Raw genomic sequence first — 55,646 nt, 5'->3', positions numbered from 1 at the left:
TGAACTGGCGAAGCTTCAGGAACGTTTTGCGACATCAGCCAAGGGAGTGACGGAGCAGGAGTATCAGGGGATCATAAAGAAAATTTCAGTCACCAATGGAATCCTCAAGAAAAGAGGGTTTAATTGGCTCCTTCTGCTAGATCAGTTGGAGTCTGTAGTGCCCGATGGCGTTACTCTTTCATCCATAGAGCCGAAACTCAAAGAGGGGACCCTGACGCTCGCTGGAACCGCGAAGGAGTTTCGCAATTTGAGGACCTTTGTGGAAAATCTCGAAGGAGTCCCCCGGTTTACCGACGTGTTTCTCCAGAGCCAGACGGAAGTCAAGGAGGGAACTGATCAGAGGGGTGTGGGATTCACCGTTACGTGCAAGGTGGATTTCCAATGACCAGAAACCAGCTTTTGGAGGTCCTTAAGGCCAAACGGATGCCAATTGCCGTGATCCTCGTTCTCATTCTGACGAATATGGGGATCGTGATTTACTCCCAGTTGGTTCAGGAGCCGAAACTCGTCAAGCTCCAGGATGAATGGACTGAGAAGCGTCGTCTCGTGACGGGTGGCGGCGGGGACCTGGCGGCGATTTATCGCCAAGGGACAGCCGACCTTGCAGCATTTCAGGAGCGCATACCTCTGAAGCGGGATTTTACCCGGCAGATGATGGAAGTTTTTGAAATAGCTGCCAACAATGGGTTGAAGGTCAAGGGAATCACCTATAAACCCGAGGCCCAGAAGGAGGCGAATCTGGTCGTCTATGGCGTGACAATGAGTCTCGATGGTCAATACGCCGGCATAAAGAGTTTCATTTCCGATCTTCAGTGTCACGGAGGGCTTTTGACGATAGACTCGATTTCCCTCTCAAACACCAGCATGACCGAGGAGGCGGTTTCCCTCAAGATGCAACTTTCAGCCTATCTGCGTCCGGAGGGGAAATGAACCGTCAGAGGCTCATTCTTTCCATTCTCCTGGTGGTGTTCGTGGTCGCCGCCATCGTGAGCTACATCAGAATGCCGCGCCAGCAGACGGTATCGAAGGTGCCCCCCCCCCCGGCGAAGGTCAGCCGTTCCCCAAAGCCTACCGGAGCGGTTGCAACCGACGATAGGAAGCTCAGGCTTGATCTTCTTGAATGTACTTCGAACCGGTTTGCCGGTTTTCGACGAAATATATTCCGTCCCATTTTCCGTGGCGAAACGAAGCAATCGCGTCCGTTGCCAATGATGTTACCGAAGGCCGTTCCGCCGCCTCCGCCTGCAGCTCCGGTGGCGCTGCCGCCTCCGATGCCGGTCGCTCCGCAACCGCCGCAGGTGGTGCGGGACATGGCAAAATTCACCTTCCTGGGGTTTCTCAAGAAGGACAACCACAAAACCATCTTTCTTGCCCGTGACAAGGAGATTATCCTTGTACGTCAGGGCGACAAAATTGCCGGGAACTACGAAGCGACAACCATCACCGATGAGGCGCTGTCAATCCGCTCTCTTACCGACGGAAGCGAGATGGTGATTCCTCTTGTCGAGAACCGGCCTCTCGCCGGCCAGATACGATGAACGTCCGATGGTTTAAGGAGCCGCATACATGAGGATCATTTTCAAGATAATAGCGTTCTTGTCCTTTTTTGCTTTCCTGTCAGGGTGCGGGGCCGGACTGACTGCATTCAGTAAGGGAGAGCGCCTTGAGCGGGAAGGAAAGCTAGACGAGGCTGTCATCAAGTATTCCGAGGCGGTCGCATCCAATCCGGAGATGAACGAATACCGCATGAGGCTCCTCAAGACCAGCGAGGAAGCTGCGCTTCGACATCTGAGCAAGGGAGATGAGTTCATTGCCCTTAAGAATTACGATGCGGCGCTCGTCGAGTATCAGGCAGCAGTTGCCCTCGATCCGTCGCTTCAACGGGCGAAACAGGAGAGCGATAAGCTCGTTCGCCAGAAAAATTCGAGAACCTATTTCAAAGAAGGACAGGATTTTGAGCGGGGTAATAAGCCAAGGGAAGCGCTCCAGGCCTATCGCAAGGCCCTTGACCTCGACGGGCAAAACAAAGAGGCAAAGGAAGCCCTTGAGCGTCTGCTGAGCACAAAAAAAACCCGACTGGAAGGGTATGAGTTGAATCTGAAGTCCACAAAGCCAATTACCCTGAAATTCAAAGACGCGAACCTGAAAGACGTCTTCTACATAGTTACCCAACTTTCCGGAATCAACTTTATCTTTGACGACACTATAAAGGATCAAAAAGTAACTATTTATCTGGAGAATGCAAATTTCCAGCAAGCCCTCGACCTGTTGACCAACATGAACAAGCTCGGTAAGAAAGTGCTGAACGAGAGCACCATTCTCATCTTTCCAAAAACTCCCGAGAAATCAAAGCAATATGAAGATCTGGTCGTCAAGACGTTTTTCCTGAACACCCTCGATGCCAAGAAGGCGGTGAACCTTCTCCGGACGATGCTTCAGGTTCGCAAGGTTTACGTCAATGAAGAGTTGAACGCTATTGTTGTGCGTGATACGTCTGAACTGGTTGATGTGGCGGGCAAGATCCTCGAAGCCAATGATGTTCCCGATGCCGAGGTGCTTCTGGACGTTGAGGTCATCGAGGTGTCGAAACGGAACATTGAGAACTTTGGCCTCGCCCTGAGTAAATATGCCGTGTCCCTGAATACCCAGACGCCGGGCGGGGGATTCTTGAATGATACGTTCTCAAGGTCATCGGTGAGTTCAAGCACAGGGACAACGATACAGGGAACGGCTGGGAGTGAGTTGTTGCAGACGTTCTCGTGGAACGGTTACAGCGGATTTTTGACGGTCCCCAGTGCCTCGTACAGTTTTGGCAAGAGCATTACCAACGCGGAGGTGCTTGCCAACCCGAAAATCAGAGTCAAGAATCGGGAAAAGTCCAAGTTCACCGTTGGTACCCGAGTGCCGATTACGACCACGTCAACAACCGGTACAACCGGCGGCTTCAGCGTAAACGTCCAATACGTGGATGTCGGCGTCAAGTTGAACGCTGAACCGACCATCATGCTCAATAACGAGGTCTCTATCAAGCTTGGACTTGAGGTCAGTTCGATTGTCGATAAGCAGACAGTGGGCGGAACGGATTCTGCGACAACGGTCGTAACCATCGGAACCCGTAACCTTGATACGGTCTTGAATCTCAAGGATGGGGAAACGAGTGTCATTGGTGGGCTGATTGAAGACAACAAGCAGAAGGGAAAACAGAAAATCTTTTTACTGGGCGACATCCCCATCATTGGTCCGCTTCTATCCAGTAACTCTAATGATAACCAGAAGCGTGAGCTGATTCTCGCGATTACACCGCGTCTGGTTCGCTCTGTCACCGTTCCCGAACCGGATCTTGTTTCCTTCTGGTCCGGCAAAGAGGACGATCCTTCGGTTGTCAAGCCATTCGCTTCATTTGAGCTTGAGCCGGAGTTTGCCATCGGCCAACCCAAAACCGTCAAGCAGCCGGCAGCATCGCCTGCACCTGTTCCTGCTTCTGGTCCTGCACCTAGCCGAGGAGTTGCACCTCAACAACCCATTCCCGGTAGTCTGGCACCCACGCCAGCCCCCCAGGCAACGGCTTCCCCGGAAATCAAAGAATCGGCGCCGCCGGCTCCGGGTCAGCAGTCTGCCCCGCCGTCCGCAGTGCAATCTCAGGCGGTTGCGCCCCTTCCCGTAGTACCGGTTTCTCCTGCGGCGCCTGCTGCGGCAGTGGCAGCAGCGTCAGCTGTTCCTGTTGCTGCAGCACCTGCGCCAGCCGCGCGCGGAAGCCTTAATATATCCGCACCGGCAGCTGTGAATCTTGGCTCCCAGTTCAAGGTCGAAATCAGGGTTTCCGATGTCAAGGGTCTCCTTAAGGCGCCCTTTATACTTCTCTACGACCCAATTTTCATAGATTATGTGGGAGCAGTCGAAGGGACGTTCCTGAATCGGGATGGCAAGCCGACCAGCTTCAGCGCCCAGGCTGACAAGGCGAAGGGAAGGGTGACAATTACATTGGCACGAACCGGTGCCGAAGGCATCGATGGTGCCGGTTCGCTCCTCACGGCGACCTTTACTGCCAAGAACAAGGGGCCGGCCAGCCTTGGGCTACAGAGCGTGAACTTCACCGACCAGGCAAACAAGCCGATTGAAGTCGTACCCTACAATACCGTTGTTGAAGTTAAGTGAGCGTGAAGTTTATCGGTGTTTCGACAGTGAGGTATATACGAAACCGTAAGGGCCTGAGCTTTATTGAGCTCATAATGACCGTTACCATTCTCGGTATACTGGCGACGGTGGTGGTTCCCTTTACCCAGATGACCGTCAAGCGGAACAAGGAGCTTGAACTGCGCAGATCGCTCAGGGAGATCCGCACTGCCATAGACGAGTACAAAAAAGCCTATGACGACGCCCACAAGGGGAAACAGATCCTGAATGAAACAGGATATCCCGAAACCCTGGAGGTCCTGGTTACGGGTACCGATTTCGGCGGCGAAGCGAAGTCGACCAAAAAAAAGTTTCTCCGGAGGATTCCCGTAGATCCCTTCAACCGTCCCGCGTCGGGTGAAAAGCCCGAATGGGGTCTGCGTTCCTACAAGGACGAGCCCGATAGCACGACGTGGGACAATTCAGACGTGTATGACGTCTATTCCCTGAGCGAGGGTACGGCCATCGACGGGACAAAATACAAGGACTGGTAACGTGCCGAGCTTCCGAAAATTGCTAACAAAATGCAAAGGCTTTACGCTTGTGGAGCTGATGATTGTTGTGACCATCATCGGCATCCTGGCCACCATTGCTGTGCCGAGCTACAAGTGGAGTCTCATCAAGGCGAGAGAGGCAGTATTGCGGGAGAACCTTTACAGCATCCGAAGCAGCATAGACCAATTTTACGCCGACCAGGGGAAGTATCCTGATTCGCTCCAGGATCTAGTCGACAAGAAGTATATCCACGGCTTACCAACGGATCCCTTTACCAGGAAAGCTGACAGCTGGGAAACTATCGCTCCCCCGGAACCGACTGCCGAAGCGGCGTCCGGAAAAGTGGACACCGGCAACGTCTACGATGTACATAGTGGTTCTGATCTGGTGGGAACTGACGGAAAACCGTACAAAGAATGGTAGCGTGTTGCGGGGTAATGCCGCCACGGAGCAGTGACGAGGAAAGAGGATACAATGATTCAGTTTCACAATGTTTTCCTGTCGTATCAGAGCGACGCGGCAGCATTGAACGACGTTTCCCTCAAGGTCCCCAAAGGGGACTTTGTTTTTGTTACAGGACCTTCCGGGGCAGGAAAATCGACCCTGCTGAAACTGGTCTATGGGGCGCTTATCCCCTCGCGTGGGCAGGTCCTCATCGATGGGCAGAACATCACCCGACTCACTAGGGCACAGATTCCGCTCCTGCGTCGAACCATCGGCGTTGTATTCCAGGATTTCAAGCTCCTCCCCAACCGGACGGTTCTTGAAAACGTGGCCATCACCCTTGAGGTGCTCGGCTGGAGTAAGCGCGATATCGGCAAAAAAGTCTACCATGTTCTGAAACAAATGGGGATAGAGCACAAGATCAACGCCACCCCCCTAAGGCTTTCCGGAGGAGAGCAGCAACGGGTCGCATTGGCCCGGGCACTGGTGAATGAGCCGAAGATTCTCCTTGCAGACGAACCGACCGGCAATCTGGACGACGAGAACAAGGAACAGATTCTGTCCATATTCCGGGAAGCGAACATCAAGGGTACCACGGTGGTGGTGGCGACCCATGATCGCCGAGTGATCGAGAACAGCCATAGGCGCGTTATCGTGCTGGATAGGGGCCGCGTTGCGGAGGATACCGATGTCCCGAAATAAGCCGTCTATTCGTCCCACCATGTCCGGAGACGGGGTAGGGGGGAGGATCCGCTACTTCTTTGCCCGGGCACTCCTCAATATTCGTCAGAACGTTCTGGTGAACGTCCTCGCCATCGGTACCATAACCCTGGCGCTTCTTATCGTTTCGCTTTTCCTCCTCATTTTCGTGAATCTGGAGTCTACGGCCGATGAGTGGAGTGGGAAGATTCAGGTGACTGCGTATTTCAACACTGAGCCAACTCCCCAGGAACTTTCTACTATCATGACGAGGGTGAAGGCCATCGACGGGACTGATAAGGTCGGGTACGTCAGCAAACAGGAAGCCATGAAGCGTTTTCGCGGACGTCTGAAGGGCCAGGAAACCCTCCTTGAAGGGGTTCCGGCGGACGTGCTTCCTTCTTCCATCGAGATAACTCTGAAGCGTAATAGTCGCGAAGATACAGCCATGGAGGCTTATGTTGGCCGGCTCAAAAAGGTTCCCGGCATAGCGGAGGTCCAGTATGGCGAAGAATGGGTCAGGCGCTTCAATACGTTCATGAACTTCCTTCGCTTTGTGGGAGCGCTCCTTGGAGGATTTCTCCTGATGGCAGTGCTCTTTATTGTGTCAAACACCATAAAATTGACAATCTACGCCAGAAAAGAGGAGATCGAGGTGATGGAGCTTGTGGGGGCCTCCCGATTTTTCATAAAGGCCCCTTTCCTCATTGAGGGAATCATCCAGGGCGCTGCCGGAGCAGTCCTGTCACTTCTCATCCTTGTGGCTGCTTTTTTCGGTTTTCTCCACAGCGCCACGAATTTCGTTAACTTCTCCTCGTCGGTATCGGGGCTTTCATTCCTTCCGCCATTGTACATTGCCGGAATTCTTGCCGGAGGAGTGGTCCTCGGTTTCCTTGGCAGCCTCACTTCTCTGAAACGATTCATCAATAACCCGCAATGAGATGGCTACATCCCATAACCGCTTTGCTGGTGGTGCTCCTTGCGGCGGCTGCAGCCGATGCCGATGTGCGTGACCAGCTGCAGGGGGTCAAGAAAGAAATCAAGGAGAAGAAGCAACTTCTGAAAAAGACCACAAAGGTGGAGCAGCAGGTGTCAGGCGAATTGCAAGCCATTGACCGGAACCTCAAGCAAAAGGAAGCTCAGTTTGCTTCCCTTGCCAGGGAACTCCAGGGCGTGGAGCGAACCATCTCGAAGACCGAGACGGAAATTAATACCGTAAGGAATGAAGTTGAGCAAAAAAAACATGAGATTGAGCGCCGACTTGTTGCCGTCTATAAAGCCGGGGAGATCGGTAATGTAAGGGTTTTCTACTCCTCTGAGTCGTTCCCCCAGATGGTAGAAAACCTGCGGTATATGAGATCGGTCATTGAAAACGACCGAAAACTCTTTGCCGACTACAACAAGAAAATTGAGGAGCTTTCAAAGCTTAAAGTGGTACTCGAAAACGATGCCAACCGTAAGGAACGTCTCAAGGTCGGCATCGAGCAGAAAAAGCAGGAGATCACGGGCGAAAAAAACAAGAAGGCGGCCTATCTCGTTAAGGTACGGCAAGACAAGCAGGCCCATCTGGCGTCCTTGCGTGAGCTCCAGGTCAACGCCGGAAGGCTTCAGGCAATGGTGCGAAAGCTTGAAGCCATGAGTAGAAAAAGCTATACTTCAGCTGCTCGTAAACCATCGGCAAAGGGGATGTCACCGGTAATGCCTCCCATTGCTGACAAGGGTTTCGGCGCTCAGCGGGGGAGATTGTCACTGCCTGTTAGTGGCAAAATTGTGAGCGGATTCGGGCGCCATAAACATCCGGAATTCAATTCCTACACCGTAAGTAACGGTGTTTCCATAGCAGCCCCCTCTGGTGCCGATATCAAGGCTGTCTACGAAGGCAAAGTCATTTTTGCAAACTACTTTAAAGGTTACGGTAATATGGTGATTGTTGATCATGGCGGAGGATTTTTCAGTCTTTACGCCCATGCTTCGCGAATCGCCAAACGGGTGGGAGCTGAGGTGGCGAGAAACGAGACAATCGCCAGTGTCGGGGATGTCGATTCCCCGCGGGGTGATATGCTCTATTTCGAGATCCGTTATCAGGGACGGCCGGTCGATCCGGCGTCATGGTGCAGGTAGACTGAACTAATCATCGCGGGAGGCATGATGTTTGGAACCAGGAAAGGTAGAAAAATTGTGCTGTTGGCGGTAGTGCTCTTTGCGATGCTTGCGGGAGGAGCCTTTGTCGCCCAGAAACACTGTGCGGCAGAGGGCGGAAACGATTATGAATCCATCGAATTATTTACCGATGTCCTCGCCATCGTAAAAAAGAGTTACGTTGAAGAGGTCGATACCAAGAAACTCATCTATGGGGCCATCAACGGCATGCTGTCATCTTTAGATCCCCATAGCTCCTTTATGCCTCCTGATATGTACAAGGAAATGAAGATAGACACCAAGGGATCCTTTGGGGGGCTCGGCATAGAGATAACCATCAAGGATGGTATCCTGACGGTTATCTCGCCAATTGAGGACACCCCAGCTTTCCGCGCCGGAATCAAGGCTGGTGATCAGATTCTCAAGATTGATGACCGCTTCACCAAGGACATGACCATTATGGATGCCGTAAAGCGGATGCGCGGCGCAAAGGGGACCAAGGTCATCCTGACCATTGTGCGGGAAGGATTTGACAAGCCGAAGGACTTCACCCTTGTACGTGACATCATCCAGGTTAAGAGTGTCCGTTTCTCGAGTCTCGAGAATGGGTATGGTTACGTCAGAATAGCCCAGTTTCAGGAGAAGACGGATGATGATCTGGTGAAGGCTCTCGCGACGCTGAAGGAGGAAAATGGCGGGTCCTTGAAGGGGCTTGTCCTTGACCTTCGCAACGATCCCGGCGGGCTTCTGGACCAGGCGGTCAAGGTCGCAGACCATTTTGTCGAGCAAGGACTTATTGTCTATACAGAAGGTCGAGAGAAGGATTCACGGATGCAGTTCAACGCCCACAAGGGAGGAACGGAACCGGCCTATCCGATGGTTGTGCTAATCAACGGTGGCAGTGCGAGTGCTTCCGAGATTGTTGCCGGTGCCTTGCAGGACCACAAGCGGGCAGTCGTTATGGGGACGCAGAGTTTTGGCAAGGGTTCGGTGCAGACAATCATTCCGCTTTCTGATGATTCGGGACTGCGTCTTACTACAGCACGTTACTACACGCCGAATGGGCGATCGATCCAGGCAAAGGGAATAACCCCTGACATCATTGTGGAACGTGCCGAAATTCAACCAACTGAGAAAAAGGATGGCCATATCCGGGAAAAGGATCTGGAAAACCACTTTGAATCCGGAGAGAAGGTGGAGGGGGAAGACAAGAAAACGGATAAAGGCAAGTCTCCCGCCGCCAGGAGTGATGATCAGTTGAAAGGGGATTACCAAGTGTTGCGCGCGCTTGATCTCCTGAAAGGATGGGAAATCCTTAAGACGATGAATAGGGCCAATTAGGTCAATTGGCGGGGCAGAAGTAAAAAAAAGAGGGGAGCCTATCCCCTCTTTTTTTATGCATCTGTTTTTGAAGGGAGCATTTCTTGACTCATTTCTCCTTTTGTAGTACAAAACGAGAAATCGTTTGTAATTTAATTATGGTTAATAAAAATGAACCCACGGCCTTCATGTGCAATAGTTGATAAAGGATTTGCCAACCCTGAGCAAATTTCCATTAAAACCTTTGGTGGACTGGGACTTTCTTATCTCAATTTCCCTATGACCATTTTATGGGAAAGCCAGAAGGCGAGAATACTCTTCTGCTATTTGCTCATTTCCTACGACCAGTGGCTTCACAGAGACAAACTCATTGACATGTTGTGGCCAGGCTGCGATCCGGTCTCCGGCGCAAAGAATTTCAAAACCACCTTGAGCAGACTCCGCAAGTCATTTATGGGCCCGCGCAGCATTAATCCCATTATGACTCTTGGTGAAGCCATCCGTCTCGATTTCAATATCTTCTCCCTTGATTCGAGCCAGTTCAAAGGATACGCTCAGACCGGAATCAAGATGCTGGCTCGTGGCGATATCTCCGGAGCCAGGAGATATCTCGAAGCTGCTCAGGATGAATATTCCGGGGAGTTCCTTCCCGAAGAGCCCTTCGATCATCATATCTGTGCGGAGCGAGCGGAACTTGAAAGGCTCCACGAATCAGTCCTTACTTCCCTTCAAAAGGTTTACCAACTCGAAGGCAACAACGACGCCGTTGAAGCAATTTCCTTCCTCAAAGCCGTTCACACAACCAGCTGATCTGTAGTGTTACCACTTGCTGCCAGGCTAAACCTTCATGTGCATAAATGCATCTTCTGAGGGACCATATTCTTTTGGCATTGTATGTGCTAAACCCTCAATCGTGAGATTGTTTTTCGTGGTGAATCTCGGCCCAGAAGGCTCTGCCACTCAGGTCATTCCTAGTTGCGTCGCTGCAATTGCGTCAATTAGCGGGATTGTTTTCTGAAACGGCCATTTTTGAGGCAATAAACGTAGTAATCAGCAGACAGCAAGCAAGGTGATGAATGCCATCGTAATCACACCTCTGGCATGGTATCCCGGATTTCTGCTGAAAGATTCTGTTTTACGGAGGAAAGTGAATGAAAGTCAAAAGCCTTTCCCTTTTACTGTTGGGTGCACAACTAATCATTTCTCCAATGACTTATGAGGCCGCCGCATCCTGCACTGGTCTCAGCCTGGTGGATATGGGCAACGGAGGATACAAGGTTGTTGCTCTCGGTCTCATCAATGTTGGCGCTATTGATTTTACTCTCACTTACGACAAGGCATCATTGTCGAGCCCCAAGGTGGTCAGTGGTGATTTAGCCACCTGGCTGGTTTTCGTGCCGAACATTGTAGAAACGTCTGGAACGGTACAGGTAGCCATGGTCAATGAGCCGCCTGTCTCCGGTTCAGGCACGGTGGCAACCGTTACATTTTCCCCCCTCGGCAAGTCGTGGGGAAAGCCGGCGCTCACCTGCCAGTTAACCGGTCTTGACGCATCGAATCAACCGATCGATAGTCCCTTGACGAGTGAAACCAGAGAAGATAATTCCTCAGGCACAGGAGATTCCACAAACACAGGCTCCACAAACACAGGCTCCACAAGCACAGGATCCTCAAGCACAGGATCCTCAAGCACAGGCTCCACAAGCACAGGCTCCACAAGCACAGGCTCCACAAGCACAGGATCCACAAGCACAGGATCCTCAAGCACAGGATCCTCAAGCACAGGATCCTCAAGCACAGGATCCTCAAGCACAGGATCCTCAAGCACAGGACCCACGAACACAGACTCCACAGGCACAAAAAATTATCCGGATAAAGGAGATTCCTCTGACAAGGGAGGTTCCTCGGATAAGGGAGGTTCCTCGGATAAGCAAGAATCCAAGATACCGTTTATAGCACAAGGTACTATCATTTTGGGTTCACCTGAGGGGGCACAGTCACCCTTGGAACCGACAGCGCCCAGCGCACAAGAGTCGACGTTAGGCGAGCAACCCACGCAGTGGCAATCATCCCCCGATGCCGATGAACGGGAAATCAAAGAGTATCAACATCCGGCAGCACCAGTTTCTCCCCCTTCAGCGTCTGTTCCGTCGTCACAGGGACAAAAATACGTGGTTTTCAGAGGAGTACTTGAACGGTTTAAAGCTTATTCGGGTGTTAAAGCACCAAAATCTCTTCTAGCGTTGTTTGATGAACCCGTGGCCACATCAATCAAGCAGGATCCTCCGATTTGTATTGCCGACGGAAAAACGATGATAAAAGTCCAAATTGAACTACCGGATAGCGGCAATGATGCACCAAACTTTGCCTTAAGAGGAGCCGGTCTCAAGTCGTTGAAGAAGTTGGGAGATAATCGTTGGCTGATAGAAGCCATCCCTGAAGCCGGAAGGTTTGAGGCTACGCTTACCATCGTTATGGGGGAAAAGATAGTAGACTATCCTTTTACCGTCGCACCCAAGGCGGATATCAATCTCGACAGAAACGGTGTGACAGATGAAGCAGATTTTTTACTTTTTCTCTCCAAGGTAGGAACCGATAAGGCACCGGCATATGACTTCAATGGCGATGGGAAGCGTGATTACGTGGATGACTACATATATACCGCCAATTATCTAGTAGAACGCGAAGGCAATAAAAATAAGAAGAAGTAAGAAGTTTTCCGTATCACTATGCAGACAAAGCCCGCCCATTCCACGGCGGGCTTTGTCTTTTGTACAGTTCAAAGTCCGTTGCCCATAACTATTGTGCTGTGTTATACACGTTATAGTTAGCATATAACCTTCAGGATTATCTGTGGCAAAATCTCGAAATGATAAAATACGGGTAAATAGAAAAAAGGGTGGCCGAAGTTTGCGTCCGATCCTTATTTTCATTGTTCTCGCCACTCTTGCCGTGGCGTCTGTGTTCCTTATTGACGGCCTGATTAAAGACAAGCGGCCCGCGACAAAACCGGATCTCCCGAAAGTCATGGAACGGCATAAGCTCCCGCCACGTGACTACAAGGAAAAGGCCCCGGTTATTCATGAGGACTATACGGCAACAGTTGTGCCACCACCGTCAGAGCGACATGCGCGCCCACGTCCTGCTGCTTCCGGGAGTCTCGCAATCATTATTGATGACATGGGAAAGGGAACGCAGGAGGCCCGTTCACTTATTGATATCGGCGTTCCTGTGACGTTTTCCATTATTCCGGGGCTTCCAAAGGCGCGCCAGGTGGCTCAAGAGGCGCAACGGCGGGGAATAGAGGTGATGATCCATCTGCCCATGGAGCCAAAGGGGTATCCTGAACGCCGTCTTGAGGAGAACGGACTTCTTCTCAGCCAGGGAAACGAAGAGATTTCCGCCCGTATGAATGGTTATTTCCGAGAAGTCCCCCAGGCGGTTGGCGCCAACAACCACATGGGCTCGGCATTCACCGAAAACAGGGAGAAGATGGCGGTGGTACTGGGGATTCTGAAGGAGAAGGGGCTGTTTTTTGTGGACAGCAAAACCTCGGCAATATCGGCGGGAGAGTCGATGGCGCGTGAACTGGGCGTAAGAACCGCCTCCAGGGCCGTCTTCCTCGACAATATCCAGGATGTTGGATATATCTCGAAGCAACTCAGGCAGGCAGCGGCCATAGCCCGCAAGAGGGGAAGTGCCATTGCCATTTGCCACCCCCATCCTGCCACTATCCAAGCCTTATCCTTAGGATTGCCAAAACTGCGGGATGAGGGTATCACCTTTGTCCTCGCCTCATCGCTCGTACACTGACACATTTCCGTCAGTTAGGATGCAGGACCTGCTGGGCAATCCTCTGTCTGAGGCGCGTGAATCCCCGGTAGCTTTCTTCCTGGAGGATCGCTTCCGGCTTTTCCTGGTGAACAGGGTGAACGAGCAGAAAAGCGTCGGGTGAGGCCTCCAGACGGTTGCCAAAGGTTTCCGAAAGCAATGAAAACAGCCTGCTTTTCTCCCTGCTCAGCATCCCCCCCTCAAATTCCCGCAGAGGATAGGCCTTTCTCAGAAGATGCACCCCATCGAGGCCGAAACGGTGGAAATCGACTGTTGTGCCGCTGCCATTGGTCACCGGTCTGAAGACGAACGCCGATTCCCGGGCTGCATCACGCATGATCTGAAGGGTGGGATCGTCATCCGCCAGATTAATGTCCAGGTTGTAGACGTTCGTCATGAGAAGACGGAAGAAACACTCTTCTTCGAAAAAACCGGCGGCACTGCCGTCGGAGACCTCAAAGTAAAAAGACACCCTGTCGCTATCTTTGCCGGAGACGGAGCGTCCGCAAAGAAGACACTCCGACTTGATCCCCGAGAGTCTGGCAAAGAAGGACTCTTTCTTTCTCTCTTCCTCGCTCTGGAGCCACTGGTGGAAGAGAAAGGCGCGCGGTTCGGCGGTGGCCCTGAATTCCTTGATAATTGTTTGGGCAAGCTGGGCGAACTGGCCGTGGACTTCCGTCCACTTGGCATGGGTGAGGATCGGGTAGATCTTTCCGTCCGGGTTTGTATTGAGGCTCTCCACCTTGGGGCTCTTGGAGATGTAGGTTTCGAAACAACGATAGCCTCGGTTGATGGCATAGGCCTTCAGGAGGGTCTTTTGGTCGGCGAAGGGGCCATCGAACTTGATTCGCTCGTCGACGAGGCAGGGGATGAGCGAAAGGCTCTTGCGATCGAGGCCACGCTGCTCGAACAGTGCGAAAATGTTGCGACAGTTCTCAAGGCTTGGCATGTCCTTGACGGGTATAATGGCCCGGTCGGCGGCAAAGAGAGCATTCTGTGTCAGGATGTCCAGATCGGGCCGGGTATCGATGACAACTATGCCGGGGATTCTTGAGAGAGCCAGAAGCCGCGCCAGCATCATCGGCGTTTTGACGGTCCCCTTGAGGTCTGAAAGGTTCGACGATGAGGGGATGTAGCCGACGCCGTATTGACCGGTGTGAATCAGATCCCTCCCCGACGTTTCAAGGAGGAAGTCGGCCACGGTGCCGGTCGTGCGTTGTCCCCTGATTTCGAACATCCGGTCGACGGTAAAATGGTTGTCGAAGGAGAAGATGGAAACCGGCAGGTTTTCATCGAGAGCTTTCAGGTAGATGGCTAGATTGGTTGCGAGGGTGGTCTTGCCGACGCCCCCCTTTTCCGAGGAGACGGTAATGACGTATGGATAACTCTGCATGGTGACCATACTACACTGAGGGGACAGCGACGGTCAACCGCTTTGACTCGCCGCGAACCCTATGCTAGAACCTCTGCAACTGGCAGTATTTACGAGGAGATTTTGTGGAGCTCTTTCCTGAAAAACGGATTTTAACCGTATCCCAACTCACCTCCCTCATCAGGGGAGTACTTGAAGAGAATTTCGAGCACGTTTGGGTGGAGGGTGAGGTTTCAAACCTTGCAATGCCTGCTTCCGGGCACCTGTATTTTACGCTCAAGGATGCCGGCGCCCAGATTCGCTGCGTCATGTTCCGTGCGTCAGCCCGAGCCCTGAAATTTCGCCCCAGGGACGGGATGGGATTGATCGTCAGGGGGCGGATTACGGTTTACGAACAACGGGGCGACTATCAGTTTCTCGTTGAATATCTGGAGCCGCGGGGGGTCGGAGCGCTGCAGCTTGCGTTCATTCAGCTAAAGGGAAAATTGGCCAAGGAGGGACTCTTCGCCGAGGAACACAAGAGGCCGATCCCGTCCCTGCCGCAGCGGATCGGAGTGGTGACTTCGGCAACCGGGGCGGCGATTCACGATATTCTCAACGTCCTGAACCGACGATTTGCCAACGTGGAGGTTCTCATCAGACCCGTCAAAGTCCAGGGTGAAGGAGCGGCTGACGAGATTGCCCAAGCGATCACCGACTTCAACCGTTACGGTGCCGTTGATGTCATGATCGTGGGGAGGGGAGGGGGATCGTTGGAGGATCTGTGGGCCTTCAACGAGGAGAAGGTCGCTCGGGCGATCCACCGCTCCCGGATACCAATCATAACTGCCGTAGGCCACGAAATCGATTTTACCATTGCAGACTTTGTTGCTGACCTTCGGGCACCGACTCCATCGGCAGCGGCAGAACTGGTCGTCAAGAGCAAGGAGGAGTTGGCGTCGAAAGTCGAGTTCCTCCGTCACCGGCTTATACAGACAATGCGGCGCCTCTTGGCTGAGACTGGGGGGGAATTGGAAGGATTGGGCCGTGCCCTCCGCGACCCTACCGTGCTGTTAGGGCACCTGTCACAACGCCTGGATGACCTTTCCATACGACTTGAACGCGCCATCGTGGTAACCGTCAAAGATCATGTGAGGACGCTGGAAACGCTTGGGAATCATTTGAGGCTCAGAAATCCGTCCCTTGGTGTGGAGCGCGCACGGGAACGGGTTATTGCCTTGGGCGACAAAAGTGAAATAGCCCTGCTGCGTCATCTCGACCGCTTCCGTGAGGCTGCGGCTGTGCATTCGGCACGGCTCGAAGCACTTTCACCCCTTGGCACCCTGGCGCGCGGGTATAGTGTGGCCCTCAAACTGCCAGAACGGACTACGGTCAAGACGTTCAGGCAACTAGCCCCAAATGACAGACTCGAACTCCTTTTCCATCAAGGACGAGTCTGGTGCCGTGTGGATGCACTAGAAGAGGATGTGCCCTGAAAAACTGAATGAAATCGTGCGCGCCATCAGGACAAATCTGGGGAAAATGGTCCAAATCTGCTATACTTTCTCTTAGAAAAACCGCTCAGATTCGGGAGGTGCTTGCTATGAAAAACATCTGGAAGGAACGCGAAAAGGCCCTCGAAAATCAGTACATCTACAAGCAGGAACAAGAAAAAATCGAGAAAATGCAGAAGGAAGAGCGCGAACGACTGGTACGTGAACTGTGCCGGAACCGTTGTCCCAAGTGCGGAGACGAGATTGAAGCAATGACCTTCCGAGGGGTTCCGCTTGATCGTTGTCCAGGTTGCGGTGGGGTCTGGCTTGGGCCAAACGATCTCAGGATTCTTGCTTCGAAAGATCACCGTAGCTGGTTCGAGAAATGGTTCAAGGAAGAGAATGAGGCATCCGAGAAGGTGGCATAAGACAGTCCACTTTATCCAGTGGTCATTAAAGCAAAAAAAGGCCGGACCATTATCAGGTCCGGCCTTTTGCTTACCGCGCCACCGAATAATGACGCTTATTTCCTGTGGCAGAGGGCGCACCGCGTTGGCCCCGTTCCCCTGACTTCATGGCATCCCTTGCAGGTTTTGTGGGCATAGTCTTTGCCGAAATTAGCTATTTTACCAGGTGTTTTGTCGTGACAGTTCTTGCACTCCCTGAGAAGTTCGATATGGCGTCTGTGGTTAAAGGTAATGTTTCCGTTTTTGGAAGGGAATATCATCGTGTCCGCAGCCTTGACGACTGGAACATTAATCAACAAAACAATCAGCAGGGGAGCGATCCTTTTCATGACGAAAGTCCTTTAGCTGGGTATCATGAATTCCTGCGTTACGCCGGATACTGCGGATGAACGTTCAAATCACGTTCACGGAGCCGGTGCGACGATTACCTTCCTGCCCTCCACGGTGAGGCGGTCTTTGGCAAAAAGATGGATTGCGTCGGGATAGATGCGGTGCTCTTCTTTCTGGATGCGGGCCGAGAGAGTTTCCTCCGTGTCATTGTCGAGAACCGGTACAACAGCTTGAATGATTATCGGTCCTGTATCGGTTCCCTCGTCAACGAAATGCACCGTGCACCCTGATACTTTGACGCCATACTGCAAGGCCTGCTGTTGGGCATGGAGCCCGGGGAATGCCGGAAGCAGTGCCGGATGGATATTCAAGACTGCATGGGGAAATGCTCCGAGCAGTATCGGAGTCACGATTCGCATGAAACCGGCCAACACTACGAGGCGTACACCGTGGGAGCGGAGCAGTTCTGCCAGGGCAGCATCATACGATTCACGGCCAGCGTGGGCACGATGGTCAAGGAAATGGGTGGGGATACCGTGGCGTTTCGCACGTTCCAAGGCATTGGCATCGGCCTTGTTGCTGATGACACAGGCAATTCGGGCTGGGAGGGTTCCGTCCTCGATCCGGTCAATGATGGCCTGGAGGTTGGAGCCGTTTCCTGAAACAAGAACGCCGATAGTAAGGAGATCAGTCATGGGAATAACCGTTTAGATCAACTCCACCGACTCGTTGCCGGCCTCGCACTTGGCCACCTCTCCGATGACGAAAGCCTTCTCCTGAAGGCCGGAAAGACGTATGAGGATTTCGTCCACATCGTTCTCTGGAACCGCAAGCACCATGCCGATGCCGCAGTTGAAGGTCCGATACATTTCGGACCACTCCATGTTTCCGCCGTTCTGCAAAATACGGAAAATTTCGGGCATGGTCCAACTGTCGCGTCTGATGACCGCTTTGCATCCCTTGGGAAGGATGCGGGGAATGTTTTCCAGGAGTCCCCCACCCGTGATATGGGCGATGCCATTTACCCGGAAGTCCCGGAGAAGATTGAGGACAGACTTTACATAAATCCGGGTCGGGGTGAGCAATTCGTCGGCAACGCTCCGGTCGTATCCGGGAAGCGTGTCGTTGATACCGAGACCTAGGGTGTCAAAAATGATCTTGCGGGCGAGGGAATAGCCGTTGCTGTGGAGACCGCTCGAGGCGAGGCCGATGAGGGTATTACCGACAGTAATGGACGATCCGTCAATGATCTTGTCCCGCTCCACAACGCCAACGGTGAAGCCTGCCAGATCATACTCGCCTTCCTGGTAGAAACCGGGCATCTCGGCCGTCTCGCCACCAATGAGAGCGCATCCCGCCTGGATGCACCCTTCGGAAATTCCTTTGACGACCGCAGCGCCGCGCTCGGGCGAGAGGCTGCCGGTGGCAAAGTAGTCGAGGAAGAAGAGCGGTTCGGCACCCTGGACGACAATGTCGTTAACGCACATGGCCACGAGGTCGATCCCGACGGTGTCGTGGCGGTCCGCCATCATGGCTATCTTAAGCTTCGTTCCGACTCCGTCGGTGCCGGAAACCAGCACGGGGTTCTTGTATTTGTTGGTGTTGAGCGAGAAGAGGCCCCCGAAGCCGCCGATATCGGAGATGACCTCCGGTCTCGACGTGGCCCGAACAAAAGGTTTGATCATTTTAACAAACGTATTGCCGGCATCGATGTCGACGCCGGCATCTTTATAGGTAATTCCTTTGGCGCTCAAGATGTTTCCTCCCGTGAAATGACGAAGAAATTTACCCCATGAACCACCAAAAGTCAAACCCTATCTGGCGGGCGTCAATGCCCAAAAAATCAGTTTACAAGGGTGGTGACGTTCGCTTAAGATGCGGTCGAAAATGGGCGTTACGGATGAACTTACAATCCATCAGATGACCTCCGGTGACCTCGACGAGGTGACGGCGATCGAGTCAGTGTCTTTTCCGCGACCCTGGTCAAGGGAGCACTTCATCGACGAGCTCAATTCACCCCGTTCATATCCCCTTGTGGCACGTACCGCTGATGGTGTCGTGGCGGGTTATATTTGCCCCATGCTCGTTCTCGACGAGGGGGAAATCCTCGATGTGGCAGTACGATTTGATTGCCGTGGAAAGGGGGTCGGCGGAGTACTTGTCCGCCGGGCCATCGGAGAGCTCGGGGCGCTGGGGGCCAGGGTTGTCTGCCTTGAAGTGCGCGTTTCGAATCTCTCGGCGTTGACCCTCTACAAGCGGTTGGGCTTCAGTGAAACCGGCAGGCGCAAGGGGTACTACGAGAACGGCGAAGATGCCATTCTGATGGAATACACGATCGACGACAGCGAGGGCCGTACCGATGCAGTTTAAAGCGACTATCATTGCCAACCAGGAAGTTTCTCCGGGCTACTTCCGGATGCGGATTACCGCTCCCCCGGAACTGGCCGGGGCACAGCCCGGGCAGTTCGTCATGGTCCGGGTTCGCGATGCCATCGATCCGCTGCTGCGGCGTCCCTTCGGCATTTTCGACGTGGGAACCGTCCCCTCCGAATATCCAGGCTGCAGTTCCGCCACGTACCTTGAAATGCTCTACAAGGTGGTGGGGAAGGGGACCGAAGCGCTTTCCACCTACCATCACGGCGACCATGTTGACATTATCGCACCTCTGGGTACCGGTTTCGACCTTGGTGATCCGGAGGAGGAGAAGATCCTCGTGGGCGGAGGCATCGGGATCGCCCCCCTCTACTATTTGGCAAAGGCGCTGGTTGGGCGTTCACGGGTTCGATTTTTCCTTGGCGGACGCACCAGGGATGACATTCTGTGTGTGACCGAATTCGAGAGGCTTGGGGTCGAAACCTACGTCTCCACCGACGACGGGACCCTTGGAGACCGTGGACTCGTGACCGAGGTCATGGAGCGGCATATCCGCGAGGAGGGACGAAAAAAGACCATTTACGCCTGTGGCCCCATGCCGATGCTGAAAGCGGTCGCCGGGATTGCCCGCCAGACCGGAACCCCCTGCCAGGTGTCGCTGGAAGCCTACATGGCCTGCGGCATGGGAGCGTGCCTCGGGTGCGTGGTGAAGGGCAGGGACCATGGCGACGAGACCCCGGATTACCGGTGCGTCTGCAAGGACGGACCGGTGTTCGCCTTCGATCAACTGATGTGGGTATAGTGGAGTGCCAATGAACAGACCAGACCTCTCTGTCGAGATAGCGGGAATCAAACTCAGGAACCCGGTCATGACCGCTTCGGGGACTTTCGGCTACGGTGAAGAATTTGCCGCGTACGTGAATCTCGAAAAGATCGGCGCCATCATCACCAAGGGACTCTCGCTGAAGCCCAAGGCCGGCAACCCGACGCCCCGCATCCAGGAAACCACCGGCGGGATGCTGAACGCCATCGGTCTCCAAAATGTGGGGATAGATGCCTTTATCGAGAAAAAGGTGCCGTTTCTCCGCACCGTGAACACGCCTGCCATCGTCAACTTTTTCGGCAATACCGTCGAGGAATACGCTGAGCTTGCCGAGCGGCTCGACAAGATTCCCGAAGTGGCCGGGATGGAGATCAACATCTCCTGTCCCAATGTGAAGCACGGCGGGATCGTTTTCGGCACCGAGCCCAAGGCGGCATATTCGGTGGTGAAGGCGGTACGGGAGGCCACCATCAAGCCGGTGATCGTTAAGCTCTCTCCCAATGTCACCGACATCGTGGAGATGGCCTGGGCCTGTGCAGACGCTGAGGCGGATGCCTTATCCCTCATCAACACTCTGACCGGCATGGCCATCGACCTCAAGTCTCGGCGGCCCATCCTTGCCAACGTGACCGGAGGCCTTTCAGGACCGGCGGTGAAACCGGTGGCCCTCAGGATGGTCTGGCAGGTCGCTAAGGCGGTGAAAATTCCGGTGATCGGCATCGGCGGCATCATGTCCGGCACCGACGCCTTGGAGTTCATGCTGGCCGGCGCCACGGCCGTTCAGGTCGGTACCGCCAACTTTCTCGACCCGGCCGCTTCCGAGCGGATTGCGGCGGAAATGGAGCGGTATCTGGTTAGCAACGAAATTGCTGACGTGAAGGAGCTGATCGGCGCGCTGCAGGTCTGAAAACCAGCAGACGAGTTGTATCTGTGAGCGAAGGCGGGGTTCCTCCCCGCCTTTGTCCGTTTGTGGAAGGAGAGCGTAAAGATGGAAACGTGGCGGAAGGCCATCGCCGACAGCATAACCACCCCCGAGGAGCTTGCGGAGTTTCTGGTTATTGATCCCGAACCCCTTGTGCCGCTTATCCGGCGCTATCCAATGCGGATTACGAGGCGCTATCTGAGGCTCATCGGAAAGCCGGGCGATGCGATCTGGCGCCAATGCGTCCCTGACCCCCGTGAGTTCGATGACGATCAGCTTCCCGATCCCCTTGACGAGGAGCGGCTTTCGCCTGTCCCAGGACTTATTCACCGTTATCCCGACCGGGTTGTCTGGCTCGTTTCCAATGAGTGTGCGGTCTACTGCCGTTTTTGCATGCGGAAGCGCCGGGTGGGATGTCCGCTGGCGGGGAGCAACGAGCGTTCTTGGGACGATGCTGTCCGGTACATTGCTGCGACACCGGCCATCCGGGACGTGATCCTGTCGGGCGGAGATCCTCTCCTTCTGGATGATGAGCGCCTGGAGACGATTTTGGCACGTTTGCGCACCATTCCCCACGTGGAGATGATCCGGATCGGCACCCGCACCCCGGTAACCTTGCCGGAAAGGATCACGGCACGGCTCTGCCGAATGCTCAAACGTTACCACCCTCTCTACGTCAATACCCATTTCAACCATCCGCGGGAGATCACTCCCGAGGCGACCAAGGCCTGTGCCCGTCTGGCCGACGCCGGCATTCCCCTGGGCAACCAGACAGTGCTCCTCGCCGGCGTCAATGACGAGCCGGCAGTGATGACGCTTCTCATGCAGCGTCTCCTCGCCATCAGGGTAAGGCCGTACTACATCCACCAGATGGACCTGGTGCGGGGAACCGGCCACTTCCGTACCACGGTGGCAACGGGTCTTGATATCATGGGGGCGTTGCGGGGGCATACTTCGGGGATGGCGACACCCTACTTTGTCATTGATGCGGCGGGGGGGAAGGGGAAGATACCGCTCATCCCCGATGCCGTGGAGCGGCGGGGTGATACGTGGCTGTTACGGAACTACCGGGGGGAGATTGTCGAATACCAGGATCGGTGAGGGGGAGTTACAGTTCCTCAGGGGTGAACGCCACCACCTCGTCAATGGAGTCCGCATCGAGCAACACCATTACGAGTCGGTCGATGCCGAGGGCGATCCCGGCCGCTTGGGGCATGGCAGCCAGTTCGGCAAGAAACTTCTCGGGGAGTGGAATTGGCGTCTGCTCTCGGGAGGTGCGGAAGGCGGCTTCGCTTTCAAAGCGGGCGCGTTGCTCCACCGGATCGGTCAGCTCAGAAAAGGCATTGGCTATCTCTACACCACCAAGATAAAGCTCGAATCGCTCCGCAACCGTCAGGTCGTCTCCTTTAAGCCGCGCCAGGGCGCTGCGGCAGGCAGGGTAATCATGAATGAATGTGGGGCGGCTGATGCCGAGACGCGGTTCGATTTGTTCGACCATCACCTCGTCGAAGATATCCCTATCAAGGGCCTTGTCCATGGTCATTCCACCATATCTGACAAACGCGTCACGCACGGTGATCCGCTCCCACGGAGCGGTAATGTCGATCTCCTTGCCGCGGAACGAAAGTGGTCCGCCGAATCCCGCCCCTTCAGCAACAAACCTTATCAGTCGCTCGGTTTCTTCCATCACCCCCCGATAGTCTGAAGCTGCACGATACCACTCAAGCATGGTGAACTCCGGGACATGCATGCTTCCCCGCTCACCGGCGCGCCAGCAGTGGGAGATCTGGAATAGCCGTTCGTAGCCCGCCGCCAACATCCGTTTCATACAGATTTCGGGAGATGTCTGGAGGAACCAACCGTCTGCCGGCACCGGGTCGATGTGGGACTCGGGCGCAGGTGCAGGAATGCGAAGGGGGGTCTCAACTTCGAGATACCCCCCTTCGATAAAAAAGCGTCTGACTTCCTGGATGATGCGGGCCCGTGCCCGAAGCGCCCCATGGCGGCGGGCAAGGCGCCAGTTCGCCGTCATCGGCTTACCCCTTGACCCTCGTGGAGTAATCACCGGTGCGGGTGTCGACCACGATCATCTCGCCTTCCTCTATGAAGGGGGGTACGCGCAGAACGTAGCCGGTTTCCAGGGTAGCTGGCTTGGAGTCACTGCCGGAGGTGTCGCCCTTGACCCACGGGTCGGTCTGGACAACGCGGAGGTTGACGAAATTGGGAAGGGATACGCCTATGGCCTTTTCCCCGAACATCAGAACATCAACTTGGATGTTGTCGATCATGAAGTTCTTTGCATCACCTACGGCTTCTTCGCTCATCTGGACCTGTTCGAAGGTCTGGTTGTCCATAAATGTGTAGTGGTTGTCTTCCTTGTAGAGGTACTGCATCTGGCGCTCTTCAAGGCGGGCCGGTTCGAAGGTCTCGCCGGAACGGTAGGTCCGGTCGAGGGTAATGCCGGTAATCATGTTGCGCATCTTGGTGCGGTACAGGGCCTGGCCCTTGCCCGGCTTGGAGAACTCGAAGGCGGTGACAAGATAGGGATCACCGTCAAGGGTTATCTTCAGTCCTTTTTTTAAATCTGCCACAGTATACATACGCGAGCCCCTTTTGTTGGTGTTATTTATAAAAACGTATTTTTTTACACCATAATTGATTGGATGTTAAGTAAAAAATGGCAAGATGACGTAACACGTTCATGGCTAGCGATCAGAGCAATGCAATGGTCTGCCGGGCATAAAGAGGTGAACATGTTTTCGGGCATATTGATATGTGCTCTTGACCCTCGGCTGCAGGGTCGGGCACGTTTACCCGAATCAGTTACGGCAGGAATATGGATAAGGCGCTTCTGCGGGAAAAAGAGCCTGACTCCCTCCGCAGAAGCGTGGTGAAAGGATTACTTGGCGCGGTATGTAATGCGGCCCCGGGTGAGGTCGTAAGGAGAAAGCTCCACGGTTACCTTGTCTCCCGGAAGAATTTTTATGAAATACTTGCGCATCTTGCCTGAAATGTGGGCCAGTACCACGTGGCCGTTTTCCAGTTCGACCCGGAACATGGCATTAGGGAGGGGTTCGATGACTGTACCTTCGACTTCTATGGCTTCTTCTTTACTCATGGGTTTGTTAGCGCTCCTTGGTGCAGATAAATAGATTGACGAGTAAAACTTCGCTAACTTACCCGCTATCCGTGGAAAATGCAAGCCGTTTTCCTTGTGCTTCGTGAGCCCGACCGCTTCTCCATATCGTATTGGCAGCACGCTGCGGGGCGACAAACGCCTTTACTTCAGAACTGAAGGCGTAGTATGTAATAATTTCACCAATAAATTCGATTACAGGGAAGGTTTAACGAAGCATGGCCAGCTTGATCAGGGAAATGACCCTTGAAAACGGTCTGATTGTCCGTTTTTTTGACCACACCCGCCTCTATTATGGCGATTTTTACCTGGTTAAAGTCGAAATTGTCTGTGTAGTCCCCCTGTGTCCCGACTATTTCGATGAACATGCGGAGATTGAGGAGGTGCGACGTCTTCTCGGGGATCCCGCCATGTACCGACGCACCGTGGAGCAGATGGGTGTCCCCTCGACCGCCATTGCCACCGTGACTGAACAGCTCATCGGTAATTTTCTCTCCCATTCGCTTCCTTATTTTTCCGCGTCTGGCTTTCCGCGCAAATTCCTCATGACGGAGCTCGCGAGGGCTCGAAAAAAGCGCACTCTTCCTGCCCGCATCACGGCGTATCACCATGACTGAAGCCGTTGTCCGGATCGAGTCCCTGGCTTTCGGCGGAGCCGGTTTCGGCCGTGTCGAGGGGAAAGCCTGTTTCGTACCGTTCACCGCGCCGGATGACCTCGTCCGCATACGGCTGAGCCTGGTGAAAAACTCCTATCTTGAAGGGGAAATCGTCGAGCTCCTCGAAGCATCACCACGCAGAGTGGTTCCCCTGTGTCCGGTCTTTGGCATCTGTGGCGGATGCACATGGCAGCATCTTTCCTACGATGACCAGCTTGAGGCGAAGGAACGAATTGTTGGTGACACCCTCTGGCGCTTCGGTCGGATCGAGTCGGAACGGGTCGCCAGGGCTGTCCCCTCCGACTCCCCCTATGGCTACCGCTCACGGGTCCAGTTCAAGGTGCGCTGGACCGCCGGAAAGCTCCAGATGGGCTTCTACCGCCGCGGGTCCCACTATGTCGTGGATATCCCCGAAGGGTGCGCCATCTGCAACCCGGCCCTCAATCAGGTGTTGGCGGAGATTCGTCCTGTTATCAGTTGTTTCGCTGAGCCCGACCGTATTCCCCAGGTGGACGTGGCCGTGGGAGATAACGGCGTAACCTTGGCCGTAGTGCATTATATCGGCGGCAATCGAGATTGTGCGCGGGCGCATTTTACCGCCTGCCGCGGTGATCTCCCCGCAGTGGGTGGACTCCATCTTCAGTGTGGCCGAAAGGAAAGCATTGAGCCGCTCTGGGGGGATGATGCTCTAACCTATTGCTTTCCAGCCGGGTTTCTGCCGGAACTCCCTTCCATGACCCTCGGATTCAGCCGAGGCGGCTTCTCTCAGGTCAATTACCGTCAGAACCGGGAACTGCTGCGCGCGGTTCATCGCATGGCGGGCTTGACTGGGGAAGAACGGTTGCTGGACCTGTTCTGTGGCAACGGCAACTTTGCCATTCCTCTGTCCCGATATGCCATGGCAGTTGTGGGGATTGAAGACTATGGGCCTTCCCTGGAGGATGCAAAGCGCAACGCTGCGGCCAACGGTACAGGAAGGATCGAGTTCATCCGTTCCGATGCCGCCGCTGGAGTGCGCCAGCTTGTCTCCCGCGAGGAGCACTATTCGGTGGTTGTCCTCGACCCACCGCGGACCGGCGCCAAAGAGGCAGTGGCAGAGGTGGCCTCCCTCCGGCCGGAGCGGGTTGTCTATGTTTCCTGCGACCCTGCCACCCTGGGGAGGGACCTCGGGCTCTTTCGCAAGTCCGGCTACAATGTCCGCGAATGCCTCCCCGTCGACATGTTCCCCCAAACGTTCCATATTGAGAGCGTCACCGTGCTGAGCAGAGCCGATTGATCTCCGGCCGTTTCAACAGATTTCCCCCATATTTTCACGACCTAACGAACAATAACAGGAGGATCCATCATGTTATTTTCCAAGTTATTCCGGAAGGATGCAGCGTCATGTCTGGAAAAAGGCGAAAAGCTCCTGGCTGCCGGCCGCTTTGCTGAAGCAAGGCTTGCCCTGGAGGACGCCCTTGAGCGGCTCGATGCTAATTCTCCCGAAGGCGCGACCACGGCTGCCGTCATCAGAGAGAAAATGGTTGTGGCGGGGAACCGTCTCGCCGAAATGAACCTTCAGGAGGCGGAACACTGCCTGATGAGTGGAGAGTTTGCCAAAGCCGAGGAACACCTTAATTTGACTCTCGATCTGGCAGATGACGTAACTATAAGGGACAAGGCAGTAAAGTCTTTCGCGCTACTGGAGAAGCAAATCCCCCATGTGCATCACCATGAGAAAAAGGGAGGGTGTGGCGGCTGTGGCGGATCAACGTCACAACATTCCGAAAACATTGAGATTGGAGACGATGGCTTGAATGACATGGACCGGTTCGAGCTCCTTGTCCGTCCGTTGCCGGGAGATTTGCCCGAACGTTATGCTGATCTGGGAGAGGAATTTGCAGTAGGGTATCTAGCAGCCCACGGCGGTGACCAGATGACGGCTGAAAAGGTGTTCGAGCGGCTGCTGGCCTCGGGAGAGAGCGACATTCTTCTGTATGAATTGGCCATTCTCTCGCATCAGGGAGGGGACGGGCGCCGCTGCGAGACGCTGTTGCGTCGGGCGTTTGCTCTGAATGACGCTAATCCTCTCTGCAACCTCAGCCTGGTGCAGTTGCTGACGGAAAATGGTCGCTTTACCGAAGCGGTGCCTCTTCTGGAACGGATGGTGGAGCGGAACATATTGCCTGATCAGGCAGGGATGTTCCTGGGTGAAATATATCGGGTGCAGGGAGAGAGCGATCGAGCCATTGCCCAGTTTTCACAGCTTCTTTCAACGCCGCTCAAGCGGGAGGCGGCTGAAAGGCTGGTGGGACTTCTGGAGGCTACCGGGCGGTCCCAAGAGGCCGCTTTGGTCGCCAAGCAGTATCTGAAGGGGTGCTGTTAAAGATTCTTGGCGAATTTACTAAAGTTTTCGAGTCCGCATGCCGAAGAGCTTTCATGAGAGACATACGTCTCTGCAATTCTTTCTCGATACCTAACCGGGAGGAGGTTGTGATGAACAAGTCGGAACTTATTGAGGCACTGGCGGCAGAAAAAGGGCTCACTTACAAGAAGGCGGAGGAGATAGTCTCCATAGTCTTCGATGCAATGACTGACGCCATGGTGCGGAACGAACGTATCGAGATTCGCGGCTTCGGGAGTTTTGTCGTCAAGGATTACAAGGCTTACACGGGCAGAAACCCCAAAACGGGTGACCCCATCGAGGTGAAACCGAAAAAGCTTCCGTTTTTCAAGGTCGGCAAGGAGCTCAAGGAGCGGGTCGATAACGGTCAGTAACCCCTTGCGCCGGCGTTCCGGTATCACCAACTCTGTCGGAAGTTCAGCACCCGTTGACAAAAAATTGTCTCTGCCCCGAACCCCGATGGTGTCGCCGGACCCACCAGGCACGCAAGGCGCTAACTCTTCATGACAAGACTTTGTTTTTTTATCATAACGGCCCTTGTTTTCGCCGCATCGGCCTATGCCAACCCCGCCATGAACGGCTCGACGGGTCTCATTACGGTGCCTTCGGCCGAAACGCTCGACGCAGGAAACATCTGCGTGGGGGCTTGGGGAATCAGCACGGCGAAGAACAGCGACAACGCACTGACTGTTCCTGTTGCCCTTACCCTCGGCATTGGTACTTTCTGGGAACTCTATGGCTCATATCCGAACCTTCTCTTTAACGGCGATGAGGAGAAGACGGGGCAAGGGTACGCCGAACTGGGGTCAAAGCTCAGGGTAATTGGGAAACGGAGTTCTCCCTTTAAGCTGGCGCTTGATCTGTTCATTCAGCGTCAGATATCAGAGAATGCGGCTGTAGACGGTACTACAAATGGTGGAGGGAAGGTCATCGCTTCCTACACCACGGACCGGTTCGGGGTCCATGCCTATTCCGGGTACCTGCTGGCTGGCTCTCCCGAGGGCAAAAACTTCGATAATGAGATTCTTTACGGCGTGGGTATAGAGTACTCACCGGCGCTCCGGATGAGGGTCACTGGCGAACTTACCGGTAACACCAGCCGCGATCCAGCCCTTGCGGATTCATTGGAGGGACTGGTTGGCTTCCAGTACTATCTCTCCCCTCATCTAACCCTCAACCTGGCCGGCAGTGTCGGCTTTGCCGACGGCAGCCCCGATTGGCGTGCGATTTTCGGCCTGACTGCCTGTCAGGGGGTCGGCAGCTACGTTAAGCCGGTGCCACGACTTGGACAGGGACTGGATCCTTTCGACGAGCAAAAGAAGAAGGAACCAGTCAAGATCCGCAAGATTATTCCCATCTCATCGCTTCTTGTCAGCTCCCTTGCTCCCCAGGCGCCGGTCAGCAAGCTTGAGGTTACGGTTGAGCCCGGCAAGGAGGAGATCACCATCAAGCCCTACGGCCAAGTGACTATTTCGGCTCAACCTGCTGCAGCCAAGGCTGTTTCTCCCGCCACCCTTGAAGAGGTTTCCCTGACTCAGGGAGGGGAAGAAGTCCGGCTGGCGTCACGGCTCTCGGGGACTCTGGAAAACTCCGCCCTTGAGTATACCCTTGCCCGTCTCGAAGGGATCACCCCTCTCTACAGTGTCGATGTGAAGGGACAGAACGTTCAGGTTGCCTCGGCCCGTGATGGGGATATCGCCGACAGCATGAAGGTCTATCGAAAATTTCGCTTCCCGGACGTCACCTTCGACTTTGACCAGTGGAGTCTCTCGGCTGAGGGGAAGAAGTCCATCTCCGAGGTTGCGGAACTGGTCCGAAAGGACACGAAGTGGGTTTATCTCCGGGTTGACGGCTATACCGACAATATTGGCTCAACCGACTACAACATGGATCTTTCCCTCAAGCGTGCCGTTTCCGTGGCCAGCTACCTCGTGGCACGGGAGGGAATTGATGCGGCCAAGATCTTCATCAAGGGGCTCGGCAAGTCCAAGCCGCTGGCGGACAATGCAACTGCTGACGGGAGAAAGTTGAATCGCCGGTGCGAGATTCTCTTCCTTATCCCTAAGGAAAGCTGATGAAATCGGCTATTCCTCTCCTTCTTATCGCGACATTCCTGATCTCTATTCCTGTCTCTGTCTCTTCCCAGGCATCGTCAATGCGAGAAGAAGAGATCGGTACGGTGCGCCTGAGGGGCAGTGCTCCCTGTCTCGACACGAGGGTACGTCGAGAACTCGATTCTTTCGTTTCCAGACTTGCCGCCCTTGACTCCGGTCGAGTCATCAAGATTGAGGCAAATGCATCCTGGGGGGCCAGTCGGGAGGAACGGGTCAGAAATTCGTTACTGCTTGCCCTTGAAGCACACCGGTATCTCCGGACAAGACTCAGATCCGGACTCAACCTGTACATTGCTGCTGCTTCCAGCCGCGAAGCGGAGAAAATTACCTTCATCAGGGTGGTCTCTTTTCCTGATTCCTTTGCAACAACTCACGTCTCAACGGTGGGGAACCGGCAGCCATAACCGGAAACTGTCAGTGGAGTTGCGTCCGAGAGGCCTTTTCGATTTCCGACGGGATTGGTTCCTGACAGCATGACTGGGACGTGCTACACTGTTTTTCAGGTTCAAGCTTGGCCTGTAACAGGACCGATTTCCTGCAGGGGGTATATGCAATGAGAACTTTGGTGCTTTCGTTCCTCTGTGGTGCTCTTTTTCTTGCGGGGTGCTCTCTCAAGGTTGTCCCACAGCAAGTCCCCCAAGGGGTCATAAATACCGCCGACAATTCTCAGACAATTACGAAGGATGGCATAGCCGTCACGGCGGCGAATTCCGATCGGGAAATGGTTTCCTACAATCTCGACGGAACGGTCACCGCATTCGATGTCACTATCCATAACCGGACCGACCGGGAGGTGGGGTTCGGCGTCGACTCGTTCGTTCTCCTCGATAACCAGAACCGCCAGTATCTCCCTCTCACACCCGAGCGGGTAAAGGAAATAGTTTCCCGCGACTCCTACTACCTGATTCCCTATCCCTATGTGGGGTTTTACTATCTGGAAGATTACGAGAGAACTTCTTCCTACACTGAAACCGGATCTCAACTCCCCTATTACTATGAAGTCTATCCCCAGGACATCTTTACCCGGGCACTCAACGCCACCAGTGTTATTCCCGGAGCCAAGGCGGAGGGACTCGTCTATTTCAGGATCGATCTTACAGCAATAAAGGAAATGACGCTTCTTGTCTTCCGGAAAGGGGCGTCAAAATCCTCACCGCCCGATTTCACCTTCCCCTTTGTCATCTCCAAATAACGCGCAAGGACACGGACGTCCATGACTATCCTCTACGTCCTTGAGGCCCTGGGGGGGCTCGGCCTTTTCATCCTCGGCATGAAGATCATGACCGAAGGACTCCAGAAGCTCGCCGGCGACAGGTTCCGCCGAACTCTGGAGAGGATTGCCGGCAACCGGCTGGCCGCGGCCCTTCTCGGCAGTTCACTTTCGTCACTTCTCCAATCGTCGAGCGCCGCCTGTATCATTACCATCGGTTTTGTCAACGCCGGACTCATTTCCCTCTACCAGGCCCTGGGAATTCTCCTCGGCACCGGCATCGGCACGACACTGGCGGCCCAGTTTATCGCCTTCAAGATTACTTCCTTCGCCCTTCCCGCGATCTTCATCGGGGTGGCACTCAGGTTCTTCGTGCGGCGCCGCCGCTGGGTGAACGCCGGCGAGCTGCTGCTCGGCGCGGGGCTTCTCTTTCTCGGCCTTCGCGTCATGGAGGCAAATCTCCAGCCCCTGCAGCAGAACGCCATCATCTTCGGCCACGACACGTTTTTGATTTCCAAACACCTTACAGCCGTTCTCTTCGGGGCTCTCCTCACTCTCCTCGTGCAGTCGGGGAGTACCACAATCGGCATTGTCATGGCCCTGGCGGGAAGCGGGCTCGTCTCCTTCGAAACGGGCGCCGCCATGGTCATTGGCGAACTTGTCGGCACATCGGTCATTACCGCTGTTGCATCCATAGGGGGTACCCTGGAAGCGAAACGTGCAGTCTTTTTCTACTTTGTAATCAATATATTTGCCGTTACCGTTGTGATGCTCTTTTTCCCTGCATTCATCCAGTTTGTTGTTACCCTGTCGCCTGCGAATCTCTCCTCGTCAGCTTCGGTTTCCCGGGTGCTGGCCAATACCCACACGGTCTTCAGCATCCTCAGCGCCTGCATCTTCCTTCCCCTCATCGGCTTCTTCGCCCGCTCGGCCCCTCGCATCATCCCCGGCAGCGAGCGGGCTTCCAGTGTCGAAGCGCGGACGGTCTTCATTGACAACCGCGTCATCAACACCCCTCCCATCGCACTTCTCCAGGCCCGGAACGAACTGAGAAGAATGGCCGGGATCACCCGCACCATGTACGATGAAATGGTCGAGCAGTTCTTCCGCTATGATGCCAAGAAGTCCACTGCCATTGCCCAGAAAGAAAACACCATCGACATCATCCAGAGGGATCTGTCCGATTTTTTGGTGACCCTTTCACGGCAACCGCTCCCACCCGAAGAGTCAATGGATATTCCGGTCATGCTCCAGCTTATCAGTGAACTTGAGCATGTTGCAGACCAGTCTGAGGCGATCCTCGATTATTTGCGAAAGAAGAAAGAAGAGAAACTCCTCTTCTCAACTACGGCAATGCACGAGATCAGGAATCTGGCGCGCAAGGCAGAGGAAATGGTTGCTCTTGCGGTGGAGACAATCGAAACCCCTGCTGCGGATGCCATCGAAAAGGGTCGGGGGCTGAGGGACGAGGTGGTGCAGATGCGGGAAGCGATGCTCAATGGGCATATCAAGCGCCTCTCCACCGGCAAGTGCACCGTGCGGGCCGGAATCATCTACGCCGACATGATTTCGGCGTTTGCCAAAGTGGCCGATTCCTGTCTCACCATCATAGAAACCAGGAGGGAATTCACCTGATGCATGACGTACTCGCGTCCATCGATCTTGGCACCAACACGGCTCGGCTCCTCATCGGGAAAGTGGAGGGAGGGGCTGTGGCCCCGATTCTCATCAAGCGCCGCATAACACGGCTGGGCGGAGGATTCACTCGGGAGGCCGGGATTTCTCCCGAGGCGTGGCAACGCTCCCTTGATGCTTTGATTGATTTTGCCGCAGAGATGAAACGGGGAGGCGTTACGAGGCTGAGGGCCGTTGCCACGAGTGCGGTCCGCGATGCGGTTAATGGCGCCGCGTTCTGCAGCGAGGTAATTGATCGGACCGGCATCCGGTTGGAGGTGATCGACGGTGAGGAGGAGGGGCTGTTGACATTGGCTGGGGTGATTTCGGGATTGAACCGCAAGGAAGGGGACTTCTTCGTTTTTGATGTGGGAGGAGGGAGCACCGAGTACACCCTGGCCGAGTCACGCAGACCGCTCCATACCGAGAGTCTCCCCCTCGGGGTGGTCAGGCTTACCGAAGGGAAACCCGATGTCCCGGCCATGGAAGAAAAAATCGGCAGGGAGTTGGCCGGGCTCGGGAAGCACCTTGAAGGGAATGGCCTCCGGGGACGCCTCGATGGGGCAACGCTCGTCGGTACTGCCGGCACGGCAACAACCCTGGCAGCAATCAGCCTCCAGATGACCGACTACGACTACCGCCGCGTGAACAATCATGTCCTGACCCGCGATGAAATAGGGAGGATCTTTGCGATGCTCCTCCCCCTATCTTCAGAAGAACGCCTTACGGTGCCCGGGCTCGAAAAGGGACGGGAAGACCTCATTATCGCGGGCATCCTCATCACCCTCAAGACCATGGATGCCTTCGGTTTTGACCGGATGACCGTGAGCGACTTCGGGCTTTTGGAGGGGGTGTTGCTTGGCCTCGGAGTTTGATGGTATCAAACCCCCACAAAAGCTCTAAAAACCCGTTCTACAAAGGAGTTGACTTACAATCCGCTTATTTTGTATAGTCCTTGAACCGTTAAGGGGGGCTTTCCCCTTATTTTATTTTCCAGGGATTATACACACCATGAAGGAAATTCTTTCCGGCAACGAAGCCATCGCTCGGGGTGCCTTTGAGGCGGGGGTGAAGGTTGCCAGCGCCTACCCCGGCACCCCATCCACAGAAATCCTCGAAACCATCGTCAACTACAAAGAAATCGACGCCTCCTGGGCACCCAACGAAAAGGTCGCCGTTGAGGTGGCCATCGGCGCCTCCTTCGGCGGCGGGCGGGCCATCGCGTGCATGAAGCACGTGGGGGTCAACGTGGCGGCCGATCCCCTGTTTACCCTGTCCTATACCGGGGTCGGGGGGGGATTCGTCCTGGTGGTCGCCGACGACCCGGAGATGCATTCGTCTCAGGACGAGCAGGACAGCCGCAATTATGCCAAGTTCGCCAAGGTGCCGATGCTGGAGCCGGCTGACTCCCAGGAATGCAAGGATTTCACCCGGATCGCCTTTGAACTCTCCGAGCAGTTCGATGCCCCGGTGATGCTCCGTAGCTGCACCCGCATTTCCCACGGAAAATCCATCGTCGAACTGGCGGAGCCGGTGACCGGTCTCCCGACCCCGAAGCTCGTAAAGAACCCCTCCAAGCTCGTCATGCTTCCCGGCAACGCCAAGATCCGTCACCCGTTCGTGGAGGAACGGCTCGTAAAGCTTGCCGAGTATGGCGCCTCGGCAACCCTCAACCGGGTTGAGATGCGTGACACCGAGATCGGCATCATCACTGCCGGCGTCTCGTACCAGTATGTGCGCGAGGTGCTCCCCACCGCGTCGGTCCTTAAACTCGGCATGGTCCATCCGCTTCCCATGGCGCTCATTAAGGAGTTTGCCGCCAAGGTTAAGAAGCTGTACGTTGTGGAAGAGCTTGATCCCTTTATCGAGGAGCAGGTGAAAGCCGCCGGCATCGCTGTCATCGGCAAGGAGATCATCTCCCGCTGCGGAGAGCTCACCCCCGGAAGGCTCCGCAAGGCATTCGGCCTCCCCGACGCGAGCCAGACCACCGTTGAAAAGCTGCCGGGCCGTCCTCCCAACATGTGCCCCGGCTGTCCCCACCGGGGGGTCTTTTACAGCCTTAGCCAGCTCAAAGCATACGTCACCGGCGATATCGGCTGCTACACCCTCGGCTTCATGCCCCCCCTCAACGCCATGGATACCTGTGTCTGCATGGGGGCGAGCATAAGCAGCGCCAGCGGCATCGTCCGGGTCCTGTCCCCCGAGGAAAAGAAGAAGGTAGTGGCGGTCATTGGCGACTCCACCTTCCTCCACACCGGCATAAACAGTCTCATGGAGATGGCCTACAATCAGTCTCCCGCCACGGTCGTGATCCTCGACAACCGGATAACCGCCATGACCGGCCGCCAGGATAACCCCGCCTCCGGCTGGACCCTGTCGGGGGGCGAGACCAACGCTGTTGATCTCGTACAACTCTGCAAGGCCGTCGGCATCAGGCACGTTCGGGTGGTCGACCCCTTGAACCTGGAAGAAACCCGCGCAGCGCTCAATGAGGAAATGGAACGCCCCGAGCCGTCAGTCATCATAACCAACCGTCCCTGCGTACTGGTGAAGCGTGAAGGTGTATTCAATAAGGGGCTTCTCCTCTCGGTTGACCAGGATCACTGCACCGGCTGCAAAGCATGCCTCAAGATCGGCTGTCCGGCCATCGAGTGGCAGCCAGCCCCTGACGGGAAGAAGGGGAAGGCATACATCGACCCGCTGCTCTGCAACGGATGCGACGTCTGCCGACAGCTATGCAAATTCAACGCGATCGGGAGTGCCAAATGAGCGACACCATCACCAACATCCTCCTTGTCGGCGTGGGTGGGCAGGGGATTCTGCTCGCCTCTGAGGTTCTATCTGAAACCTTCATGCAGGCCGGTTACGACGTAAAGAAAAGCGAGATCCACGGCATGTCCCAGCGGGGGGGGAGCGTCGTATCCCACGTCCGCTATGGCCGGGAAGTTCACTCCCCCATCATTCCCGAAGGTGAAGGGGATATTCTTTTCGGCTTCGAGATCCTGGAAACCTACCGCTCACTTCCCCTCCTGAAAAAAGGAGGGACAGTGATTGCCAACGACCTGCGCATTCCGCCGCCATCGGTTCTCCTCGGGCAGGAGACCTATCCGGACGACCTTCCCGGAAAGATCGCGGCCCTGTTCCCCGATTCCCTCCTGGTTGACGGCCAGAAGCTGGCCACCGAGGCGGGAAATGTCCGTGCAGCCAATACGGTGCTTCTTGGGGCCGTGTCGAAGCGGCTCGACATTCCCGATGAATGTTGGATCAAGGCCCTGGAGAAGATGGTTCCACCGAAGGCCCTCAAAGTTAACCATGCTGCGTTCCAACTGGGCCGGAGTCTTTGATCGGGTAAGGAGTTCACGATGAGCTATTACAACGAAGAGTTCGAGACGCTTCCCCGCCAGGCCCTGGAGGCCCTGCAGCTCAAACGGCTTCAGGCTACCGTCGCGCGGGTTTGCGCGTCGGTTCCCTTCTACCGGCAGAGCTTTGACCGGGCCGGTATCACCCCCGACAGCGTTAAATCCCTCGCCGATCTGCAGCGGCTTCCCTTCACCCTCAAGCAAGACATGCGCGACAGCTACCCCTATGGGCTCTTTGCGGCGCCCATGGAGGAGATTGTCCGCATCCATGCTTCCTCCGGCACCACCGGCAAACCGACCGTGGTCGGCTATACCCGCAAGGACATCGATACCTGGTCCGAGCTCATGGCCCGCTCCTTCGCCGCCGCCGGGGTCCACCGGGGCGACATCATCCATAACTCATACGGCTACGGCCTCTTTACCGGCGGCCTCGGAGCCCACTATGGCGCTGAGAAGCTCGGTGCTTCGGTTATCCCCATGTCAGGGGGAAACACCAAGAAGCAGATCATGATCATGAAGGATTTTGGTTCCACGGTCCTTACCTGCACCCCGTCATACTCCCTCTTTATGGCCGAGGCGGCACGGGAGGAGGGGGTCGATTTCCGTCAGTTGAAGCTCCATGTCGGCATCTTCGGTGCCGAACCGTGGTCCGAGGCGATGCGGGGCGAGATTGAGGAAAAGCTGAATCTCTGCGCCATCGATATCTACGGCCTGTCGGAAATAATGGGGCCGGGGGTGGCCATCGAGTGCCGCGAGGCGAAGAAGGGGCTTCACATCTGGGAAGACCACTTCATCCCCGAGATCATTGATCCCGAAACCGGCGCAGTCTTGCCCGAAGGGAAACTTGGTGAACTGGTCATCACCACCATCACCAAGGAAGGGATTCCCCTTATCCGGTACCGGACCCGCGACATCACGAGCCTAACATACGAGCCGTGCGCCTGCGGCAGGACCCACGCCCGCCTTACCCGTATGACCGGCAGAAGCGATGACATGCTCATCATCCGCGGAGTCAACGTCTTTCCGTCGCAGATCGAGTCAATCCTCATGGGAATCGAGGGGGTCGAACCCCACTATGTTCTCATTGTCGACCGCAAGGATAACCTGGATTCCCTTGAGGTTCAGGTGGAAGTTGACGAACGGCTCTTCTCGGATGAGATCAAGGTGCTCCAGTCCCTGTCGCAACGGATCGAGAAGGAGATAAAGGATATCCTGGGAATATCATGCCGGGTCCGTCTCGTGGAACCCCAGACCATAACCCGGAGTGAAGGCAAGGCGAAGCGGGTCATCGACAACCGGAAAAGCAGTTGATGCGCGCCGAGGCACACCAGTGCTGCGTCCCAAACAAGGAGAGCAAGCAGGCCTGACCCTGCGAGGAGGATGGAATGAACGTTGAGCAGATTTCAATTTTTATTGAAAACAAGTCCGGCCGTCTTGCTGAAATCACCAAGGTCCTTGGCGACGCGGGGGTCAATATACGCGCACTCTCTCTGGCTGACACCTCCGACTTCGGCATTCTGCGCCTTATCGTCAATGACCGGGAAACAGCGAAGCAGGTCCTGAAAGAAAGGGGCTTTACCGTCAGCAAGACCGAGGTGGTGGCCGTCGAGGTGCCGGACCGCCCCGGCGGTCTCTCCCAGATCCTTCAGGCACTGGACCGCGATCAGATCAACGTGGAATACATGTACGCCTTTGTGGAGCGGTGCGGTGAGAATGCCGTTATCATTTTCCGTTTCGACGAGACCGCAAAAGCAATCAGCACCCTCACGAAAAACGGGTTCACTGTTCTGGAAGGTGCACGGCTCTACGCCATGTGATCGCTACGTTGGGAGAGCCGCTGGGCTCCCCGCAGGACAACTCCTCGCGCACCAAGGCGCGGAGGATTGAAGAAGGAGAGGGTGAATGAAGAAACTCATAGTGCTTGTGGCCAGTCTCATAACACTCCTCGTTGCCGCTGCGGCCATTGCTGCCGAACCGCTCCGGATCGGCGCTCTCTTTGCCGTGACCGGCCCCGCTTCGTTCCTGGGGGAACCCGAGAAGAACACCCTCGAAATGCTCGTGAAAGAGGCCAACGCCAAGGGGGGAGTGGCCGGCCGCAAGCTGGAGCTTGTGGTCTATGACACCCAGGGCGATGTGACAAAGTCTGTTCAACTCGCCAACAAACTCATCAAGAATGACAAAGTGAGTGTCATCGTCGGCCCGAGCACCACGGGGGAAAGCATGGCGGTAATTCCGCTGGCCGAGAAAGAGAAAATTCCCCTTGTCTCCTGCGCAGCCGGAATCAAGATCACCGAACCGGTGAAGAAGTGGGTTTTCAAGACCCCGGCCAATGACCATGTGGCAGTGGAGAAGATCCTTATTCATGCTGCCAGGTACAAACAGAAAAACCTTGCCATCATTACGGTTTCGGATGGTTTCGGTTCTTCGGGGCGGGAGCAGCTCAAAGCCCTTGCCTCCAATAAAGGGTTCAGGGTAGTTGCTGACGAGGTATACGGCCCCAAGGATACCGACATGACCGCCCAGTTGACCAAGATCAAGGCGAGCAAGCCCGATGCCATCATCTGTTGGGGAACCAACCCGGGTCCTGCCATCATTGCCCGCAACGTCAAGCAACTCGGCATCAAGACACCCCTTTACATGAGTCATGGTGTCGCATCCAAGAAGTTCATCGAGCTTGCCGGATCCGATGCCGCCGAGGGGATCCTGCTTCCGGCCGGAAAGCTCACCGTCTTCGACAAGCTGCCGAAAAATGATCTCCAGCTAAAGCTTCTTCGCAGCTATGACCAGGCTTACAAGAAAAATTATGGTGTCGAGGCATCGACCTTTGGCGGCTATGCCTATGACGCGTTCATCCTCATTTCCAACGCGCTGAAGAAGGGAGGAACTCCCGCCCAGATCAGGGACGGCATCGAGCAGTCCAAGAGGGTCGTCAGTGTTTCCGGCATTTTCACCATGTCTCCAACTGACCACAACGGACTTGATCTCTCCGCCTTCGAGATGGTCAGGATAACCAGGGGAGACTGGGAGTTGGTGAAGTAATCAACGGGGAGGTTGGCCATGCTGAAGAAAAGTTCGTTCATACTGACGTTTGTCGTGTCGCTGGCTATTCTGGCCGGAAGCGCCCTTGCGGCTCCCCCCATCAAGATCGGCGGGCTCTTCGCTGTGACGGGTCCTGCATCGTTCCTTGGCGAGCCTGAGCGCAACACCGCCCAGATGGTGGTGAACGAGATCAATGCTGCCGGTGGCGTCAAAGGGCGCAAGCTTGAACTTATCGCCTACGACACCCAGGGGGATGCCACCAAGGCGGTGCAGGCAGCCAATCGCCTCATCAAGGAGGACAAGGTCGTCGCAATCATAGGCCCCAGCACCACTGGTGACACCATGGCCGTTATTCCGGTCGTGGAAAAGGCGAAAATTCCGATGATTTCCTGTGCCGCCGGAAGCAAAATCACCGAGCCGGTCAAAAAGTGGATTTTCAAGACCGCTCAGAACGATGGCCTCGCCGTGGCGAGAATCTATGGTGATCTGAAAAGGAAGAACATATCAAAGGTTGCTATTCTTACCGTTTCCGACGGTTTCGGCTCGTCAGGGCGCGAACAGCTGAAGGCCCAGGCAAGGGCCTACGGTATCCAGATCGTGTCTGACGACACCTATGGCCCGAAGGATACCGACATGACAGCCCAGCTTACCAAAATCAAGGGGAGCGGTGCCCAGGCCGTCATCTGCTGGGGCACCAATCCGGGGCCGGCCGTGGTTTCCCGCAACGCCAAGCAGCTGGGCCTGAAGCTTCCCCTCTATATGAGCCACGGCGTTTCCTCTAAGAAGTTCATCGGTCTTGCCGGAGACGCAGCCGAAGGAATTCTTCTTCCGTCGGGCCGCGTTATCGTGGCCGATCTGCTTTCCAACTCAGACCGTCAGAAAAAGTCCCTTCTTGCCTTCGTGAAGGATTACCAGAAGCACTACAAGGCGGAGGGCGACCACTTTGGCGGCCATGCCTGGGATGCGATCATGCTTCTCAAGGGGGCTATCGAGCGTGGCGGCGACAATCCGGCTGCCATTCGGGACCAGCTGGAACGGACGCGGGGCTTTGCCGGCATCGGTGGTGTTTTCAGCTACTCTCCCTCCGATCATGCGGGACTCACCAAAGACGCTTTCGTCCTCGTGGAGATCAGAAAACAGGATTTCGCCCTCGTCAAGTAACCGCTTATTCATACAGAGACCTTCAACCAATAAAGGGAGCGCAGGCTTTGCCGGTCTGCGCTCCCTCCTTGTGAGCCAGACACAAAATCTATGCATATCGGTCAGCAGATAGCGCAGTACCTTCTTTCAGGCCTGTCGACGGGAGCCATCTACGCCCTTATCGGTGTCGGCTTCGCCATTATCCACAATGCCACCGGCATCATAAATTTTGCCCAGGGCGAATTCGTGATGTTGGGGGGCATGTTCACGGTGTTTTTCCTCACGGTTCTCAATCTGCCGCTTCTGGTCTCGGTAATTTTGGCCATAGCCGCGGCAACCATTGTGGGGGTTGCCTTCGAGCGGCTCGCCATCCGCCCCATGAAGAACGCGTCCCCCATCAGCCTGGTCATCATCACCATCGGCGGGAGCATCCTCATCCGCGGAATCGCCATGCTCGTCTGGGGGAAGGATACCCATGCGATTGAAACCTTTTCCGGCAACGAGCCGATACAACTGGGGGAGGCGACGATCCTGCCGCAGCATCTCTGGATATTCGCTGTAACGACGGTTGTCATCATCTGCAGCAAGCTCTATTTTAACTACACCATCAGCGGCAAGGCCATGCGGGCCTGCGCTTATAACAGCCGCGCCGCAGGTCTTGTGGGGATCGACGTCAGGCGCATGGTGCTCTTCTCCTTCGCCATCAGCTCGGCAATGGGCTCCATGGCCGGCATCATCATCGCCCCCCTCACCATGACCTCCTACGACGTCGGCGTGATGCTGGGCCTGAAGGGGTTTTGCGCCGCCATCATCGGGGGGATGAGCAGCGGACTCGGCACCGTCTTCGGCGGTGTGATCCTCGGAATTCTTGAATCCCTCGGCGCAGGCATTTTCTCGTCCGGTTACAAGGATGCCATCGCCTTCATCATTCTGCTCATTATCCTCTTCATCCGCCCCCAGGGGCTCTTCGCAAAAGGCGATACGGAGCGGGTTTAACAAACACGGGCTCTTGTTATGACGAAATCGAGATCGTTCCTGAAACATGAAATGGTGAAGTTCATCCTGTTCACCATCCTGATCCTCTTTCTTCCCTTGGCCTTCAAGGGAGGGTATCTCCTCAACGTTTTCGTCTTTGTGGGTATCCACACCCTCCTTGCCGTGGCGTTGAACCTGCTCCTTGGGTACGCGGGGCAGATTTCTTTGGGGCATGCCGCCTTTTTCGGGCTCGGCGCCTATGCTTCGGGGATACTGACCGCAACCCATGGCCAAAACCCCTGGCTTGCCATGGCGGTCGTGGCTGCTGCCGTGGGCACCCTTGCCTTCATCATCGGGTTCCCGATCCTGAAGCTCAAAGGGCACTACCTGGCCATGGCAACCCTTGGCTTCGGCATCATCGTGTACATTGCCTTCAACGAGGCGGTTGAGTTGACGGGTGGCCCTTCCGGGTTTTCGGGAATTCCGAATCTCTCCCTTGGCGGAGTTTCCTTTGACACGGATTTCAAGAATTACTACCTCATCTGGGGGATGACCCTGGTGACGATCCTTCTGTCGCTCAATCTGGTCAATTCGCGCATCGGGAGGGGACTGAGGGCGATTCACGATTCCGAGGTGGCCGCGCGGGTCATGGGGGTAAACGTTCGGTTTCTCAAGGTACAGATTTTCGCCCTGTCGGCGGTAATCTCTTCCATAGCCGGAAGCCTTTACGCCCACACCATGACTTTTGTCTCCCCCACCTCCTTCGGTTTCAACTTTTCGGTGGAGTTGGTGACCATGGTAATCATCGGCGGGCTCGGGAGCATCTACGGCTCATTCCTCGGCGCAGCGCTCCTTACACTCCTTCCCGAGATTCTCAGGGCGTTTCAGGATTACGACATCGTGGTCTACGGCCTTCTGCTTATCTTCATGACCATGTTTATGCCCGGCGGCCTTGTCCGGGGGATTCCGGCACTCGTAGGACGGATCGTCATGCGTTCCGGAGCGGGGAGCAAGGCCGATGCTTGAAGTTCAGGGGATTACGCAGCGCTTTGGCGGTGTCACCGCCCTTGAGGATGTTTCCTTCCGGGTGGCCGCAGGGGCCATAACCGGCATCATCGGTCCCAACGGAGCCGGGAAAACCACGCTTTTCAATATTGTGACCGGCATCTATACGCCAACCAGCGGCACGGTACATCTGCAGGGGAAGAACGTGAGCCGTTTCGCGCCGGAGCGTCTCGCCTCTCTCGGCATGGTCCGTACCTTCCAGAATATCGAACTCTTCGGCAGGATGACGGTGCTGGAGAACGTGATGGTGGGGCTTCACACGAAAGGGAAGAGTGGCATCCTCGCTTCGTCTCTAAGGCTACCCTGGCAGGTGGCCGAAGAGCGAAGGTTCCGGGAGCGGGCCTATCACTGGCTCGAATTCACGGGCATTACCGACCTGGCTGACCATGAGGCGGGGAGTCTTCCTTTTGGCAAGGGTCGGCTCCTTGAAATCGCCCGGGCCATGGCCCTGGAGCCGAAGGTGATCCTCATGGACGAGCCGGCCGCAGGCCTCAACAGCCGGGAAACCCTGGAACTGGCGCGTCTCATACAGAAAATACGGGAATCGGGTGTCACCGTTGCCCTCGTGGAGCATGACATGGAACTCGTCATGGACATCTGCGACGCCATTGTCGTTCTCAACCTGGGGCGCAAGCTGGCCCAAGGGACGCCGCGGGAGATTCAGGAAAATCCGGAAGTGATATCAGCCTATCTCGGGGAAGGATAGAGAATGCTGAAAATCAAGAACATCAATACCTTCTACGGCAAGGTTCACGCCCTCAAAAACATCTCGATTCACCTGAAGCAGGGGGAGATTGTCACGCTTATCGGCGCCAACGGAGCCGGCAAGACGACCATCCTCAATTCCATCTCCGCCGTGACGCCACCGGCCACCGGGCAGATCCATTTTGACGACCAGGATATCGCTGGCCTCGGACCCGACCGGATCGTGAAGCTTGGCATCTGCCAGGTCCCCGAAGGGAGGCAGGTCTTCAAACCTCTCTCCGTGGAAGACAATCTGGAACTGGGAGCCTATCTCCGCTACCGGGGGAGGGAAGGGCGGAGCGCCATCCGCAAGGATCTTGACGACATGTATGCCCTCTTCCCCCGTCTCCACGAGCGGCGCAAGCAGGCCGCCGGCACCCTTTCCGGCGGCGAGCAGCAGATGCTGGCCATGGGGAGGGCGCTCATGGCGCGTCCCAGGCTCCTCCTCCTTGATGAGCCTTCCATGGGACTTGCTCCCCTTGTGGTTCAGGAGATTTTCCGGGTCATCGAGCAGCTGCGGAGCGAGCGGGGGACCACCGTCCTCCTCGTGGAGCAAAATGCCAAAGCAGCCCTGAAGATGGCAGACCGGGGATATGTACTTGAAACAGGTAAAGTAGTGCTTGAAGGAGTCGCCTCTGAGTTGTTGGAAAATAAGGAAGTTCAGAGGGCTTACCTCGGGAAAGACAAGAAGGAAATCTGGGAAAGATAGGCGAGGTCACCGTATGCAGATCTGGGAACCAACATACGAATGCATGCCGCGCGAGGAGTTGCAGCAGCTTCAGCTGGAACGGCTCCAGGCTACCATCAACCGCGTATATAAGAATGTCACCTGCTACCGGAACAAGTTCAACGAGCTTGGCATCGTGCCCGAGGACATCCAATCCCTGGACGACCTCAGGAAACTTCCCTTCACCACCAAGGAGGACCTGCGCCTGAACTATCCCTACGGGATGTTCGCCGTGCCGCTCCGGGAGGTCGTGCGGATCCACTCCTCGTCGGGAACCACCGGCAAGCCCACGGTGGTCGGTTACACGAAGCACGACATCAAGGTCTGGTCGAATCTGGTGGCCCGCTTCATGACCGCCGCCGGCGTCACCCACGACGACGTGGTTCAGGTCGCCTTTGGTTACGGCCTTTTTACGGGCGCTTTTGGACTTCACTACGGGGCCGAGACCATCGGCGCGTCGGTGATTCCCATGAGCTCCGGGAACACCGAAAAGCAGATCATGATCATGCAGGACTACAAGACCACTGCGCTTGTCAGCACCCCGAGCTATGCCATCACCATCGCGGACCGGATGGAAAAGATGGGGATCGACCCCAAGACCCTTTCACTCAAAGTGGGGCTCTTCGGCGGTGAACCATGGTCAGAAGCGATGCGGAAGGAAATCGAAAGCAGACTTTTCATCAGCGCTACCGACAACTACGGTCTCTCGGAAGTTATCGGCCCCGGCATTGCCGGCGACTGCGAATACAAGTGCGGCATGCACATCTTCGAGGATGCTTTCATCCCCGAGATCATCGATCCGGATACCGGTGAGGTGCTGCCTCCCGGGAGCGTCGGGGAACTGGTGCTGACCACCCTCACCAAGGAGGCGTTCCCCATGATCCGTTACCGGACCCGGGACATCACGTGCCTCGATTATTCCCCCTGCGCCTGTGGCAGGACCATGGTTCGCATGCGGAAGACCATGGGGCGCAGCGACGATATGCTCATCATCAAGGGGGTCAACGTCTTCCCGTCCCAGATCGAGGAGGTTCTCTTTGCCATCGAAGGGTGCCAACCACACTACCAGATCATCGTCGACCGCAAGGGGACCCTCGATACCCTGGAGATCCAGATTGAGGTCACCGAAAACATCTTCTTCGATGAGATGAAGCGCCAGCGTGCGTTCCTCGAAATGGTCGAGAAGCGGATCGATTCGGTGCTCGGCGTTGGCGCCACGGTCAAGCTCGTGGAGCCGAACAGCATTCCCCGCCATGAAGGGAAGGCCCAGCGGGTCATTGACCGGCGCAAACTCTGAACAACCCATTCACCATTCAGCAAACACACTCAAGGAGTTCCCATGCCAACAGCAACCGCCCGTCACATCCTCGTCTCCACCGAAGCCGAATGCCTACAACTCAAGGCCGAGATAGAAGCCGGGGCCGACTTCGCCGAGGTAGCCAGAAAGAATTCCGCGTGTCCGTCGCGCATGCAGGGCGGCGACCTCGGGGCCTTTGTCCCCGGTCAGATGGTCAAAGAGTTCGACGAGGTCGTCTTTTCCGGTGAAATCAACAAGGTTCTCGGACCGGTCAGGACCCAGTTCGGCTATCATCTGATCGAAATCACAAAACGCTGGTAGCCACCATGAAAGGAACACCCGGAATGACTCCACTCGATGAGGCGCTGGTTACCCTGCGTCAGGATATGCGCGATGCAAAGAATCAGTCGAAGTTCTATGATCTCTTTCTCAACTCCACTTTTTTCGTTCCCATTCTGGATGAGCAATCCCTTGCAGAGGTGGTAGAGCCGCCGCAGGACGGGCAGGTGCTCCCCCTGGTCATTGAGGCTGAGGGAAATGACTACCTGATGCTCTTCGATACTCGGGAGCGTCTTCAGGCCTGGACCCAGACCGACGCCAAATGCGTGGAGGTGCCAGGCCATGTTCTGGCGGCAACCACTATGCCTCCGCTGCACTGGGCGCTCAACGCGGGGACCGAGTACTCCAAGCAGTTTCATCCCGAAGAAATCGCCTGGCTCAGGGACGCTGTTGAACGCTGCAACGCCGAGGCAGCCGGCCGAGGGGATTCCTCTCAAGGAGAAATCGCATGAAAATACTGGCGATACTTGCCAGCCCCAGGGGGACGCGGGGGAATACCGGGCGCTTGCTGGATGAAGTCCTTGCCGGAGCAAGAGAGGTCGGAGCAGAGACCGAAGTCCTCTCCCTCTCCACCCTGAAGGTCCAACCATGCGTCGGGTGCGACAACTGCCACAAGACGGGCATCTGCCCCATCAATGACGACTACGAAGGCATCAAGGAGAAACTTCTTGCCTGTGACGGGTTCATTCTGGCCAGCCCCAATTACATCTTCAGCGTCACCGCCCAGATGAAGGCTCTCTTTGACCGTTGTAACGGACTGATACATTGCATGGCGCTGGAGGGGAAATACGCCGCTGTCGTGGAAACCTCCGGGGGAGGCGAGGACGCGGACGTTATCTCTTACATGGAGCGGGTCATTAACACGCTGGGTGCAACTTCTGCGGGCGGAATAGGCTCTCCTGTCGCTGGCGTAAGGACGTTCCCCGATGAGGCAACCCTCTATGGGAAGGCCAGCGCCCTCGGCCGTGACCTCTGCCGCTGTATCAGCGAAAAACGAAGATTTCCGGAACAGGAGCGCTTTCATGAGGCATTCCGATCAAGGATGTCCGGCCTCGTTGACTTTATGAAAGAGTTCTGGTCATTCGAACGTGATTACTGGCAGAAGAGGACACTTGCAAGGTAGCGACCATGTTCGAAACGCAGTACAACGACGAAATGGAAGCAGAAGTGAGGCGCCTGGAGGCGAAGAAGCGGGCTGCCGATGCGGGACATCCGGAATGGGTGAATGCCTGTGCCCGATGCGGATGTGAGTTGCAGTCACCGGACGTTACAACATGCAGTCACTGCTCGTGACATCACAATTTATGTAATCTCCCACAACGGGCCGAGTCTTCTGATTTGGCCCGTTGTGTTTCGGTCGATTTTCCAGGCCGGTCGGGCTGCAGGGTAGTTACCAGCTATGATACGACTTCGGGAGAAAGCGGCTATCTGCGTGTTCGCAGGTAATTGATCAGGTTCCAGCGGTCCTGAACCGTGAGCTTGCCCTGGAAGGGTGGCATTCGGCCGAAGCCCGAGGTAATGGCTCTGAAGATGTCTGAGTCGGTCAATCCCTGCACCGTGTCGTGATCGAGTCCTGGTGGTGGAGGGATGAGTTTCTTGCCGACCGGGCCGCGCTCCGCCGAGCTTAGGCCATGGCACATGGCGCAGTTGATGGTGAAAAGCGTTTCTCCTTGCTCCAGGGATTCCACGGTCGGCGCAACGGGATTTTTCTCTACGGCCTCTTGCGACACGTTCTCCTTGCCGGTGACGGGAACAGCACCCTTGGGCGGAGCCAGGACCGGCGTCTGGTATGGTTTGTAGGCAGGTTGCTCATCCATCCAGATCGCTGCCATCAGCACCGGTGTTGCCGTCAGAATGGCCAGTTTCACCGCACGTCTCATATCCTATCCTCGGCAATGGTCCTGACAGCGCCGGCCGCCTTCATGATTTCCTCAGCACGACTCGCCTGCTCGTCGGGGGGGAGAGCCGCAACGGCACCAATACACTCGCGGGGCAACACGTCCGCCCCGCAAGCTACGGCCTCGCCTCCGGAATGTATGGAAACGCTGATGCCAATGTACCCCTCGGCTATGAGAGGATCGTAAACGCGTTTTCGTAACGTAGGGAGGCCCATTTCCAGAAACATCCCGATGATGGTCCCTACAAGGGCAAAAAGCATGGTGAGCTCGTAGGTGACGATGCCGGTCGGGTAAAAGGCGATAATGGGCTTGTCGCCGGTCTTAACTGGGTAGAGCCAGGCAGTGCCTGCCGCAAGGAGGAAGCCGGCGCCGGCGCCGGCAATGCCGCAGGCCAGGGTGAACCAACGGAACCAGGTACGCTGTTCTGTCCTAACAAGCACGCCGTCAGGATAGGCAACCGACGTGAGGGAGGTGATTTGCCTTTCGACGAACCCTTCTTTGATCAGGTGTTCAACGGCTATGCCTGCGCTCTCTTTGTCGCTGAAAATCCCGAGGACTTCCATTCGACTACTCCTTTTCCGCGCTCGACTGAAGCCGGGTTCGGCTGAGCCTGACCACGCTCTTTTGTGCCTCCAGCTCCCGCACATCGGTTACCGCCACCATCGGGAAACACTTGGCAAAGAGGGTATACATCAGGGCGAAGCCTGCAAAGGCGCCTGCGGTAACAGAGAGTTCCACCCAGGTGGGGCGGTAGGTTCCCCAGACGAACGGCATGTTCTTGTGGGAGAGTGACGGCACGATGATCAGGAAGCGCTCGATGAACATGCCGACATTGATCAGCACCGAAACCACCAGCATCACAGCGATTGAGCGACGCAGCCGCTTGAAGCAGAGTGCCACGATCGGGAGGACCGAGTTGGCGAAGATCATAAAAAGAAGCAGGAACGCATATTTGTCGGCCATGAAACTGAAGACTTCCCACTCGATCGGTTCATGGGCGTACCAGGTGGTCTGGACCTCGACGAAATAGGCATAGGACCAGAGGAGTGCGATTACCAGGAGGAGTTTTCCCATGTTGTCGAAGTGAAGCGGCGTCAGGTAATCCTCCAGGTGGAATACCCGACGAATGATGATCATCAGGGTAATGACGGCGGCAACTCCCGAATGGATGGCGCCGATGACGAAGTATGGCGGGAAAATGGTGCTATGCCAGCCAGGAATAACGGTAACGGCGAAGTCCCAGGCGACGATGGAGTGCACCGAAACGGCCACCGGGATGATCAACGCTGCCATCAGGGTGGATGCCTGATGAAAGATTGCCCATTCCCGCGCAGCCCCTCGCCACCCCATTGCCAGGACTGAGTACAGCTTGAATCTCCAGCCGCTTGAGCGGTCCCGGGCGACTGCGAGATCGGGAAGCATCCCGAGATAGAGGAAGAGACTGCTCCCGATGATGTACGTGAAGATTGCCGTAGCGTCCCAGAGGAGCGCCGAGCGGAAGTTCGGCCACAGTCCGCGTTGGTTGGGATAGGGGATAAGGTAGAAAAAGACCCAGTTGCGGCCCAGGTGAATGAGCGGGAAAAGGCCGCCAACGGCAACGGTAAAGACGGTCATTGCCTCGGCGGCGCGCAGGATCGGCCGTCGCCAGTTGGCCCTGGAAAGACGCAGGATTGCAGAAACCATGGTTCCCGAGTGGGAAAGTCCGATCCAGAAGACAAAGTTGACGATATATACCCCCCACATGACCGGCCTGTTCAGGCCGGTGCAACTCATGTCGGTCGTCAGCATGTAGCCAAAGGCGTAGAGTCCCCACGCCACCACGGCCCCGAGGAATAGCGCGAGCGCGTACCAGCTCCAGGTGGGGGTGCGCAGGGAGGACAGCATCTCGTCGTTCAACTGGCTGGAGCTCTTGGCGGCAGGAAGTATCGGCTCAGACATGCTCGCGTCCTCCTCCCTTGAGATAGTAAATCGAGGGGTGGGTGCCCAGGTGCTCCAGAAGCCGGAAGCGCCTGGGGCTGCGGGAAAGGATGGCGACCCGGCTCCGAGGGTCGGCCATGTTCCCGAACACCAGAGCGTCGGTTGGACAGGTCTGGGCGCAGGCCGGCTGTATTTCGCCGTCGCGAATGGCGCGATTTTCGGACTTGGCATCTTCCTTGGCCCTTCGGATGCGCTGGACACAGAAAGTGCACTTTTCCATCACTCCCCGGGTACGCACGGTCATGTCCGGAGAAAGTTGATTGTCAAGAGGTTTGGGCCATTCGTGGTTGTAGAAGTTGAAGACCCTTACGGCATAGGGGCAGTTATTGCCGCAGTACCTGGTGCCGACACAGCGGTTGTATACCTGCCCATTGAGACCGTCGGGGTTGTGGTAGCTGGCATAGACCGGGCAGACCGGCTCACAGGGGGCGTCCTGACAGTGCTGACAGAGCACCGGGAGAAAGCGCGCCCGCACGTCCGGATACTTTCCCACCCAGAAACGCTCGATGCGTAACCAGTGCATGTTGCGCCCTTCGGAGATCTCCTTCTTGCCGCAGATGGCCACGTTGTTCTCCGCCTGACAGGCAACAACGCAGGCGCCGCAACCGGTGCACCGATCAAGGTCGACAACCATCCCCCATCTGTACTGACTCGTCATTTTTTCCATAATCGACTCAATCCCGATGACCGCTTGCGCAGCATCGATGCAGGCTTCCCTATATCTCGACCAACTCGCTCCGGAGGCTTCCCTGGGGATGTCCTGCCGTAACCAGTTCCCCTTTCCCCGAGATTCTGGTTATCCGCACCCGGGTAGCATTCCAGGCAGGCTGCTGCTTCGTCCCTTGGCGAGCCACCAGCGCGAGAGGATTTACCCCTTGCCCCTGGGCATAGCGTCCCATCCCCCCATGCCCCTGCCCCAAGGGGACGGCCACCATGTCCGGACGGATTCCGGGATAAACGACTGCCGGCAGACGGAGCGTGCCCTGGGGCGATGTGACCTCCACCAGATCGCCAAAGCCGATCCCGAGCTCTGCTGCGGTCTCGGGGTTGATCTCCACCCAACTCCCCCAAACGACGGTGGTCATCGGGTCCGGGAGCTGCTGCAGCCAGGGATACGGTGCACCACGGCCATCATAAAAGGCGGTGGAAGGGTAGACGATCAGATGGAATGGGTACGTCTTCGGGTCCCCGGCAAAGTCCGGGTCCTCAGGCAATGGCGGTGGTGCGTCCGAGCCCCATCGATAACCGGTGAGCTTGGAGCTCTTGCCTTTAAAGCTCCCACCGTGCTGAAGCAGGTCGACCCACGTCGCTTCGAAATCCACGCCGGCCTCAAGTCCGGCTTGTTTCCTGATCGCTCCCTTCAGCAACTCCAGGTACGACTCGTCCGGTAATGCTGCAGCCATCCTGCCTCCCAGCTCATGGGCCGTTGCCAGCAACACTTCGGGGAACTGGCGGGTATCGAACAATGGCTCCACAACCGGCTGCATGAGCCCCACTACCGGTTCCCGGGTGCCGGCGACCGGTATCACGTCTCCCCAGCTTTCCAGGGCGGCGTGGTCCGGAAGGACCAAGTCCGCGTGCAGGGCGGTATCGTCGAGCAGCGAGGAGAAACTGACGATGAACGGAACCTTTGCCAGTGCGTCGTGAAATCCGGTCGCCGGAGGAACGGAATAGAGCGGATCGCCATGAATCATGGCAACCTTCACGTTTCCGCCGTGCATCGTTTCGATAAGAGCGAGGAGTTCGGCGAAGGAATTTTCCGGGCCGGATGGGAACCCTGCATCGGGGTAGATCCCACCCGGCCGATTCAGGCTTCCCACCAGGAGATTGAGCAGGTGGACCGCACGGACCGATTCAGGTCCGTTGCTCTGAAAGGCGACCATCTCGCCGGCCAAGGCGAGTGCGGGACGGGTAGAGGCGAACTCCCGTGCCACTTCAGCGATCGCTCCTTGCGGCAGACCGGATAGCTGCGTCACTCGGGGCAGATCGTATCTGTCCAGCGCGGCCAGCAGTTTCTTTGCCTCAAGTCCGTTCGCCGCAAGGGCTCCGCTGTCGTAAAGCGACTCGGCCAGAATCAGGCGTGCCATGCCAAGGGCCAGGGCTCCTTCGCTCCCCGGCTTGGCAGGCATCCAGCGGTCTGCCGAGGCGGCAGTCAGTGACATGCGCCCCCCCACATAGGTGAAATGGCCGCGAACCGTGTCACGGCCTTGGCGCATTTGACCAAAGGCGGAGCCGTACTTGACCGGCGACAGATGATTTTCCACGAAATCAGCCCCGAAGCTGAGCAGATAGCGTGTTTCGGCGATGTCGTAATAGGGGAGGGAGGGGTGCCCGAAACTACGACGGGCAGCAGCCCGGAGTAAGTCAGGGGTGAGCAGCTCATAGGAGACGTGGTTGGTCGAGCCGAACGTGCGCATGAAGCGGCTTGTGAGCTCCGCCAGGGTACCCCGCAAATGAGGCGTCAGCAGTGCCAGGCCGTTAGTGTTCTGTTCACGCTGCAAAGCTTTGAGCTTATCCGCGAGCAGCCCGATACCCTCTTGCCAGGAAATCCGCGTGAAGGCACCGGAACCGCGGGGACCATTCCGTTTGAGGGGGTGAGGCACGCGGTCGGGATGGTAAAGTTCTTGAACAATGGCCTGCCCCCGGGCGCAGAGTTTCCCTCTATTGATGGGATGATCCGGGTTTCCCTCTATCTTCTTTGCCCGCCCCTCAGACACTCGGACCAGAATGCCGCAACCGGCAGGACATGCATTGCAGGAGCTGGCATAATAAGTACCCTTGCCGGGAGTTACCCCCTCATCGGGTGGAATGAGATAGGGGATGAGCTGTTCATTTTTTGAACGGCATCCATCCAGTACGGCGCTGGCGGCTATTATTGTGCCAAGCTGTAAAAACGTTCTCCGTTTCATTTGCGCTCCGCTATTTGTGGCATGTCCAGCAGTCGATACTAGCCTTATGCTTTTGGTGGCAGTTCAGGCACCATCCCATCTTGAGGCTTGCAGACCGGGTGATCCGTTCCATGGTGGCCACTTCGCCGTGGCAGGCTGCACAGGGAAGTTTTGCGCGGACGTGCATCATGTGCGGGAAATATACGAAGTCCGGCAGGCTGTAAACCCTGACCCAGGGAATCGGTTCACGCTTTTCCCAGTATTTCATCAGTTTTTTTATTTCCGGAGCGTTCGGTGAAATGAACAGATGGCAGGCCCGGCACTCCTCCATCGATGGAATGCCCGCTGCCGGGGACTTCAGGGCGTAACTATGACAGAAGAGACAATGGATGCCGTTGTCGCCTGCGTGCAACTTATGGCTGAAGCGAAGCGGTTGGACAGGGGAGTGGTCTCGAACATCCAATGGCAGAATGTACAGCAAGACAGAGGCGGCGACGATGGCCACGGTCACAATCGCCAAACCGATGATAAGCCTCACTTTATTCATGCATCCACCTGAGCGGGAACGGGCAGTTGCGGTGATGACGGAACCCTTACGGTTCAACTAATAATAGCAACCAGTTAGCTTCTGTCAAAATGGGAGGGGTGGACATCAATCCGCTTCTTATCAACAACTACGAGGGAATAGGGGGGTACGAGGAGTTTAGGGGTGATCTGTGTTTTGTCCGGATAGACTGGAAGTAGAGGACAGAATCTGTGGTATCGACAGGCAGCTAGGGAACTCATCAAGTATATTCGCAGCGGAGGGACTCTCGACCCTCCGCTGGCCGACCAGACCGTTCCCTATCTCGCCGCTCTCATCACGGCGCGGAAGGGGCGTAAAGTAAGTACATTCTGCCGAAGCTACAGCATATATCCTCGAACAAAAATCATCATTTCGCCGGTTTCACTGTCCACTGCTATCTGCCGTTCTTCAGGTGTCAACATTTCATGGAGATATTTCCGGGCCCGTTTCCGGTTGCCTGCAATACTGTCTGAAATCTTACACATGATGGAAGCCGGCAGCCCCGACCTGTAGCCCTGAACCAGCTTGGCGATTTCCTCGCGCCGTTGTGCATTGCTCCAAGTCTTGTAAACTTCAGTCCCAACATCCTCCTTAATCATGACTTTCCCCTTTGGATTAATTGACATTTATATTGGCTTTTGCAGGGTCGCATAGTCTTCTGAATCTTTCAAGGGCACAGGACAAAAATTTATTTCTTGTACTTTACATAATATATCTTATGGGACGTAAGCAGTCGGGACATGGTGGCGGGTTACAGTATCGTCGTCGTCATCACAGAGGAGAGCTTCACGGTACCCTGCTTTTGTAACGCTTTCTCAATGAAGGATATGTCGGGGACGTGGATAATTCTCTGAAGTACGGCCGTCCCTAGCTAGGCTCCGCCAGCAGCAGCCGGTTCTTGGGCGTAATGTCCCCCGGTATCTGCTGGGTGATCACCCGATACCCCCGGGAGCGCAGCCGCGACACGCGGACAACATCCATGGCCAGCGGGCCATCCAGCCATCCCTGCAGGCCGCCAAGGTCCGCACCGCTCAGGTCGTGACAGCAGGGAAGCACCGCCACCCTCGCCTGGGCCTCCACTGCCCGCTCCAGAATCAGGTCTGTCAGTCCTCCGCAGGCATGGGCCGAGACAACCAGATCGTCGCGACGCAGCGTCACCTCCGTAAGGTCCGCCTCCACAAACTGGATGCGCCCCTTGAGGCGTGGCCAGCTTTCTTCCAGCGACGCTGCAAGGGTGGCGGCACTCTTCGGGATCTGCCGGTCAACGGCCAGAGCTGTCGGTGATGTGTCGTCGAGAAGGAGAAGTATCTGCGCCAGAAGCCCGTGGCCGCAGGCCAGATCGACAATCCGCCCTCCCCGGTAACGCCGACGGACCCGACGAGCCACTTCCCAGGCTTCGTACAGTTCCTTGCGGGGCAGACAGCCGGCGCGACAGGCGGCTCGGGCAATGGCGTCAAACAGGGTATCGCCGGCAAACTGAGGAAGTAGTTTTTCCGTAAGGCGGTTGCGGGAGGAGCGGTCCATGGGGTTACCCAAACGGCGGTGAACTTTGCATTTTGCTTCGTGGTGCAAATTTACACGAAAGTTTCACCATCATGCTGTCTTCTGTGCGTGGAGCACCTCCCACCCCAGACAGGCAAGAATGGTTCAGCGGTGATTCCTCGAATTGGTTCATGTCATCATTTAATCAGGGAATTACGAGTAGCCGAATTTTGCCATAGACAATAGAAAGGTTCTCGCTCTGGCAATTGGTAAATACAAACGAAAAAGGGGCCAGATTCTTGATCTGGCCCCTTGGCTTTCATGGAGCGGGAAACGGGATTCGAACCCGCGACTTCAACCTTGGCAAGGTTGCACTCTACCACTGAGTTATTCCCGCGAAACAGGTTCCCGTTATATAGCAAACGCTCCCCGGGAGAGTCAACACTTTTTTTCGCAAAAATGACAACCAGTGGGATGCTCACCGAGCTTCAGTTGGCACTCCGCACAGTTACGGCGGAAGTGAGTTCATTGACAGTGAGGCCGTTGCGGAGATGGAATAGTGCTGGCGACAAAGGCAATTATTAACACTCGGGAACAAACGGCTGATCGGCAAAGATAACGGCCTCTCGTCGCTCCGGGAGATTGCGGTTGACAGTGCCGACCCCTCTCGGTATATGTGTGCTCCTTCACATTACTCTATCAAGGAGTTCTTCAGATGGAATGGCTTACCGACCCCCAGGCGTGGATCGCCCTTGCTACCCTTACTGCGCTCGAGATCGTCCTCGGCATCGACAATATAATTTTCATCTCCATCCTGGCGGGGAAACTCCCCCGTGAGCAGCAGGAAAAGGCCCGCGTCACCGGTCTTGCCCTTGCCATGTTCACCCGGGTAGGGCTCCTTTTTTCTCTCACCTGGCTCATGGGTCTTACGGCACCGCTCTTCTCCGTGGTTGGCCGGGAAATTTCGGGCCGTGACCTGATCCTCATCGTCGGCGGCCTGTTTCTTCTGGCCAAGAGCACCATGGAAATTCACGAAAAACTGGAAGGCGACGAAGGCCACTCCTCGACCAGGGCCGCAGCGTCCTTCGCCGGGACCATCGTTCAGATCCTCCTCCTGGACATTGTCTTCTCCCTCGACTCCATCATCACCGCCATCGGCATGGCCAACAGGCTGGCGGTCATGGTGCTGGCGGTCATCATCGCAGTGGGCTTCATGATGTTCTTCTCAGGAAATATCAGTGCCTTCGTGCACAAGCATCCCACCATAAAGATGCTGGCACTCTCCTTCCTGATCCTCATCGGTGTTGCCCTCATCGGAGACGGCCTCGAAATGCACATTCCCAAGGGTTATATCTATTTCGCCATGGCATTCTCCGTGGGGGTCGAGATGCTCAACATGCGGATGCGCGCCAAAGGCAAGCCCGTGAAGCTCCATGAGCCGTACCTGAAGGAGGAACGGTAGGCTCGTTCACTTTTGATCCGCTCTCTGGTAGACTGTGATGTAATTACTCTGTTACCGGTGGGACACCATGAAAAGAACCTTTATCTGGATGGTGTTTCCCTTGATGGGAGCGATTCTCTTCTGGGGGATTGATGCACTTGTTATGGCGCACCATGGCACATGGTCCACGACAGCCTGGATCACCGCCAAGAGCATTGCCCTCCCTGTGGCCTGCGGTAGCGCCTTCTGGCAGATGGTGAAGCTTTTCTCCTGCCAGGATCGCCTCATGGGAGCCGCCATGGCCATGGCAACGGGGATCTGGGTGTCCGGCCCCCTCTATTACATCTACTTTCATCTCTCCTTTGGAACGCGTCCCATGTCCACCGCGGAGATGCTCTTCCACATCGCTCTCTTCCCCATCGCAACCCTTATGGTTTCCCTCTTCAACGGCTCCATCGGCGGACTACTGATCACCTCTGCGCTACTCGGCATTCTCGGCACCGGCTGGCTGGGGATTCCTGGTCAGGGCAAGGGTAATCAGGAGTGAACCGAGAGGGGGGCGGACGCTGTGGGGACAAGGGTGATATCAAAGTTGGCCGCCCCCCAGGCAAGAACTTCCTTTCCGCAGGATCCTGCGAGGGATTCAGGAGGACGCTGCCCCAGGAAGCGTAACGCAG

At 55.9% G+C, this 55,646-nt stretch carries 61 protein-coding genes and 1 tRNA gene (2 of these 62 only partly in view); 44 read left to right on the top strand and 18 right to left on the bottom strand.

Features of this window, described 5'->3' with window-relative positions; translation table 11 throughout:
* The 11 genes from KI811_RS04915 to KI811_RS04865 all read left to right on the top strand — a co-directional run.
* A protein-coding gene (locus KI811_RS04915) for a PilN domain-containing protein (protein ID WP_214185376.1) crosses the window boundary here: on the top strand, positions 1 to 385 show its 3' portion. The gene continues 155 nt to the left of window position 1, outside the view; 385 of the gene's 540 nt are visible here — the last part of the coding sequence; its start codon lies beyond the left edge, outside the window; its stop codon occupies positions 383 to 385.
* A complete protein-coding gene (pilO, locus tag KI811_RS04910) occupies positions 382 to 930 on the top strand; it encodes a type 4a pilus biogenesis protein PilO (protein WP_214185375.1) in 549 nt (182 codons plus the stop codon). The genes KI811_RS04915 and pilO overlap by 4 nt, the downstream gene beginning before the upstream one ends.
* The gene (locus tag KI811_RS04905; protein ID WP_214185374.1) at positions 927 to 1,538 is read left to right on the top strand and encodes a type II secretion system protein PulP; all 612 of its coding nucleotides are present in this window, start codon (positions 927 to 929) and stop codon (positions 1,536 to 1,538) included. The genes pilO and KI811_RS04905 overlap by 4 nt, the downstream gene beginning before the upstream one ends.
* A gap of 28 nt (positions 1,539 to 1,566) precedes the next feature.
* Entirely contained in the window at positions 1,567 to 4,155 is a 2,589-nt protein-coding gene (locus KI811_RS04900; RefSeq protein WP_214185373.1) for a secretin and TonB N-terminal domain-containing protein, read from the top strand.
* Positions 4,156 to 4,181: 26 nt separating this feature from the next.
* On the top strand, positions 4,182 to 4,667 hold the full coding sequence (locus KI811_RS04895) for a type II secretion system protein (protein WP_214185372.1): 486 nt from the start codon (positions 4,182 to 4,184) through the stop codon (positions 4,665 to 4,667).
* A 58-nt stretch (positions 4,668 to 4,725) separates the two neighbouring features.
* Entirely contained in the window at positions 4,726 to 5,091 is a 366-nt protein-coding gene (locus tag KI811_RS04890) for a type IV pilin protein (RefSeq protein WP_246551369.1), read from the top strand.
* A gap of 51 nt (positions 5,092 to 5,142) precedes the next feature.
* Positions 5,143 to 5,814, top strand: coding sequence for a cell division ATP-binding protein FtsE (gene ftsE, locus KI811_RS04885; RefSeq protein WP_214185370.1), 672 nt, complete (start codon positions 5,143 to 5,145; stop codon positions 5,812 to 5,814).
* Complete coding sequence (gene ftsX / locus KI811_RS04880; RefSeq protein WP_214185369.1) at positions 5,801 to 6,751, top strand: permease-like cell division protein FtsX; 951 nt, start codon at positions 5,801 to 5,803, stop codon at positions 6,749 to 6,751. Before ftsE ends, ftsX begins: the two co-directional genes overlap by 14 nt.
* Positions 6,748 to 7,932: a murein hydrolase activator EnvC family protein gene (locus KI811_RS04875; RefSeq protein WP_214185368.1), complete on the top strand. Its 1,185-nt coding sequence runs from the start codon at positions 6,748 to 6,750 to the stop codon at positions 7,930 to 7,932. The genes ftsX and KI811_RS04875 overlap by 4 nt, the downstream gene beginning before the upstream one ends.
* Before the next feature lie 27 nt (positions 7,933 to 7,959).
* A complete protein-coding gene (locus tag KI811_RS04870; protein ID WP_214185367.1) occupies positions 7,960 to 9,291 on the top strand; it encodes a S41 family peptidase in 1,332 nt (443 codons plus the stop codon).
* 150 nt (positions 9,292 to 9,441) lie between these two features.
* Entirely contained in the window at positions 9,442 to 10,080 is a 639-nt protein-coding gene (locus KI811_RS04865; RefSeq protein WP_214185366.1) for an AfsR/SARP family transcriptional regulator, read from the top strand.
* 748 nt (positions 10,081 to 10,828) lie between these two features.
* Here the strand turns inward: KI811_RS04865 and KI811_RS18560 are convergent.
* Positions 10,829 to 11,107 carry a hypothetical protein gene (locus tag KI811_RS18560; protein WP_246551368.1) on the bottom strand — a complete coding sequence of 93 codons (279 nt, stop codon included), beginning with the start codon at positions 11,105 to 11,107 and terminating at the stop codon, positions 10,829 to 10,831.
* Between the two features lie 166 nt (positions 11,108 to 11,273).
* Between KI811_RS18560 and KI811_RS18555 the strand changes: the two genes are divergently transcribed.
* Together KI811_RS18555 and KI811_RS04855 are read left to right on the top strand one after the other, a co-directional pair.
* Entirely contained in the window at positions 11,274 to 11,981 is a 708-nt protein-coding gene (locus tag KI811_RS18555; RefSeq protein WP_246551366.1) for a hypothetical protein, read from the top strand.
* A 142-nt stretch (positions 11,982 to 12,123) separates the two neighbouring features.
* Complete coding sequence (locus KI811_RS04855; protein ID WP_214185364.1) at positions 12,124 to 13,083, top strand: divergent polysaccharide deacetylase family protein; 960 nt, start codon at positions 12,124 to 12,126, stop codon at positions 13,081 to 13,083.
* Positions 13,084 to 13,093: 10 nt separating this feature from the next.
* On the opposite strand, the gene KI811_RS04850 is transcribed toward KI811_RS04855, so the two are convergent.
* A complete protein-coding gene (locus KI811_RS04850) occupies positions 13,094 to 14,503 on the bottom strand; it encodes a ParA family protein (RefSeq protein WP_214185363.1) in 1,410 nt (469 codons plus the stop codon).
* Positions 14,504 to 14,598: 95 nt separating this feature from the next.
* Between KI811_RS04850 and xseA the strand changes: the two genes are divergently transcribed.
* Together xseA and KI811_RS04840 are read left to right on the top strand one after the other, a co-directional pair.
* Complete coding sequence (xseA, locus tag KI811_RS04845; RefSeq protein WP_214185362.1) at positions 14,599 to 15,948, top strand: exodeoxyribonuclease VII large subunit; 1,350 nt, start codon at positions 14,599 to 14,601, stop codon at positions 15,946 to 15,948.
* 107 nt (positions 15,949 to 16,055) lie between these two features.
* Entirely contained in the window at positions 16,056 to 16,373 is a 318-nt protein-coding gene (locus tag KI811_RS04840; protein WP_214185361.1) for a TFIIB-type zinc ribbon-containing protein, read from the top strand.
* Between the two features lie 95 nt (positions 16,374 to 16,468).
* Here KI811_RS04840 and KI811_RS18550 read toward each other — a convergent pair whose 3' ends face one another.
* The 3 genes from KI811_RS18550 to purM all read right to left on the bottom strand — a co-directional run bounded on the left by KI811_RS18550 (position 16,469) and on the right by purM (position 18,496).
* Complete coding sequence (locus tag KI811_RS18550) at positions 16,469 to 16,741, bottom strand: cytochrome c7 (RefSeq protein ID WP_246551364.1); 273 nt, start codon at positions 16,739 to 16,741, stop codon at positions 16,469 to 16,471.
* A 75-nt stretch (positions 16,742 to 16,816) separates the two neighbouring features.
* A complete protein-coding gene (purN, locus tag KI811_RS04830) occupies positions 16,817 to 17,437 on the bottom strand; it encodes a phosphoribosylglycinamide formyltransferase (protein WP_214185359.1) in 621 nt (206 codons plus the stop codon).
* Positions 17,438 to 17,449: 12 nt separating this feature from the next.
* Positions 17,450 to 18,496, bottom strand: coding sequence for a phosphoribosylformylglycinamidine cyclo-ligase (purM, locus tag KI811_RS04825; protein ID WP_214185358.1), 1,047 nt, complete (start codon positions 18,494 to 18,496; stop codon positions 17,450 to 17,452).
* A 133-nt stretch (positions 18,497 to 18,629) separates the two neighbouring features.
* Here purM and rimI point away from each other — a divergent pair, with 133 nt between their 5' ends.
* The 4 genes from rimI (at position 18,630) to KI811_RS04805 (ending at position 21,961) form a co-directional block, all read left to right on the top strand.
* On the top strand, positions 18,630 to 19,112 hold the full coding sequence (gene rimI, locus KI811_RS04820; protein WP_214185357.1) for a ribosomal protein S18-alanine N-acetyltransferase: 483 nt from the start codon (positions 18,630 to 18,632) through the stop codon (positions 19,110 to 19,112).
* Positions 19,102 to 19,917 (top strand): dihydroorotate dehydrogenase electron transfer subunit, encoded by an 816-nt coding sequence (locus KI811_RS04815; protein WP_214185356.1) that lies wholly within the window; start codon positions 19,102 to 19,104, stop codon positions 19,915 to 19,917. The genes rimI and KI811_RS04815 overlap by 11 nt, the downstream gene beginning before the upstream one ends.
* A gap of 10 nt (positions 19,918 to 19,927) precedes the next feature.
* Positions 19,928 to 20,845, top strand: coding sequence for a dihydroorotate dehydrogenase (locus tag KI811_RS04810; protein ID WP_214185355.1), 918 nt, complete (start codon positions 19,928 to 19,930; stop codon positions 20,843 to 20,845).
* An 81-nt stretch (positions 20,846 to 20,926) separates the two neighbouring features.
* Positions 20,927 to 21,961: a KamA family radical SAM protein gene (locus KI811_RS04805; RefSeq protein ID WP_214185354.1), complete on the top strand. Its 1,035-nt coding sequence runs from the start codon at positions 20,927 to 20,929 to the stop codon at positions 21,959 to 21,961.
* 7 nt (positions 21,962 to 21,968) lie between these two features.
* Here the strand turns inward: KI811_RS04805 and epmA are convergent, their stop codons facing one another.
* From epmA to infA, 3 genes are all read right to left on the bottom strand, one after another.
* Positions 21,969 to 22,892, bottom strand: a complete 924-nt coding sequence (epmA, locus tag KI811_RS04800; RefSeq protein WP_214185353.1) for an EF-P lysine aminoacylase EpmA — start codon at positions 22,890 to 22,892, stop codon at positions 21,969 to 21,971.
* Positions 22,893 to 22,896: 4 nt separating this feature from the next.
* Positions 22,897 to 23,460, bottom strand: a complete 564-nt coding sequence (efp, locus tag KI811_RS04795; RefSeq protein WP_214185352.1) for an elongation factor P — start codon at positions 23,458 to 23,460, stop codon at positions 22,897 to 22,899.
* Between the two features lie 299 nt (positions 23,461 to 23,759).
* Complete coding sequence (gene infA, locus KI811_RS04790) at positions 23,760 to 23,978, bottom strand: translation initiation factor IF-1 (protein WP_010942395.1); 219 nt, start codon at positions 23,976 to 23,978, stop codon at positions 23,760 to 23,762.
* A 236-nt stretch (positions 23,979 to 24,214) separates the two neighbouring features.
* Between infA and KI811_RS04785 the strand changes: the two genes are divergently transcribed.
* From KI811_RS04785 to KI811_RS04675, 23 genes are all read left to right on the top strand, one after another.
* Positions 24,215 to 24,613: a hypothetical protein gene (locus KI811_RS04785; protein WP_214185351.1), complete on the top strand. Its 399-nt coding sequence runs from the start codon at positions 24,215 to 24,217 to the stop codon at positions 24,611 to 24,613.
* Positions 24,606 to 25,928: a class I SAM-dependent RNA methyltransferase gene (locus KI811_RS04780; protein WP_214185350.1), complete on the top strand. Its 1,323-nt coding sequence runs from the start codon at positions 24,606 to 24,608 to the stop codon at positions 25,926 to 25,928. Before KI811_RS04785 ends, KI811_RS04780 begins: the two co-directional genes overlap by 8 nt.
* 69 nt (positions 25,929 to 25,997) lie before the next feature.
* Positions 25,998 to 27,017, top strand: a complete 1,020-nt coding sequence (locus KI811_RS04775; protein ID WP_214185349.1) for a tetratricopeptide repeat protein — start codon at positions 25,998 to 26,000, stop codon at positions 27,015 to 27,017.
* Between the two features lie 110 nt (positions 27,018 to 27,127).
* A complete protein-coding gene (locus KI811_RS04770; protein WP_004512013.1) occupies positions 27,128 to 27,409 on the top strand; it encodes an HU family DNA-binding protein in 282 nt (93 codons plus the stop codon).
* 129 nt (positions 27,410 to 27,538) lie between these two features.
* Positions 27,539 to 29,110, top strand: coding sequence for an OmpA family protein (locus KI811_RS04765; protein ID WP_214185348.1), 1,572 nt, complete (start codon positions 27,539 to 27,541; stop codon positions 29,108 to 29,110).
* Positions 29,110 to 29,553, top strand: a complete 444-nt coding sequence (locus KI811_RS04760) for a hypothetical protein (protein ID WP_214185347.1) — start codon at positions 29,110 to 29,112, stop codon at positions 29,551 to 29,553. Before KI811_RS04765 ends, KI811_RS04760 begins: the two co-directional genes overlap by 1 nt.
* A gap of 149 nt (positions 29,554 to 29,702) precedes the next feature.
* On the top strand, positions 29,703 to 30,341 hold the full coding sequence (locus tag KI811_RS04755) for a hypothetical protein (RefSeq protein WP_214185346.1): 639 nt from the start codon (positions 29,703 to 29,705) through the stop codon (positions 30,339 to 30,341).
* A gap of 21 nt (positions 30,342 to 30,362) precedes the next feature.
* Positions 30,363 to 31,994 (top strand): Na/Pi cotransporter family protein, encoded by a 1,632-nt coding sequence (locus tag KI811_RS04750; RefSeq protein ID WP_214185345.1) that lies wholly within the window; start codon positions 30,363 to 30,365, stop codon positions 31,992 to 31,994.
* Complete coding sequence (locus KI811_RS04745; protein WP_214185344.1) at positions 31,994 to 32,908, top strand: Ppx/GppA phosphatase family protein; 915 nt, start codon at positions 31,994 to 31,996, stop codon at positions 32,906 to 32,908. Before KI811_RS04750 ends, KI811_RS04745 begins: the two co-directional genes overlap by 1 nt.
* 136 nt (positions 32,909 to 33,044) lie before the next feature.
* The gene (iorA, locus tag KI811_RS04740; protein ID WP_214185343.1) at positions 33,045 to 34,802 is read left to right on the top strand and encodes an indolepyruvate ferredoxin oxidoreductase subunit alpha; all 1,758 of its coding nucleotides are present in this window, start codon (positions 33,045 to 33,047) and stop codon (positions 34,800 to 34,802) included.
* A complete protein-coding gene (locus KI811_RS04735) occupies positions 34,799 to 35,377 on the top strand; it encodes an indolepyruvate oxidoreductase subunit beta (protein ID WP_214185342.1) in 579 nt (192 codons plus the stop codon). Before iorA ends, KI811_RS04735 begins: the two co-directional genes overlap by 4 nt.
* A gap of 18 nt (positions 35,378 to 35,395) precedes the next feature.
* Entirely contained in the window at positions 35,396 to 36,703 is a 1,308-nt protein-coding gene (locus KI811_RS04730) for a phenylacetate--CoA ligase family protein (protein WP_214185341.1), read from the top strand.
* 74 nt (positions 36,704 to 36,777) lie between these two features.
* Complete coding sequence (locus tag KI811_RS04725) at positions 36,778 to 37,209, top strand: ACT domain-containing protein (RefSeq protein WP_214185340.1); 432 nt, start codon at positions 36,778 to 36,780, stop codon at positions 37,207 to 37,209.
* Between the two features lie 85 nt (positions 37,210 to 37,294).
* Positions 37,295 to 38,431, top strand: a complete 1,137-nt coding sequence (locus KI811_RS04720) for an ABC transporter substrate-binding protein (RefSeq protein ID WP_214185339.1) — start codon at positions 37,295 to 37,297, stop codon at positions 38,429 to 38,431.
* Positions 38,432 to 38,449: 18 nt separating this feature from the next.
* A complete protein-coding gene (locus KI811_RS04715) occupies positions 38,450 to 39,592 on the top strand; it encodes an ABC transporter substrate-binding protein (protein WP_214185338.1) in 1,143 nt (380 codons plus the stop codon).
* A gap of 90 nt (positions 39,593 to 39,682) precedes the next feature.
* A complete protein-coding gene (locus KI811_RS04710; RefSeq protein WP_214185337.1) occupies positions 39,683 to 40,567 on the top strand; it encodes a branched-chain amino acid ABC transporter permease in 885 nt (294 codons plus the stop codon).
* Between the two features lie 18 nt (positions 40,568 to 40,585).
* Positions 40,586 to 41,572, top strand: a complete 987-nt coding sequence (locus KI811_RS04705) for a branched-chain amino acid ABC transporter permease (RefSeq protein ID WP_214185336.1) — start codon at positions 40,586 to 40,588, stop codon at positions 41,570 to 41,572.
* The gene (locus tag KI811_RS04700; RefSeq protein WP_214185335.1) at positions 41,565 to 42,317 is read left to right on the top strand and encodes an ABC transporter ATP-binding protein; all 753 of its coding nucleotides are present in this window, start codon (positions 41,565 to 41,567) and stop codon (positions 42,315 to 42,317) included. The genes KI811_RS04705 and KI811_RS04700 overlap by 8 nt, the downstream gene beginning before the upstream one ends.
* A 3-nt stretch (positions 42,318 to 42,320) precedes the next feature.
* The gene (locus KI811_RS04695) at positions 42,321 to 43,064 is read left to right on the top strand and encodes an ABC transporter ATP-binding protein (RefSeq protein WP_214185334.1); all 744 of its coding nucleotides are present in this window, start codon (positions 42,321 to 42,323) and stop codon (positions 43,062 to 43,064) included.
* A 13-nt stretch (positions 43,065 to 43,077) separates the two neighbouring features.
* Positions 43,078 to 44,379 (top strand): phenylacetate--CoA ligase family protein, encoded by a 1,302-nt coding sequence (locus tag KI811_RS04690; RefSeq protein ID WP_214185333.1) that lies wholly within the window; start codon positions 43,078 to 43,080, stop codon positions 44,377 to 44,379.
* Positions 44,380 to 44,421: 42 nt separating this feature from the next.
* Positions 44,422 to 44,700, top strand: a complete 279-nt coding sequence (locus KI811_RS04685; RefSeq protein ID WP_214185332.1) for a peptidylprolyl isomerase — start codon at positions 44,422 to 44,424, stop codon at positions 44,698 to 44,700.
* 23 nt (positions 44,701 to 44,723) lie between these two features.
* A complete protein-coding gene (locus KI811_RS04680; RefSeq protein WP_214185331.1) occupies positions 44,724 to 45,170 on the top strand; it encodes an SseB family protein in 447 nt (148 codons plus the stop codon).
* Positions 45,167 to 45,841, top strand: a complete 675-nt coding sequence (locus KI811_RS04675; RefSeq protein WP_214185330.1) for a flavodoxin family protein — start codon at positions 45,167 to 45,169, stop codon at positions 45,839 to 45,841. The genes KI811_RS04680 and KI811_RS04675 overlap by 4 nt, the downstream gene beginning before the upstream one ends.
* Before the next feature lie 301 nt (positions 45,842 to 46,142).
* On the opposite strand, the gene KI811_RS04670 is transcribed toward KI811_RS04675, so the two are convergent.
* The 9 genes from KI811_RS04670 to KI811_RS04630 all read right to left on the bottom strand — a co-directional run bounded on the left by KI811_RS04670 (position 46,143) and on the right by KI811_RS04630 (position 53,925).
* A complete protein-coding gene (locus KI811_RS04670) occupies positions 46,143 to 46,598 on the bottom strand; it encodes a c-type cytochrome (protein ID WP_214185329.1) in 456 nt (151 codons plus the stop codon).
* A complete protein-coding gene (locus KI811_RS04665; RefSeq protein WP_214185328.1) occupies positions 46,595 to 47,179 on the bottom strand; it encodes a quinol:electron acceptor oxidoreductase subunit ActD in 585 nt (194 codons plus the stop codon). Before KI811_RS04665 ends, KI811_RS04670 begins: the two co-directional genes overlap by 4 nt.
* Before the next feature lie 4 nt (positions 47,180 to 47,183).
* Positions 47,184 to 48,554 (bottom strand): NrfD/PsrC family molybdoenzyme membrane anchor subunit, encoded by a 1,371-nt coding sequence (nrfD, locus tag KI811_RS04660; RefSeq protein WP_214185327.1) that lies wholly within the window; start codon positions 48,552 to 48,554, stop codon positions 47,184 to 47,186.
* Positions 48,547 to 49,260: a 4Fe-4S dicluster domain-containing protein gene (locus tag KI811_RS04655; RefSeq protein ID WP_214185326.1), complete on the bottom strand. Its 714-nt coding sequence runs from the start codon at positions 49,258 to 49,260 to the stop codon at positions 48,547 to 48,549. Before KI811_RS04655 ends, nrfD begins: the two co-directional genes overlap by 8 nt.
* 49 nt (positions 49,261 to 49,309) lie before the next feature.
* Positions 49,310 to 51,502: a molybdopterin-containing oxidoreductase family protein gene (locus KI811_RS04650; RefSeq protein ID WP_214185325.1), complete on the bottom strand. Its 2,193-nt coding sequence runs from the start codon at positions 51,500 to 51,502 to the stop codon at positions 49,310 to 49,312.
* Between the two features lie 10 nt (positions 51,503 to 51,512).
* Positions 51,513 to 52,028, bottom strand: a complete 516-nt coding sequence (locus tag KI811_RS04645) for a cytochrome c3 family protein (RefSeq protein ID WP_214185324.1) — start codon at positions 52,026 to 52,028, stop codon at positions 51,513 to 51,515.
* A 356-nt stretch (positions 52,029 to 52,384) separates the two neighbouring features.
* A complete protein-coding gene (locus KI811_RS04640; RefSeq protein ID WP_214185323.1) occupies positions 52,385 to 52,645 on the bottom strand; it encodes a hypothetical protein in 261 nt (86 codons plus the stop codon).
* 268 nt (positions 52,646 to 52,913) lie between these two features.
* The gene (locus tag KI811_RS04635; protein WP_214185322.1) at positions 52,914 to 53,570 is read right to left on the bottom strand and encodes a methyltransferase; all 657 of its coding nucleotides are present in this window, start codon (positions 53,568 to 53,570) and stop codon (positions 52,914 to 52,916) included.
* Between the two features lie 280 nt (positions 53,571 to 53,850).
* Positions 53,851 to 53,925, bottom strand: a tRNA-Gly gene (locus KI811_RS04630).
* Between the two features lie 318 nt (positions 53,926 to 54,243).
* Here KI811_RS04630 and KI811_RS04625 point away from each other — a divergent pair.
* Together KI811_RS04625 and KI811_RS04620 are read left to right on the top strand one after the other, a co-directional pair.
* Positions 54,244 to 54,990: a TerC family protein gene (locus tag KI811_RS04625; RefSeq protein ID WP_214185321.1), complete on the top strand. Its 747-nt coding sequence runs from the start codon at positions 54,244 to 54,246 to the stop codon at positions 54,988 to 54,990.
* A gap of 67 nt (positions 54,991 to 55,057) precedes the next feature.
* Positions 55,058 to 55,516, top strand: coding sequence for a hypothetical protein (locus KI811_RS04620; protein ID WP_214185320.1), 459 nt, complete (start codon positions 55,058 to 55,060; stop codon positions 55,514 to 55,516).
* Here KI811_RS04620 and gluQRS read toward each other — a convergent pair.
* Positions 55,507 to 55,646, bottom strand: the 3' portion of a protein-coding gene (gluQRS, locus tag KI811_RS04615; protein ID WP_214185319.1) for a tRNA glutamyl-Q(34) synthetase GluQRS. 808 nt of this gene lie beyond the right edge of the window; the window shows 140 of its 948 coding nt (coding positions 809-948); its start codon lies beyond the right edge, outside the window; its stop codon occupies positions 55,507 to 55,509. The two genes, KI811_RS04620 and gluQRS, sit on opposite strands and share 10 nt — an antisense overlap.

Source organism: Geobacter hydrogenophilus (assembly GCF_018501225.1).
In the GTDB taxonomy this organism is placed as follows: Bacteria; Desulfobacterota; Desulfuromonadia; order Geobacterales; family Geobacteraceae; genus Geobacter; species Geobacter hydrogenophilus.
This window is presented reverse-complemented; position numbering and strand designations above follow the sequence as displayed.

Bases quoted from the DNA above. Each gene is read 5' to 3' on its own strand.
- KI811_RS04840 (WP_214185361.1), top strand. From the start codon at position 16,056: ATGAAAAACATCTGGAAGGAACGCGAAAAGGCCCTCGAAAATCAGTAC.
- KI811_RS04720 (WP_214185339.1), top strand. From the start codon at position 37,295: ATGAAGAAACTCATAGTGCTTGTGGCCAGTCTCATAACACTCCTCGTT.
- KI811_RS04805 (WP_214185354.1), top strand. From the start codon at position 20,927: ATGGAAACGTGGCGGAAGGCCATCGCCGACAGCATAACCACCCCCGAG.
- KI811_RS04625 (WP_214185321.1), top strand. From the start codon at position 54,244: ATGGAATGGCTTACCGACCCCCAGGCGTGGATCGCCCTTGCTACCCTT.
- pilO (WP_214185375.1), top strand. From the start codon at position 382: ATGACCAGAAACCAGCTTTTGGAGGTCCTTAAGGCCAAACGGATGCCA.
- KI811_RS04680 (WP_214185331.1), top strand. From the start codon at position 44,724: ATGACTCCACTCGATGAGGCGCTGGTTACCCTGCGTCAGGATATGCGC.
- KI811_RS04755 (WP_214185346.1), top strand. From the start codon at position 29,703: ATGAGAACTTTGGTGCTTTCGTTCCTCTGTGGTGCTCTTTTTCTTGCG.
- efp (WP_214185352.1), bottom strand. From the start codon at position 23,460: ATGTATACTGTGGCAGATTTAAAAAAAGGACTGAAGATAACCCTTGAC.
- KI811_RS04870 (WP_214185367.1), top strand. From the start codon at position 7,960: ATGTTTGGAACCAGGAAAGGTAGAAAAATTGTGCTGTTGGCGGTAGTG.
- KI811_RS04710 (WP_214185337.1), top strand. From the start codon at position 39,683: ATGCATATCGGTCAGCAGATAGCGCAGTACCTTCTTTCAGGCCTGTCG.
- KI811_RS04645 (WP_214185324.1), bottom strand. From the start codon at position 52,028: ATGAATAAAGTGAGGCTTATCATCGGTTTGGCGATTGTGACCGTGGCC.
- KI811_RS04730 (WP_214185341.1), top strand. From the start codon at position 35,396: ATGAGCTATTACAACGAAGAGTTCGAGACGCTTCCCCGCCAGGCCCTG.
- KI811_RS04815 (WP_214185356.1), top strand. From the start codon at position 19,102: ATGCAGTTTAAAGCGACTATCATTGCCAACCAGGAAGTTTCTCCGGGC.
- iorA (WP_214185343.1), top strand. From the start codon at position 33,045: ATGAAGGAAATTCTTTCCGGCAACGAAGCCATCGCTCGGGGTGCCTTT.
- infA (WP_010942395.1), bottom strand. From the start codon at position 23,978: ATGAGTAAAGAAGAAGCCATAGAAGTCGAAGGTACAGTCATCGAACCC.
- KI811_RS04765 (WP_214185348.1), top strand. From the start codon at position 27,539: ATGACAAGACTTTGTTTTTTTATCATAACGGCCCTTGTTTTCGCCGCA.
- KI811_RS04670 (WP_214185329.1), bottom strand. From the start codon at position 46,598: ATGAGACGTGCGGTGAAACTGGCCATTCTGACGGCAACACCGGTGCTG.
- KI811_RS04705 (WP_214185336.1), top strand. From the start codon at position 40,586: ATGACGAAATCGAGATCGTTCCTGAAACATGAAATGGTGAAGTTCATC.
- KI811_RS04745 (WP_214185344.1), top strand. From the start codon at position 31,994: ATGCATGACGTACTCGCGTCCATCGATCTTGGCACCAACACGGCTCGG.
- KI811_RS04675 (WP_214185330.1), top strand. From the start codon at position 45,167: ATGAAAATACTGGCGATACTTGCCAGCCCCAGGGGGACGCGGGGGAAT.
- ftsX (WP_214185369.1), top strand. From the start codon at position 5,801: ATGTCCCGAAATAAGCCGTCTATTCGTCCCACCATGTCCGGAGACGGG.
- KI811_RS04655 (WP_214185326.1), bottom strand. From the start codon at position 49,260: ATGGAAAAAATGACGAGTCAGTACAGATGGGGGATGGTTGTCGACCTT.
- ftsE (WP_214185370.1), top strand. From the start codon at position 5,143: ATGATTCAGTTTCACAATGTTTTCCTGTCGTATCAGAGCGACGCGGCA.
- purN (WP_214185359.1), bottom strand. From the start codon at position 17,437: ATGACTGATCTCCTTACTATCGGCGTTCTTGTTTCAGGAAACGGCTCC.
- KI811_RS04890 (WP_246551369.1), top strand. From the start codon at position 4,726: ATGATTGTTGTGACCATCATCGGCATCCTGGCCACCATTGCTGTGCCG.
- nrfD (WP_214185327.1), bottom strand. From the start codon at position 48,554: ATGTCTGAGCCGATACTTCCTGCCGCCAAGAGCTCCAGCCAGTTGAAC.
- KI811_RS18550 (WP_246551364.1), bottom strand. From the start codon at position 16,741: ATGAAAAGGATCGCTCCCCTGCTGATTGTTTTGTTGATTAATGTTCCA.
- KI811_RS04850 (WP_214185363.1), bottom strand. From the start codon at position 14,503: ATGGTCACCATGCAGAGTTATCCATACGTCATTACCGTCTCCTCGGAA.
- KI811_RS04770 (WP_004512013.1), top strand. From the start codon at position 27,128: ATGAACAAGTCGGAACTTATTGAGGCACTGGCGGCAGAAAAAGGGCTC.
- KI811_RS04900 (WP_214185373.1), top strand. From the start codon at position 1,567: ATGAGGATCATTTTCAAGATAATAGCGTTCTTGTCCTTTTTTGCTTTC.
- KI811_RS04650 (WP_214185325.1), bottom strand. From the start codon at position 51,502: ATGAAACGGAGAACGTTTTTACAGCTTGGCACAATAATAGCCGCCAGC.
- KI811_RS04620 (WP_214185320.1), top strand. From the start codon at position 55,058: ATGAAAAGAACCTTTATCTGGATGGTGTTTCCCTTGATGGGAGCGATT.
- KI811_RS04725 (WP_214185340.1), top strand. From the start codon at position 36,778: ATGAACGTTGAGCAGATTTCAATTTTTATTGAAAACAAGTCCGGCCGT.
- KI811_RS04785 (WP_214185351.1), top strand. From the start codon at position 24,215: ATGGCCAGCTTGATCAGGGAAATGACCCTTGAAAACGGTCTGATTGTC.
- KI811_RS04665 (WP_214185328.1), bottom strand. From the start codon at position 47,179: ATGGAAGTCCTCGGGATTTTCAGCGACAAAGAGAGCGCAGGCATAGCC.
- KI811_RS04695 (WP_214185334.1), top strand. From the start codon at position 42,321: ATGCTGAAAATCAAGAACATCAATACCTTCTACGGCAAGGTTCACGCC.
- KI811_RS04715 (WP_214185338.1), top strand. From the start codon at position 38,450: ATGCTGAAGAAAAGTTCGTTCATACTGACGTTTGTCGTGTCGCTGGCT.
- KI811_RS04810 (WP_214185355.1), top strand. From the start codon at position 19,928: ATGAACAGACCAGACCTCTCTGTCGAGATAGCGGGAATCAAACTCAGG.
- KI811_RS04685 (WP_214185332.1), top strand. From the start codon at position 44,422: ATGCCAACAGCAACCGCCCGTCACATCCTCGTCTCCACCGAAGCCGAA.
- rimI (WP_214185357.1), top strand. From the start codon at position 18,630: ATGGGCGTTACGGATGAACTTACAATCCATCAGATGACCTCCGGTGAC.
- KI811_RS04905 (WP_214185374.1), top strand. From the start codon at position 927: ATGAACCGTCAGAGGCTCATTCTTTCCATTCTCCTGGTGGTGTTCGTG.
- KI811_RS04760 (WP_214185347.1), top strand. From the start codon at position 29,110: ATGAAATCGGCTATTCCTCTCCTTCTTATCGCGACATTCCTGATCTCT.
- KI811_RS04775 (WP_214185349.1), top strand. From the start codon at position 25,998: ATGTTATTTTCCAAGTTATTCCGGAAGGATGCAGCGTCATGTCTGGAA.
- KI811_RS04700 (WP_214185335.1), top strand. From the start codon at position 41,565: ATGCTTGAAGTTCAGGGGATTACGCAGCGCTTTGGCGGTGTCACCGCC.
- KI811_RS04640 (WP_214185323.1), bottom strand. From the start codon at position 52,645: ATGATTAAGGAGGATGTTGGGACTGAAGTTTACAAGACTTGGAGCAAT.
- KI811_RS04690 (WP_214185333.1), top strand. From the start codon at position 43,078: ATGCAGATCTGGGAACCAACATACGAATGCATGCCGCGCGAGGAGTTG.
- KI811_RS04865 (WP_214185366.1), top strand. From the start codon at position 9,442: ATGAACCCACGGCCTTCATGTGCAATAGTTGATAAAGGATTTGCCAAC.
- KI811_RS04735 (WP_214185342.1), top strand. From the start codon at position 34,799: ATGAGCGACACCATCACCAACATCCTCCTTGTCGGCGTGGGTGGGCAG.
- KI811_RS04780 (WP_214185350.1), top strand. From the start codon at position 24,606: ATGACTGAAGCCGTTGTCCGGATCGAGTCCCTGGCTTTCGGCGGAGCC.
- KI811_RS04635 (WP_214185322.1), bottom strand. From the start codon at position 53,570: ATGGACCGCTCCTCCCGCAACCGCCTTACGGAAAAACTACTTCCTCAG.
- epmA (WP_214185353.1), bottom strand. From the start codon at position 22,892: ATGACGGCGAACTGGCGCCTTGCCCGCCGCCATGGGGCGCTTCGGGCA.
- KI811_RS04750 (WP_214185345.1), top strand. From the start codon at position 30,363: ATGACTATCCTCTACGTCCTTGAGGCCCTGGGGGGGCTCGGCCTTTTC.
- KI811_RS04875 (WP_214185368.1), top strand. From the start codon at position 6,748: ATGAGATGGCTACATCCCATAACCGCTTTGCTGGTGGTGCTCCTTGCG.